Origin of the sequence: Stenotrophomonas sp. G106K1, from assembly GCF_037969685.1 — a bacterium.
GTDB lineage: Bacteria > Pseudomonadota > Gammaproteobacteria > Xanthomonadales > Xanthomonadaceae > Stenotrophomonas > Stenotrophomonas lactitubi.
This window is the reverse complement of record NZ_JBBPFR010000025.1, coordinates 1-57377: the sequence shown is the minus strand read 5'-3', so window position 1 is coordinate 57377 and position 57377 is coordinate 1. Positions and strand designations below refer to the sequence as shown.

The following is a 57377-nucleotide window of genomic DNA, read 5'->3' as shown; positions in this document are numbered from 1 at the left end:
CTGCGGGCAGGCCTGAAGGTGGCGGCCACCGACGCCGCGCTCGCCAGTGGCGCGAAGCCGGCCCCCGCCGAAGCACCTGCAGCTGCCGAGGGTCACGGCGGATGAAGCTGTCTGACATATCCATCCAGCGGCCGGTGTTTGCCGTGGTGATGAGCCTGCTGTTGCTGGTGCTGGGCGTGATGTCCTTCACCCGCTTGACCCTGCGCGAACTGCCGGCCATCGACCCGCCGATCGTTTCGGTGTCGGTGGACTACACCGGCGCCTCGGCAGCCGTCATCGAAAGCCGCATCACCCAAGTGCTGGAAGACGCGCTGGCCGGCATCGAAGGCATCGATACGATCAACGCACGCAGCACCAACGGCCGTTCGCAGGTCAGCATCGAATTCACCTCCAATCGTGACATCGAAGCGGCGGCCAACGACGTGCGCGATGCGGTCAGTCGCGTGGCCGACCGCATGCCCGAAGAGGCACGGCCACCGGAGATCGCCAAGGTCGAGAGCGATGCCGATCCGATCATCTGGTTCAACATGGTGTCTTCGACCATGGATACGCTGGAACTGAGCGACTACGCCGACCGCTACGTGGTCGATCGCTTTTCCAGCCTCGATGGCGTGGCCCAGGTCCGCATCGGTGGCCGCCAGCGCTATGCGATGCGCATCTGGCTGGACCGCGACCAGCTGGCCGCACGTGGCCTGACCACCGGCGACATCGAAACCGCGCTGCGCAACGAGAACGTGGAACTGCCGGCCGGTCGCATCGAATCCACCGACCGCGATTTCACCCTGCGCGTGGAGCGCAACTACATCAAGCCCGAAGACTTCGCGACCATCCCGCTGGGCAAGGGAAGTGACGGCTACGTGGTGCGCATGGGCGATGTGGCGAAGATCGAGCTGGCCTCGGCCGAGCGTCGCGCCTACTACCGCAGCAACGGCGAGCCCGGCATCGGCCTGGGCATCGTCAAGACCTCCACGGCCAATTCGCTGGACGTGGCGCGCACCGCGCGCGCCGAGGCCGAACGTGTCGCGCTGACCCTGCCCAAGGGCACGCAGATCTTCGTTGCCTTCGACAACACCACCTTCATCGAGGCCGCCGTCGACCGCGTGTACGCGACGTTGGTGGAGGCGATGATCCTGGTGCTGGCGGTGATCTGGCTGTTCCTCGGCAGTTTCCGCGCGGCGTTGATTCCCGCAGTGACGGTGCCGGTGTGCCTGGTGGCAGCGTTCATCGCGCTGTACGCGTTCGACTTCTCCATCAACCTGCTGACCCTGCTCGCGCTGGTGCTGTGCATCGGCCTGGTGGTGGATGACGCGATCGTGGTGGTGGAGAACGTGCAGCGCCGCATCGACCTGGGCGAGCCACCGCTGGTGGCGTCCAAGCGCGGCACGGCGCAGGTCGCCTTCGCGGTGATCGCCACCACCGCCGTGCTGGTGGCGGTATTCCTGCCGGTCGGTTTCCTGGAAGGCAACACCGGGCGCCTGTTCCGTGAACTGGCGGTGGCCCTGGCCGCAGCGGTCGCGCTGTCAGCGTTCGTCGCGCTGACGCTGACCCCGATGATGGCCTCCAAGCTGCTCAAGCCGCATACCGGGCAGGCACCGCGCGGGCTGCACGGTTTCATCAACCGCAATCTGGAACGCCTGGCCGGCGCATACGGTCGCGTGCTCGATCATCATGTGGATCGCACCTGGGTCTATCTGCTGGTGATGGTCGCTGCGCTGGCGGCCAGCTGGCTGCTGATCAAGCTGCTGCCATCGGAATTGGCCCCGGCCGAAGACCGCGGTTCGTTCCAGATCATGATCGATGGCCCGGAAGGCGCCGGTTACGACTACACCGTGCAGCAGGTGCAGCAGGTGGAAGCGCTGCTGGCACCGCATGTGGGCGCGGACAAGCCGATCGTGCGCGCCAACCCGCGCGTGCCCGGTGGCTGGGGCGCGAGCGAGGAGATGCACACCGGCCGTGTCAGTGTATTCCTGCAGCCGTGGCGCCAGCGCAGCGAAGGTACGCCGGAAGTGGCCAACGCACTGCAGAAGGAACTGGACACCATCCGTGGCGTGCGCGTGCGTACCCAGGTCGGTGGCGGCCTGGTGCGCAGTGGCGGGCAGCCGTTCCAGATCGTGCTGGGTGGCCCGGAATACGCCGAGATCGCGCAGTGGCGCGACCGCATCCTGCTGCGCATGGCCGACAACCCCGGCCTGGTCGGCCCGGACTCGGACTATAAGGAAACCCGTCCGCAGATGCGGGTGAACATCGACCGCCAGCGTGCGGCCGACCTCGGCGTGCCGGTCACCGCGATCGGTTCGGCGCTGGAAACGATGATGGGCTCGCGCCGCGTCACCACCTTCGTCGACAACGGCGAGGAGTACGACGTGCTGGTCCAGGCCGGTCGCGATGGGCGCGCCAGCCCCGCCGACCTCGCCGCGATCCGTGTGCGTGCCACCTCCGGCGAACTGGTGCCGTTGTCCAACCTGGTCACGCTGAGCGAAGTGGCCGAAGCGGGCACCTTGAACCGCTTCAACCGCCTGCGCTCGATCACCATCAGCGCCGGTCTGGCACCCGGCTACCCGCTGGGCGAGGCCATCGCCTGGGCGCAGCAGGTGACCCGCGAAGAGCTGCCGCAGTACGCGCAGGTGAACTGGAAGGGCGAATCGCGCGAGTACCAGAGCGCGGGTGGCGCGGTGCTGCTGACCTTCGCCATGGCCCTGCTGGTGGTGTATCTGGTGCTGGCCGCACAGTTCGAGAGCTTCATCCACCCGCTGACGATCATGCTGACCGTGCCGCTGGGCGTGCTCGGTGCGCTGGTTGGCCTGTGGCTGAGTGGGGGGACGGTGAACCTGTTCAGCCAGATCGGCATCGTCATGCTGGTGGGACTGGCGGCCAAGAACGGCATCCTGATCGTCGAATTCGCCAACCAGCTGCGCGATGACGGGCGAACCGTGCGCGAAGCGATCATCGAATCGGCGATGGTGCGCCTGCGTCCGATCCTGATGACCTCGATCGCCACCGTGGTCGGCGCCATCCCGCTGGTGGTGGCCGGTGGCCCGGGTTCGGCCAGCCGTGGCACCATCGGCATCGTGATCATCTTCGGCGTCACCCTGTCCACCTTCCTGTCGCTGTTCGTGGTGCCGGCGTTCTACGCGCGGCTGGCCCCGTATACCCGCTCGCCAGAGGCCGTGAAGCGCGAGCTGGAGAAGCAGGAGGCCGACTCGCCGTCGGTGGGTGGTCATGCCTGACCATCGCGCCGACGGGGTCGCCGAAGGGGGTGGATCCCTTTCCCAAAGGGAAAGGGCTCTGACCCCGCGCTTGCAAGGCAACGGATTCGTCCTGCGCCCCTGGCGTCCTGACGACCTCGAATCCCTGCTGCGCCACGCCAACGACGCGGACGTCTCGCGTGGACTGCGTGACCGCTTCCCCTATCCGTACACCCGCGAGGATGGCGAAGCGTTCCTGGGCGGGCGCGTGCTGGCCCCCGGCACCCTCAACTTGGCCATCGAGATCGACGGCCAGGCCTGCGGCAGCGTCGGCGCCCAGCAAGGCGTGGCCGAGCGCGGGCATACCGCTGAACTGGGCTACTGGCTCGGCCAGGCCCATTGGGGGCGGGGCCTGATGACCGCTGTGGTCGGTCTGTTCGCGCCCTGGGTGATGGACGAGCTTGGCCTGTTCAGGCTGCAGGCCACGGTGGTCGACTTCAACCTGGGCTCGGCCCGGGTGCTGGAAAAGAACGGTTTCCAGGAAGAGGGCGTGGAGCGCTGCGCCGTTTACAAGCGCGGCGTCCTGCATGACCTGCGCCGATTCGCCCGGGTGCGCACGCAGCTGCCCTGAACACGCGGGCTGGCCGCTGTAGAGCCGAGCCCATGCTCGGCTTGGGCCCCTGACGGCAGCCGAGCATGGGCTCGGCTCTACAAAACAGCGCTATCGCAGCGACCGTCGATCAGGGAGAATCGACCGGTCCCTTCCAGCCGACGGGACGTCCTCACAACCCGCCGACTGGAGAGAGCGCGCGTGGAAGCTACCGTACATTTCATCAACAGCATCATCTGGAGCAAGGCGCTGATCTTCATGTGCCTGGCCGCCGGCCTGTTCTTCAGCCTGCGCACCCGCTTCATGCAGATCCGTGGTTTCGTCGAGATGTGCCGCCTCACCGTGTCCGGTGAGAAATCCGACGCCGGCGTGTCCTCGTTCCAGGCCCTGGCCATGTCGATGGCCGGCCGCATGGGCATCGGCAACATCGCCGGCGTGGCCACCGCCATCGCCTTCGGCGGCCCCGGCGCGATCTTCTGGATGTGGGTGATGGGCTTCCTCGGCGCATCCACTTCGTACGTGGAATGCACCCTGGCGCAGATCTACAAGACCAAGGATGCCGAAGGCCGCTACCGCGGTGGCCCGGCCTACTACATCGAAAAGGCGATGGGCCTGAAGTGGTATGCCATGGCCTTCGCCATCGCCACGATCATCGCCGCCGGCTTCCTGATGCCAGGGGTGCAGGCCAACGCCATCGCCGACAGCATCATCAACGCCTGCCGCGGCACTGCGCTGTGCGGTCCGCTCGATGGCCAGTCCTTCGGCATGGAATCGGTGCAGGCGCTGAAGCTGGGCATCGGCATCGTTGTCGCGCTGCTGCTGGGCGTGGTGATCTTCGGCGGCGTCAAGCGCATCGCCAATTTCGCCGAAGTGGTGGTGCCGTTCATGGCGGCTGGCTTCATCCTGACCGCCATCGTCATCATGATCATCAACTACGACCGCGTGCCGGAAATGTTCGGCATCATCTTCAAGAGCGCCTTCGGTACCCACGCCGCGTTCGGCGCGATGATGGGCCTGGCGGTGGAATGGGGCATCAAGCGCGGCATCTACGCCAACGAGGCCGGGCAGGGCTCGGGTCCGCACGCTGCGGCGGCCTCCGAGGTCTCGCACCCGGCCAAACAGGGTTACGTGCAGGCCTTCGCCATCTACTTCGACACCATGATGGTGTGCACCGCCACCGCCTTCCTGATCCTGGCCAGCGGCACCTACAACGTGTACTCGCCGGTGGCCGGTGCCGAGCCGATCTTCCAGGGCCTGGCCGGCATTCCCGAAGGTGCGGGCTACGCGCAGGCAGGTGTGGAAGCGGTGCTGCCGGGCTGGGGCTCGGCGTTCGTGTCGGTGGCGATCTTCTTCTTCGCCTTCACCACGATCATGGCCTATTACTACATGGCCGAAACCAACCTGACCTACGTCAACCACAACAGGAAGCGGCCGCTCACCGTGCTGCTGCTGCGCCTGGGCATCATCGGCATGGTGGTGTTCGGTGCCTTCCACAACGCCACCCTGGCCTGGGCGCTGGGGGACATCGGTGTAGGCCTGATGGCCTGGCTGAACATCATCGCCATCCTCATCGTGCAGAAGCCGGCGATGCTGGCCCTGCGCGATTACGAACGACAGAAGAAGCTCGGCCTCGATCCGATCTTCGACCCCGATGCCCTGGGCATCAAGAACGCCGATTTCTGGCGTCAACGCAAGCTGGAGTTGTCCCGTAGTGAATGATCCTTGGAAGAATGCCCGCCGCCCGTCGTCGCGACCGCCGCGGGCCACCCCGCTGCCACCGCGTGAGGGCGGCACCCCGCCGCCACCGGGGCGTGGCAACGACGAACTGCGCCTGTATGGCTGGAACGCGGTGCAGGCCCTGTTCGCCAAGCGTCCGCAGGCGCTGCGCAAGTTGTACCTGGTGGAATCGCTGATTCCGCGCATGCAGCCGGTGCTGAAGTGGTGCGTGGCCAACCGCGTCGGCTATCGCGTGGTGGAAGAGGGCGACCTCAACAAGCTGGCCGCCACCACCCATCACGAAGGCCTGGTGGCCGACGTGCTGCGCGCGCCGGTGGTGCCGCTGGCGCAGTGGCTGGCCGAACTGGGCGAAGGCCCGGCGCTGGCACTGTGGCTGGATGGCGTCGGCAATCCGCACAACTTCGGTGCGATCCTGCGCTCTGCCGCGCACTTCGGCGCCAAGGCGCTGCTGCTGCCGGCCAGCAGTACGCTGGCGTTGTCCGGCGCGGCCGCACGCGTGGCCGAGGGCGGCGCAGAGTCGGTGCCGCTGGTGCAGTTGCCTGAGGATGCAGAAGCGATGGCGCAGCTGCGCGCGGCCGGTTTCGGCCTCGCCGCGACCCTGGTCGAGGGTGGCGATGACGTGTTCCGCGCGTCGTTGCCGGCCCGCCTGGTCTACGTGATGGGCGCGGAAAGCGAAGGCATGGATCGCGGCCTGGCCAGCCGGTGCGATCAGCAGCTGTCGATTCCCGGCAGTGGCGCGGTTGAAAGCCTGAATGTCGCTTCCGCCACGGCCGTGTTGCTGGCGCAGTGGGTCAGCCAGCGCGGCTGAGCCTCTGACCGGGGTCAGATCACTCGCCACGGTGAGGGCTCTGACCCCATAGGGTTGCCGATGCAGAATCTGCCGTGGTGGGTGCGAACCTTGGTTCGCACCGCTCCTGTCGCGGCGTTACCGCATCACTCGTTCGGCGGCGTGGTCGCCTTCGCTTCACTGCCGAAACTGCCATCGGCCTCGGCCGCCAGATAGGCAAACACGGTGTAGGCCGCCACGTTCTGCGCCAGCGCCTTCGGGTCGATCTTGTCGAGCGTGTCGTCGGCGGTGTGGTGCAGGTGGAAGTAGTCCGAGCCATCCTGCGCCAGCCACGCCCAAGCACCGCCCTTGGCCGCCAGCGGGCCGACGTCCGGGCCCGGGCCGCCCTTGTCGGCCTGGTACTCGATGCCCAGCGGCTTCATCACCTCGGCAATCTGCTTGGTCGCCTCACGCGAACCTTCCGGGTTCGGCGAACCGGTGTTGAAGGCGTAGATGCGGCCGGCGCCGAAGTCGCTCTCAGCGGCCAGCTGGTGCAGGGCCACGTCCTTGGCATGCGCCTCGGCGTAGGCCTTGCCGCCGTACAGACCCTGTTCTTCGTTGGCGAAGGCGATCACGCGGATGGTGCGTTTCGGGGCCTGCTTGAGCTGGCCGATCAGATGGCCGGCGGCCATGGTGATGCCCACGCCCGCGCCGTCATCGACCGCGCCGGTGCCCAGGTCCCACGAGTCCAAGTGTCCACCGATCACCACCACTTCCTTCGGCAGCGTGCGGCCGGTGATCTCACCGATCACGTTGTACGAGGTCGCCGTGCCATCCCAGCCGCAGTCCAGCGCCACCTTCACCGTGGTTGCGCCACGGGCAAGCAGGCGTGCCAGCTGGTCGGCGTCGGGCACCGACAGCGCCGCCGACGGTACCGGGGTCAGGCCATCATCGAAGCGGGTGATGCCGGTGTGCGGCACGCGGTGCGAATCGGTGCCGGCCGAGCGCATCAGGAAGCCGATCGCGCCCTTGCGGATCGCCTCGGACGGGCCCTTGCTGCGGATCGCGCCGCCACGGCCATAGTCGCGGCCATCGCGGAACGGCAGCATCTGGTAATCGACGAAGGCGATCTTGCCCTTCAGCGAACCGGCCGGTGCGGCCTGCAGTGCGGCCAGATCGGCGAAGCGCACCACCTCGGCTTCCACCGTGCCGCCCGGGCTGCCACCCAGCGCAGTGATCTGCAGCGGCTGAGGGTTCCTGCCGGTCACGGCAGCGTGTTCACTACGGCGCTCCCACTTCGGGAAGGTCACCGATTCCTTCCATACCTTGTCAAAGCCCAGAGCCTTGAACTTGGCTTCGGCCCAGGCCACGGCACGGGCGTCGGCTTCGCTGCCGGCGATGCGAGGGCCGATCTCGGTGGTCAACGATTCGACCACCTTCCAGCCGGTGTCATCGGCCAGCGCCTGGTCGCGCAGCTGTGCGGCGGTAGCCAGCGAGGTGGGCGGCAGTGTGGTGGCATGCGGCGCCGCGAAGGCTGGCGCGGCCAGCAGGGCGAGGGAGGATGCGATGGCAAGGACGCGGCGACGCATGGACAGCTCCGGGAAGGGTGTAAGCCTTGGAGCTTAACAGTCGTTCAGCGCCGCGCATGGGCGGGAGGTCATGGCCGCTGCGGATGCTGTTTTCCGCCAGATGCAGCAAAGCGAAAGCCCCGCCGGGGCGGGGCTTTCGTGTGCCATGTAGAGCCGAGCCCATGCTCGGCTGCCGTTTCCAGATCAGCCGAGCGTGGGCTCGGCTCTACAGGCGGCGGGTGCGCCAACGGCGCCCGACACCTTATTACTTCATTACTTCTTCAGGCTGTCGCGGATCTCGCGCAGCAGCACCACTTCCTCGGCCGGCGCTGCCGGTGCCGCTTCCTGCTTGCGCGACAGGCGGTTGATCACCTTGATCACCAGGAAGATGGCGAAGGCCACGATCACGAACTGGATCAGCGTGTTGATGAAATCACCGTAGCCGATCACCACCGCCGGGATCTCCTTGCCATCGGCACCGATGCTGGCCGGCGACAGCGTCCATGCAAGCTGCGAGAAATCCACCCGGCCGATCAGATAGCCCAGCGGTGGCATGATGATCTTCTCCACCAGCGCGGTGACGATCTTGCCGAAGGCCGCGCCGATCACCACGCCGACGGCGAGGTCGATGACGTTGCCGCGCATCGCGAATTCCTTGAACTCGGTGAGCATTCCCATTGTTGTTTTTCTCCTGAGGGCGAGGGGGGACAGCGCGCAGGGTAGCGCAGGTGATGTCAGCCGGCGATCACGCCGTGGCGCTCGGCCACGTTCTCAAGGCGTGCGCTGAAACGGTCGCCGGGCTTCAGCGCGGCCACGCCGGACGGCGTACCCATGAACACCAGGTCGCCGGCACGCAGCTGCCACAGCTTGGACAGCTCGTGCAGGATCTCCGGCACGTTCCAGATCATCTGGTCGAGCAGGGACTGCTGGCGCACTTCGCCATTGATCTCCAACGACAGATTGAGCGCGGCCAGATCGCCCACTTCACCGGCATGCACGATCTCACTGATCGGCGCGGAGGCATCGAAACCCTTGGCCGAATCCCACGGATGGCCCTTCTCCTTGGCGGCGGCCTGCAGGTCGCGGCGGGTCAGGTCCAGGCCCACGGCATAGCCGTAGACCAGGGCCTCGGCATCGGCCACGGCCAGCTCGCCGGCGGGCGCGTCACGGCCAATCGCCACCACCAGTTCTACCTCATGGTGCAGGTTGCTGGTGGCGGGCGGGTAGGGGATCACATCGTCGTGGCCGACCACGATGGCGTCGGCCGGCTTGGTGAAGAACATCGGGCGGCCGCGATCGTCTGCTGCAGGCACGGCAGCACCCATCTCACGCGCATGGTCGGCGAAGTTGCGGCCGACACAGTAAATGCGGTGCACGGGAAAACTGCCGCCACCCACGACCGGTACACGCGGCGTGGCTGCAGCAGGGATCACATCGGAGACATCGGACATGCGGGCATCCAGGAAGGGAGTGCCCGCAGTCTAGAACGCAGCAAGGCCCGCCGTCAGCGGGCAGGGTCGATCAGCGCGAGGCCGGCAGCGCCGACTTGCGCACCACGTGGTACTCACCCTCGACCACATTCGGGTCGACCGGGCGGTTCGGGCCGGGCTTGCGCGAAGCCAGCAGCTTCCACGCCAGGCCCACCAGGATCATGGCTGCACCGACGAATACGCCGATGAACACCATCGCGGCCAGGATCGCCAGGCCGAGCAGGCCAACGGCAATGCGCACCAGCGGATGGCGCGGCTTGCGCGGGGCAAACAGGGTGCGGAACTGGTTGAAGGCGAAATCGCGATTGAACATGGTGGCTCGATAGGCTGGAAATCAGCGAGCCATGAGTATCGGCAGCTGCCACTGTCATTGAGTGAAAAACTCGTTAAATATAGCCTTGGCTTATTACGGATCAATGACTTGTGTTCATGTCGCAGCTAGCCACATGATCAGGCATGCGACAATGCGCCACCCCGTCCGAGCCTTCGCCATGACTGCCGCTGTCGCCCTGATCACCCTTGATGCCATTGCCGATGGCGCGTTTGCCGAGGTTGAAGCGGTGGTCGATGGCGATGCCGAATCGCTGCTGCTGTACCGCGACGGTGGGCAGGTGCGCGCGTTCCTGAACATCTGCCCGCACGCGGGCCGCCGCCTGGACTGGGCACCCGGCCAGTTCCTGAAGAGCCGCGAAGGCCACCTGGTCTGCGCCGCCCACGGCGCCTCGTTCGCGCTGGACAGCGGCGACTGCATCGCCGGCCCCTGCAAGGGTGACCACCTGCGCGCCGTGCCGGTGGACGTGCGCGATGGGCAGGTCTACCTGGCCTGATGCATCGGTGTGCGGACCAACCGTCCGCACCCACCCAGTTCAGAACCCACCAGGTTCAGAACCCACCACATCAGCAAAACATCCAGGAATCCATCCACGCATGGCGTGGATCTACCGTGTCGACCAAGGTCGACACCTACCAACAGCAGCACAGAACGCCGTTCCGACAGCGCGCGGAAATCTGTCGAAGGCGGGGTGGGTCCGGTTGCGGGGGTGTCCGCGGCATGGATGCCGCGGCCAAGCCCCCACGGACGGGTTTACGGCGTCCCCCGCAACCGGACCCACCCCGCGATCCCACGGATAGCAGGCTGTTGCTGTTGCTCCGGCCGTTGCCGTTGCCGTTGCCTCTGCAGGTGCAGGGCGCGGCCCTGCCAACAAACCCCCACCCCTCAGAACATCAGGTTGATCATCACCACCACCACGCAGGTATAGATCAGCGACAGCGGTCCGCCGACCCGCCACATCTCGCGCGGGGTGTAGTTGGCCGGGCCGGTGATCATCGAAATCACCGGGTTCGACGCGGTCATCAGATTGTTGGACGCCGACAGCGCCACGATCAGCGCGAACGCGGTCGGGTTGCCTCCTGCTGCCAGCGCCAAGTTCACCGCGATCGGCACCATCACGATGGTCGCACCCACATGGCTGATCACCAGCGAGAACACCGTGGTCAGCAGCGCCAGCGCCAGCTCCAGCACCCAGATCGGAATGCCGGTGGGCAGCTTGTCGATGGTATGGCCGGCCACCCACGCCGCGGCGCCGCTGGAATCCATCGCCCAGCCGAGCGGAATCAGCCCGGCCATCATGAATACCGTCTTCCAGTTGATCGAGGCATAGGCCTCGTCCATGCGCAGCACGCCGGTCAGCAGCATGCCGGCCACGCCGGTCATCAAGGTCAGCGCCACCGGCAGCTTGCTGGTCAGCGCGATCAGGATGGTCAGGGCGAAGATCGCCATGGCGATCTTGAACTTGTGCGGGCGCTGTTCGCCAGTGGGGTAATCGGTCACCACCACGAAGTCGCGGCTCTTGGCGGCCTGCGCCAGGTCGGTCCAGATGCTGTGGAAGACCAGCATGTCGCCGGCGCGCAGCTGCACGTCGCGCACATCCTCGCGGATCACCTGCTTGTCGCGGTTGATCGCCAGCAGGCTGATGCCGCGTTCCTTGCGCAGGCGCAGCTCGCCTGCAGTCTTGCCGATGACGCCGGAGGTCGGCGGCACCACCGCCTCGGAAATGCCGGCGCGGCTGGGATTGAACAGGTCACCCAGGTGTTTCAGGCGCGAGGACATGCGCAGGAACTGGTTCTGCGCGAAGTCGTGGATCTGTTCGCGCGGGCCCATTGCCCCCAGCACGCTGCCCACCCAGATACGCATTTCCGCTGGCGGCGCCAGGCGGGTGTCGTTACCGGTCTTCAGCGCCAGCAGCAGCGGTGAATCGTGCAGATTCTCCGCTTCGCCCAGGGTCATGCCGACCAGCGGACTCTCGGCGGTGACCACCAGCTCGAACACATCCCCTTCGATGCCGTAGGTCTTGGCGAAGTAGCTCTCGGTGCGGGCCGGCGTGGTGCCGTCGTTGACCAGGCTTTCCTCTTCCACCAGCTTGCGGTCGCCGTAATAGCGGAAATACAGCAGCGAGGCGATCAGCAGGGCGATGCCGATCGGCAGTGGCGCGAACATGCGCAGCGGCTCGATGGTGGCCAGGCCGGAAGGCAGGTTGTTGTTGGCCGAGGCCAGCAGATCGTTCAGCAGGATCAGCGGCGAGTTGCCGACCATGGTCAGCGCGCCACCCATCACGATCGCCGCCGAAATCGGCAGCAGCAGGCGCTGCATGGTCAGCCCGGTGCGCGCAGCCAGGCGCGAGGCAACCGGCAGGTACAGCGCCATCACCGATGGGTTCTGCATGAAGGACGAGTTCAGGCCGGCGATGGCCGTGGTCATCATCAGCAGCCGCTGCTCCACACCATGGCCGCGCCGCAGCAGCCAGGCCGCAAGGCGGTTCAGCGCACCGGTGCGGTCCAGGCCGGCGCCGAGGATGGTGGTGGCGATGATGCTCATCACCGCGTTGCCGGAGAAACCGCCGAAGATCTCCTCCGGCGCGATCAGGCCGGTCACGCCCAGCACCACCAGCACCACCAGCGCGACCACGTCGGCGCGGATGCGCTCGAACAGGAACATCGCCATTGTGAAGCCGACCAGCCCGAGCACGAGCTTCATGTCAGTGGTCAGCGTCAGCGCGGTATCCATGTGGGGCGCGGCGTCCTCAGGCGTTCATCAGGTGCGGTCGTACAACAGGTCCCAGACACCATGGCCGAGCTTCTGGCCGCGGGTCTCGAAGTGGGTCTGCGGGCGCCAGTCCGGGCGCGGCACGCTGCCACGCGGGCCGGCGCGATTGACCAGGCCGGGGGTGGCATCCAGCACGTCCCACATCTGCTCGGCGTAATCCTCCCAGTCGGTGGCGCAGTGCAGACGGCCACCGGAGCGCAGCTTGCGCACCAGCAGCTCGGCAAAGCCCGGCTGGATCAGGCGACGCTTGTTGTGGCGCTTCTTGTGCCACGGGTCGGGGAAATAGATGCGCACTTCGTCCAGCGCGCCATCGGCGATTTCCTTCTCCAGTACTTCCACCGCGTCGTGGTGGTACAGGCGCACGTGGTCGGCGTTGTCCTCGGCCAGCGCGTTCAGCAGGCGGCCGACGCCCGGCGCGTGCACTTCCAGGCCGATGTAGTCGCGGCTCGGGTCGTGCTGCGCGGCAAAGCGCAGCGCGGCACCGTTGCCGAAGCCGATTTCCAGCACCTTGCGTGCATCGCGGCCGAAGGTGGCATCCAGATCACGCGGTTCACCGCTGAAATTCAGGCCGAAACGCGGCCAGCGCTCGTCGAACGCGCGCTGCTGGGCAGGGGTGAAACGGCCTTGCCGCAGCACGAAGCTGCGCACTTCACGGCGGCCTTCGTTGACCGTGAACGGCTTGGGCGGCGCCTTCGAACCGGCACTGTCGAATGGATTGGTCATCAGCCGATCAACCCATCGATCGGCGAGGACGCACTGGCGTAGCGCTTGCGCGGAATGCGGCCGGCCAGGAACGCCTCGCGGCCTGCTTCCACGGCCTTGCGCATCGCGCTGGCCATCAGCACCGGGTGGCGCGCACCGGCGATGGCGGTGTTCATCAGCACGCCGTCGCAGCCCAGCTCCATCGCGATCGCCGCATCAGAAGCGGTGCCCACGCCAGCGTCGACGATGATCGGCACCGTGGCGTCTTCGATGATCTGCAGCAGGTTGTACTTGTTCTGGATGCCCAGGCCCGAGCCGATCGGCGCGGCCAGCGGCATCACCGCAGCGCAGCCGATTTCCTCCAGGCGCTTGGCCAGGATCGGGTCGTCGGAGGTATAGACCATCACCTCGAAACCGTCCTTGACCAGCTGTTCGGCGGCCTTGAGGGTCTGCACCACGTCCGGGTACAGCGACTTCTGGTCGCCCAGTACTTCCAGCTTGGTCAGATTGTGGCCGTCCAGCAGTTCGCGGGCCAGGCGGCAGGTGCGCACGGCATCCTCGGCGGTGTAGCAGCCGGCGGTATTGGGCAGGATGGTGTAACGGTCCGGCGGCAGCACGTCGAGCAGGTTCGGTTCACCCGGGTTCTGCCCGATGTTGGTGCGGCGGATGGCCACGGTGACGATCCGGGCGCCTGCGGCCTCGGTGGCCAGGCGGGTTTCTTCCAGATCCTTGAACTTGCCGGTGCCGGTGAGCAGCCGCGAGCTGTAGGTCTTGCCGGCGATCACCAGCGAATCGGGGGAGACATGAGCGTTCATGACGCGATTATCGCTTATCCGCCTGAAGATGGGGTCGTCGCAGAAGCTGGGGGCGGATCCCTTTGCCACAGGCAAAGGGCCCTGACCCCGCTTTCTCAACCACCGCCCAGCGCATGCACGATCTCCACCACATCGCCCTCGGCCAGTACATGCTCGGCATGACGGCTGCGGCTGACGATCTCGCCGTTCACCTCCACCGCCACCCGACGTTGCAGCAACTGCTCGGCTGCAAGCAGGTCCAGGAGGGTCGCCGAAGCGGGCAGGGTGCGGGGTTCGCCATTGAGCTGGATGTTCATGCGGCCATTGTCGCTGATCGCCGGTTCGCATCGGAACCGTTGCAAGTTGTGCGCGACGCCCGCACCGGCAAAGCCCGCCAAGCCTGGCTCGGGCGACAATCCATGCGGCGGCGCAGCGTGAGCAATTGGCGGCGCAGTGGAACCATTCACCGTGCGCCGGCGTACGTGCGTCGGAACCTCAACGATATCCCCACAGGAGTTTTTACATGCTGCTCAGCAAACGCCCGATCCGCTCCCTCATGGCGGCCGCGATCGCGCTGGCCGCGCTGCCGGCCATGGCAGGCGAATCCCCTTACAGCCATGCGGTCTTCTTCGGTGACAGCCTGACCGACGCCGGCTACTTCCGGCCGCTGCTGCCGGCCGACGTGCGCCCGGTCACCGGGCAGTTCACCACCAACCCGGGCTGGGTGTGGTCGCAGCAGGTGGCCAATTACTACGGCCTCAATGGCGCTGCCAACGGCAACGGCCAGAACGGCGACAACTACGCTGTCGGCGGTGCCCGTGTCGGCGTCGACGTAGCCAGTGCCCTGGGCACCATCCCATCGTTGAAGAGCCAGACGGCCCGTTACCTGGCTGCCAACGGCGGCAAGGCTGACGCCAATGCCCTGTACACGGTCTGGGGCGGTGCCAACGACCTGTTCGCCGCAGCGCGTGCGCCGGCCCAGGCGCAGGCCATCATCGGCGCGGCCGTCACCGACCAGGTGGCCCTGGTGGGCGCCCTCAAGCAGGCCGGTGCCGAGTACGTGCTGGTGCCCAACCTGCCCGACGTCGGCATTGCTCCGCAGTTCCGCTCGCTGGGTCCGGCCGGTGCCGCGCAGGCCACCGCGCTGGCGGCTGGCTACAACAAGGCCCTGTATGGCGGCCTGAAGCAGGCCGGCATCGAGTTCATCCCGCTCGACACCTTCACCGTGTTGCGTGAAGTGGCGGCCAACCCGGCCATGTACGGTTTCCGCAACGTCACCGACACCGGTTGCAGGATCAACCCTGCTGACTCCACCACCAGCATCCTCACCTGCAACCCGACCAGCTACGTCAGCCCGGATGCGGCCACCGCCTATCTATTCGCCGACGGCGTGCACCCGACCACCGCCGGTCATGCGTTGCTGGGCCAGTACGCGGTGTCGGTCCTCGAAGGTCCGCGCCTGCAGCAGGTGCTGAGCCATTCGGCACAAACCATCGGCCGCTCGCGCGCCGACCAGGTCAGTCTGCACCAGGCGGGTCGCCCGGCTGACGGCCTGTCGTGGTGGGGCGGCGTGCGCGGCGACATGCAGCGCTACGACCACGCCGATCTGTACGACGGCCTGGCTCCGGCCGGCCTGTTCGGTATCGACTGGGCGCGTGACGGCATGGTCTTCGGCGGCTTCGCCGGCTTTGGCCGTCTGAATGCCGACTTCGGCAACAGCCGTGGCGACTTTACCCAGAAGGACACTACCGCCGGTCTGTTCGCTGGCTGGTACGGTGACCGCATCTGGGTCAACGGCCAGGTCAGCTACACTTGGCTGTCCTATGACGTGAACCGCAAGGTCCAGCTCGGCCCTGCAACCCGTGAGCACAGCGGCTCGCCGGACGGCAGCAACCTGACCGCCGCCCTGAACGCCGGTTACGAGTTCGGTACCGAAGGCGGCTTCCGCCACGGCCCGATCGCCTCGGTGATCTGGCAGCAGGTCAAGATCGACGGTTACACCGAAAGCGCCGATGCCGGCACCCTCGCTACTGCGCTGGGCTACGGCAAGCAGGATGTCGATTCCACCGTCGGCCGTATCGGTTGGCAGGCCCGCTTCGACGGCGGCACCGTCAAGCCGTATGTGCAGGTGACCTACGACCACGAGTTCGAAGACACCAAGCAGGCCAGCGCCTGGGTGCAGAGCCTGCCGGACGTGGGCATGTACCGCGTGCCGGGCATGGACTTCGACAAGAACTATGCGACCGCCATCCTGGGCGCGCGCATGGAACTGTTCGGCCTGCAGAGCAACATCGGTCTGAGCGCTACCACCCTGCAGAAGCGTGCGCAGGACGCGACGCTGTTTGCCAGCTTCAGCGGCAGCTTCTGATGCAGACGACGGCAGGCCTGCGGGCCTGCCGTCACCGTCACACGGTAGCGCCGGGCCTTGCCCGGCGAGCCGCTGGCAGCGGTTGCCATTGCGCAAACCCGGCAGGTCCGCATAGACTTCAGCCCTGCAACGCGGGCGTAGCTCAATGGTAGAGCTGTAGCTTCCCAAGCTACTGACGAGGGTTCGATTCCCTTCGCCCGCTCCATGCCTCCCAACGGTTTGCGGAGATCTGGGCGCTCCGCAATATGCGAGCCGTTCCGCAAACGGATCTTCTGCCTAGGACTTAGCATCCAGCAGGCACTATGCCTTCCGGGCGTTTTCGGCATCGGCAGCCTGGAACAAGATCAGCGTGTCGATGTAACTAGATTTGCTGACTGATAGCGTAGCGTCAGAGAAGCGATGTACGGCGCATTTCTCTTCTGACACGGTTCCCTGCACGTCGCCGCAGCGGAAAATCTCGGCAACTGCAGGCCACTGGTCTGCGTCGACGATAAACGTGTTGGACCGAGAAAACTCGAGTCCGATAGTTTGGAAACCCCTCCATCATCATCCTGCTGATCTCGCGATTGGTTGATGTGTGCAATTTCGCTTGATTTGCAGGCTAAGTCGCCATAGCGCTCCCGTGATGAATGCCCCGGCTGGATCTGCGCTTCGCGAATGTCCATTGTCGAATCAACATTGTCCGTCCCCGCCTTCGAGCGGAGATCGCGGAGCTGGAACTCTCCCTTTGCAACACCAGCTGCCTCCCGTGGCCGTACAGATGCGCGGGACCTGCACTGGGGCGATTCCGGCCCAGCTGACCGCCGGTTACCAGACGTTGTCCAGCAGACGATTGGCGCGCTGGCAACTGAAAGGGCGGCCTAAGAAGGCCGCCCATCTATGCAATCCAGATCCGCCGCTTCAATTCTCGTGGGTAGGAGGTCGAGTTGGCTTGGGCGGGCCAGCGGGCCCCGTAGTTACGGTGCCAGTCTGGCCGCAATTGCCATAGCACCCGCTTCCGGGGTTGGCTCCACCACCGTTTCCGACGCCTTGACCACCTCCATATCCAGAGCCCGATCCAGTGCCGCCGCCGCCACCGCCACCCACCGGGGTGGTGCTGGTCTGGGTCTCGTACTTGATTCCGATGTAACCGTCGCCACCCACGGTCACTTGGTAGTCAACGCAGGCTGCACCGTTGCACATTGTTATAACGTCGCCAGGGACGATCCACAGAGGCTGTATGGAAACAAGCCGGTTGAAGCTGTCTTGAGCGAGCAGTAGCTCATTGGCAGTAGCAGGATCAACTCTCGGGTAGCCGAGCATGCAGTTGGTACATGGATAAGTGCCGATTTTTCTCGAGCCAGGCACCTGCGCGTGCACATACGCAATCGCCGCCAATAGGGAAGTAAAAAAAATGGTTGCGGTCAACCAGGCCTTCATTTCCCACTCCTTTGTGCCAGCGAAATGGCTAGTTCATTGGCTTGCTCAAGCTCAGACGGAGTCATGGACCTGGCCATTAGATCCAGTGCCTGAGCGTTTCCACCAATGGGCGTCAGTTCTCCCGCAGCCTTTTTGTAGGCATAGGCGCGGACAGGATCCTCCGGCGTAATGATGCCGCGCTGATACGCCGTTCCGAGCGAGAAAAGTCCATCTGCACTGCCAGCATCCGCTACACTTTTTAAGTAGCGGAAGGAGTCGGTATTGAATTCTTCAACTTTTTCGGGTGAGGCTTCTTGCGTTCGTTGATCTCCAACAACAAGGTCCAGATAGTTGTAGTAGGCCAGTCGAGCGTAGGTATCACCCCCTTCGGCTGCTTCTTTCAGCCATCTGGCTGTTTCCTTGAGCGCATCTCTTGGAATGCCCTCGCAACGTTTTAGTTTTTCTTCCGTGGAAGTGAGGGATTTCAGTTGCTGATCGGCCAGGAATTGCTCTCGCGTTTTCCCGCTGGCCTTGAGTAAATCCGGGGAGACCTGGCTGCTGGAGTAATCGATTGGTCTGTCAGGCTGCATTGCAATGCGGCACTCGTTCAGTACCAGGAACAGTTGTCGCTTCGCTTCCAAGTCCCCTGCATCTGCTCTGTTGCTAAGCGACGCATACAGGTCTGCCACTGGAACATCTGGCAGTCGTTGGGCAGATTCGAGGTCGGCCTGAACTGCGATTGGTTTTGGCTTGACGCCTTGAGTCTCTGCGCTTGCGGCGGGTTCCTCAGTCGATGATCCACTATTGACCGGTTTAGCATCGTTGTTCTGCAGCGAGCAGGCCGTGGCCATGCCAGCGATGAGTGTGAACGTGGATAGACGCATGCACTTGTAGCGAATGCCGTACTTTGGGGTCGAGGGTGACATTGGAATCTCCATGGGCGATAGCGCTTCTTTGCTGACACTTGCCGCTCAATATTTGGATCGAATGCAATCCAACCGGTGGTGGTTGAAACTTGGTTCCTGGAGAGAATCAAGCCATTCATGCCCCTTCTTGTTTGCATGAATGGTGGCTGGCCACTTCTTCTGCAGACCGACAATCGCAATGTCGAGTCAGGTTCCGCAATAGGCGTTCGTTCAATGGGAGTGTAGGGAATTCCTTCATGGCGGGCGTTGAGCAGGAATGAGATAGAGAAGAAAGCTCTACACGCTTGAAGATCGATCATCGGCAGAAAAAGCGCCACGCCGAGCGGTGGTGCGCGGTCAGACTCTACCCCGAGCTGAGGCGAGCGAAAGCGGTAACCCGTCTGGTGGACAGTGCGCCCACCGAACTGCCGCCGCTGATGCCGGCATTGCCCCTAACTGTCGAGCAGTTGTAGCAGGCCCGTCGCTCGGCTGCGGCGGGGACGAAGGAGCTGGAGCGCGTCAAGGAAGCACTGGAGCCTCGGCGGCCGCCGGCGGTGACCAAGCCCCGGAAGCGGCATTGTCGTTTCCGGGGTTTTTCGTTTGCGCACAGCGTGCAGATTCAAACAATCCGCATGTCCGACCGCTGCGGTCTTCGCTAGCGTGTTGCTCTCATTTCAGGGAGTACGCAGGCATGGATCGCAGGGATGACGTCGTCACCGCGCTGCATCGGATCTTTCTTTCCGCCGGCATCGGCTCGGCCAAACAGGTTGAAGCGGTTCGAGCACTCGGGCGCGCCGGTGGCCCGGAGGCGGCGCAGTTGATCGGGCAGATCTATCAGGAGGCCTTCAGTGGATCGGCGATCCAGATGGCCTGCATCGCGGCGCTGGGCGAAGCGGCGCGCGCTTATCCGTCGGCGCTGCCAGGCCCCGATTGAGCTGGGCAGCTACTGCCGCGCGTGGACCGAACAGCATCATCCAGACGCAACGTCGCCACGCTATGCTGCGCGCCTGCCGACCGATCCCACTGCGATGAAGCTCGCCATCCTGTCCCGCAACACCCGGCTGTATTCCACCCGTCGGCTGGTCGAGGCCGCGCGCGCGCGCGGCCATACCGTACGCATCCTGGATCCGCTGCGCTGCTACATGCGCATCGCCACGGACGGCTTTTCCATGCACTACAAGGGCCGGCCGATGACTGGCGTGGACGCGGTCATCCCGCGCATCGGCGCTTCGGTCACCCGCTATGGCACCGCAGTATTGCGCCAGTTCGAACTGATGGGCGCGCGCACGCCCAATCCGTCCGACGCGATCCTGCGCTCGCGCGACAAGCTGCGGGCGCACCAACTGCTGGCAGCAAGGGGCATCGACATGCCGGTCACCGTCTTTGGCGACAACCCGGATGACACCGTCGACCTGTTGTCCATGCTCGGCCCGCCGCCGCACGTGGTGAAGCTCAATGAAGGCACCCAGGGCCGCGGTGTGATCCTCACCGAGAAGGCCAGCGCGTCGCGCGGCATCGTCGAAGCCCTGCGTGGGCTGTATGCCAACTTCCTGATGCAGGAGTTCATCGGCGAGGCCAAGGGCGCCGACCTGCGTTGCTTCGTGGTCGGCGACCAGGTGGTGGCGTCGATGCAGCGCCAGGCCCCGGAGGGGGATTTCCGCTCGAACCTGCACGCTGGCGGCACCGCCATGGCATCCAAGGCCAGCCGGGCCGAGCAGCAGATGGCGGTGCGTTCGGCCAAGGCACTGGGGCTGGGCGTCTGCGGGGTGGACCTGATCCGCTCCGAACGCGGCCCGCTGGTGCTGGAGGTGAACTCCACCCCCGGCCTGGAAGGGATCGAGGCCGCCTGCGGGGTGGATGTGGCTGCACGCATCATCGAGCATGTCGAGAAAATCAAAAAATCTTGATATTTCAGTGACTTGAAATTTAATTCAGGCAGGGTTGGCGGGTTTAACACCGCTTTAATCGCCCCGGGCGTAGCCTTCAACGAACCGCAGCTCTGCCTCTCAGCAGGATCGGTATCGGGATACAACTTCAGGCTCAGGCGGGTGCACCGCCTGGGTCTTTTTTATGCTCGATGTCCCCCTGCCAAGGGTCCCTTGTGGGGGCGCGGGGACACTCGTAGAGTTGGGCCTTCGTTCCGAAGGATCGGGAGGTTGGCGATGTACCGCACCACGATGATCGTGCTGTTGCTGTGCCTGCCTGGCGTTGCACTGGCCAAGCCGGAAAAGGCAGCTGTGCAGATGGACCGCCAGACCCCGGTGGCCGAGCAGGTCCGCCAGGTCGAAAAAGCCCTGCAGCAGGGCGATTACAGCGAAATCTCCGCCGAGGACCGCAGTCAGGTCAAGCAGGCACTGGCGCGGATCACCCAGCGGATGGGCGACCGGCAGACCGTCCAGGAGCTGCCGCCACAGGTGCAGAATGACGTTTTCAACGATCAGGAGCGGGTCAACAGCATCCTGACGCGCGCCCACGACGACAGCCGCCAGATCTGCTCGTACCAGCGCACCACGGGCAGCAACATGCCCAAGAGCCGCTGCCTGACCGTGGCCGAACGGCGTCGTATCGAAGAGAAGGGCAAGGCCCTGCTCAACGACCAGCGCACCTACAGCAACTTGAACCCGGACTCCAAGCTGTAAGGCTACCTGCACCCTGCCAGTCAGCACTTGCTGGCAGAGCGCGCATCCGCATACAGTCGGCGTTCACCTCAGACAGGGATTCGTTTGTCATGAAGCATCCAGTGATATCAGCGGTTCTGGTTTCGGCGTTGGCCCTTGCCGCTGCCTCGGCAGGAGCCAAGAGTGCCGAAGAGGTATTCCTGCCGGGCAAGCCGCTGCTGCAGCAGGTAGAGCGCATCGAGATCGAGCTCAACGACGGCGAAACCTATTCCGAACTGCGTCAGGAAGAGCGCGGCAAGGTTCGCGAGACCCTGGTTCGGATCCGCGCCGCCGCCGAGCAGTACCCGACCAAGGACGCGATGCCTGAATCGGTACGAACTGAGGTCTTCAACGATCAGCAGGTCGTGAACACCGTTTTGACACGGGCCCGTGAAGATAGTCGTCTAATATGCCGACGTGAGAAGGCCATTGGTTCCAACATGTCGTCCACGCAGTGCTTGACCGTCGCCGAGCGTGCTCGGCAGAAGGACAAGGCACAGCGCGACATGGGCCAGGCCCAGCGCGTCGGTAAATTCGTCAATTAGAGGTGACAGTGAGAATCCTGGTAATCGAAGACAACAGCGACATTGCGGCCAATCTGGGCGACTACCTCGAGGACCGGGGCCACACCGTGGACTTCGCTGCCGACGGAGTGACCGGGTTGCATCTGGCTGTCGTGCACGAGTTCGACGCGATTGTCCTGGATCTCAACCTGCCCGGCATGGACGGCATCGAAGTCTGCCGCAAGCTTCGCAATGAAGCGCGCAAGCAGACCCCGGTGCTGATGCTGACCGCGCGCGACTCGCTGGACAACAAGCTGGCCGGCTTCGATTCCGGTGCTGACGACTACCTGATCAAGCCGTTCGCGTTGCAGGAAGTGGAAGTGCGTCTGAACGCCCTGTCGCGTCGCGGCAAGGGCGTGCAGACCCGCGTGCTGGAAACCGGTGACCTGGAATACAACCTGGACACGCTGGAAGTGCGCCGCCAGGGCAAGCTGCTGCAGCTCAACCCGACCGCACTGAAGATCCTGCAGGCGCTGATGGAGGCGGCCCCGGCCGTGGTCACCCGGCAGGAACTGGAAACCCGTGTCTGGGGCGAAGAGCTGCCGGACTCCGATTCGCTGCGCGTGCACATCCACGGCCTACGCGCCGTGGTGGACAAGCCCTTTGAAGTGCCGATGATCCAGACCCGCCATGGCATCGGATACCGCATCGCCACGCCGGAAGCCTGATTCGGTGGCAAGCAAGGGGGAGCGCCGGCGCACGCCTTATCGGCGGCGCCTGCGCAGCCGCATCATCGTCTCGTTCGTGTTGTTGGGCTTCTGCCTGACGACACTGTTCGCGTTTGCCACCAACTGGGCCCGCATGCGGGTGGAAAACCAGTTGGTGGAAGACGTGATGAACCGCAACATCAGCGAGTACGTGCGGCGTTACTACGAAAGCCCGGACCGCAACCCCGATCTGCCGGTGCAGCAGATGCGCGCGCGCCTGATCAAGCCGGACAAGTTCGAGGCGCTGCGCGAGGAAGAGCCGGACTGGTACGAGTTCAAGGACGGCCTGTACAACATGGGCGGTGTGGACGAGCGCGGCGAGCGTTATTCCTACAAGCTGGCCGTGCGCAAGACCCCTGATGCCTGGGCGTTCCTGGCCTACGACATGACCGACAGCGTTCGCGGTGGGCAACAGCTCAACCGCGCGCTGTTCCTGTCGGTGCTGGTATTCAGCCTGCTGTCGCTGGTGCTGGGCTGGTGGTCGGCCTCCAAGGTGATGAAGCCGGTCTCGGATCTGGCCGCACGCCTGCGTGCGTATCGTGGCGGTACCAGTGAGCCCGAGCCGTTGGCGCCGCGCTTCCCGGATGACGAAGTGGGCCAGTTGGCACAGGCGTTGGATGACTATTCCTCGCGGCTGACCGAAGTGGTGCAGCGCGACCGTGAGTTCAATGCGGACGTCAGCCATGAGCTGCGTACGCCGCTGGCGGTGATCCGTGGCGCTACCGAGCTGCTGCTGACCCGCCCGGGCCTGGACGAGAAGGTGCTGCAGCGCCTGCAGCGCATCCAACGTGCCGAGCAACAGTGCAGCGATCTGATCGGCGCGCTGTTGCTGCTGTCGCGCAACGAACGCGGGCAGGGCAGCAGCAATGTGGCGCGTGTGGCCGAACAGCTGCTGGATGCGCATCGCGCGCAGTTGGGTGGCAAGCCGCTGGAACTGCATCTGGATGGCGAACGCGACCTGGTCATCGACGCCCCCGAAGCGGCGTTGTCAGTGGCGCTGGGCAACCTGATCGGCAACGCGGTGAAGTATTCGCAGGATGGCGAGGTGCGCGTGCATGTGGGTGCCAACGCCGTGTCGGTGACCGACAGCGGGCCGGGCCTGAGCGAGGAAGATGCCGCCAAGCTGTTCCAGCGCGGCTACCGCGGTACCCATGCCGGTCACTCGCAGGGCGGCGGCATCGGCCTGTCGATCGTCAGCCGCCTGTGCGATTTGTACGGCTGGCAGGTAAGCGTGCGCCCGGGCGGCGCCCGTGGCGTGATCGCCACGCTGACGTTCTCGCCGAAGCCGCTGTAACCCCTTCTGGCTGCCGCTTTGGTAGGTGCCGACCTTGGTCGGCACGAATCCATCCGTCGTCGATGCTGCTTTGGTGGGTGCCGACCTTGGTCGGCACGAATCCATCGGTCGTCGAAATCTCCCGCTCGGCGCGAAATGTCGCATGCAGCTCCAATGCAGCTTTCGCGAAGGTGCGGCGTTTCTGGTCCAGCACGACACCTGCGTGATGCACTCCGCGCCCTGTGCGTGTCCCACCGCACGGTTCCGCAGACGGTTGGCCCACATGGCGTTTTCGCCTCATGACCGCAATGCATGCAGCTGGCGAGATGGCACGGTCGGGGTCATCGCCCCGGCCGGGATTGGCGTCCTGAAATCGACCCAACAATCAACAAACCTCTGATGCGCCGAAGGCCGTCATGGAGAATGCATCGCGATGCCCTTGCTTCGGCGGGCGGTGCGTGGGGACTTTGAAGAGTCCGCCGGAGTGTTTTGTTGATTGTTGTGATCCGGTACGCCAACCCGCACCGTCCGCCACCTCGCATCTGCGGGTGGCCTTGCCGTCTGCGAGGAGCACTGCCATGTCTACACGCACCACCTATCCGAACCTGCGCCGCCTGGTCGGCGAATCCGCCGACCAGTTGCCGGCCGACATCGCCGAACGCATCGAAGACGTGCTGGCCGAACCCAGCGACCTGCTGCCGGCACTGATGGCACGCATGGATGGCCGCGACAACGCTGATGGCCAGACCCGGCAGGGCGCCGGTCTCACCCCGTCGCAGGCGGTAACCCTGGCCAGCCTCAGCCGCACCCTGGCTGGCCTCAATGCGTTGATCCAGATGCTGCACGCCGCCGAAGCGGCACGAGTGCAGGGCAGCGCAGGCCAGCAGCTGCCGCCGGACGTAGTGGAGGGCCTGTTGCTGGCTACCCGCGAACTGGCCCGCTACGCCCGCCAGCAACTGGAGTAGATCCACGCCATGCGTGGATGCCTGTCGCGCGGAGCCGGTAGACCTGCCGGCTTACCCGGCAGCCAACCCCAGATATCGAGCATGCAACCGCTCCACCTGCGCCTGCAGGTCATCCGGATGGCCATCATTGACCACCACGTCATCAGCCAGCGCCAAGCGCTGCGCGCGGCTGGCCTGGGCGGCGATCATCTGGTCGGCCAGCGCGGCGTCGATGCCGTCGCGCTGCATCAGCCGGGCGTGCTGCACGGCCTCCGGGGCATCCACCAGCAACACCCGGTCCAGCCACGGGTAGGCCTGGCGACCGCCCACTTCGGTCAACAGCGGGATCGCCGCCAGCGCATAGGGGCTGGCGGCCTGCTCGCACTGCTGCTGCATCAGCCGGCGGATGGCCGGGTGGGTGATCGCTTCCAGCGCCACCCGCTCGGCCGGGTCTGCAAAGATGTGGGCCCGCAGGCGGGCACGGTCCAAGCTGCCGTCGGCCAGCAGCATGTCAGCGCCGAAGCGCTCGGCAATCAAGGACAGGGCAGGGCTGCCCACCGCCACCACCGCGCGCGCGGCCAGGTCGGCATCGGCCACAACAATCCCCAGCGCCTCGAAGCGCCGGGTCACCTCACTCTTGCCCGAGGCGATGCCGCCGGTCAGGCCCACCACATACTGGCTCATGGGGGCTCCCCTCAGCGCAGTCCGCTCATCACCAGATACTGGTTCAGCAGGGGCTCGCCCCACATGAAGAACAGCCAGCCGGCCAGCGCCAGGTAGGGCCCGAACGGGATCGGCGTCGCCCGGTCACGGCCACGGCTGTACAGCCAGATCGAGCCGATGAGGGCGCCCAGCACCGACGACATCAGGATGATCGGCAGGATGCCCTTCATCCCGCACCACGCGCCCAGCGCGGCCAGCAGCTTGAAATCGCCGTGGCCCATACCTTCCTTGCCGGTCAGCTGCTTGAACAGCCACCACACCGACCACAGCGACAGGTAGCCCAGCAGGGCGCCGAGCAGGGCCGGTTTGGCAGGCATGTACAGGTTGTCGATGCTGCCTATCAACCCCAGCCACATCAGGGGCAGGGTCAACTGGTCCGGTAGCAGCTGGGTGCGCAGGTCAATGCCGGACAGGGCGATCAGGAAGCAGGTCAGCACGATCGCGCCGAAGCCCTGCCAGCCAAAGCCGAACTGCCACACGCAGGCCAGCACCATCACTGCGGTCAGCGCTTCCACCAGCGGGTACTGGATGGAGATCGGCGCCTTGCAGTGGCGGCACTTGCCGCCCTGGATGATCCAGCTGAACAGCGGGATGTTCTCGTACCAGGCCAGCTTGTGCTTGCAGTGCGGGCAGTGCGACGGCTCCACCACGATGCCCGGCGGGGGCGGCTCGTAGAAGTCCGGCTCTTCCAGCACCTCGCGCGCATCGCGCTTCCACTGCCATTCCAGCCGCTTGGGCAGGCGCAGGATGACAACGTTCAGGAAGCTGCCCAGAAGCAGTCCCAGGCCGGCCGCAGCGGGATAGCCGAGGCCGGGATGCTGGTCGAGAAATGCCATTGTTACCTTTAGCCGACGACGGCGCCGAGTTTGAAGATGGGCAGGTACATGCCGATGACCATACCGCCTACGACAACGCCGATGAAGACCATGATCATCGGTTCAAGCAGGCTGCTCAAGGCATCCACGGCGTTGTTGACCTCCTGCTCATAATACTCGGCAACCTTGAACAGCATGGCATCCAGCGCACCGGCCTCTTCGCCGATGCCGGTCATCTGGATGACCATGTGTGGGAACAGGGCGGTCTGTTTCATCGCCATGTTGACCGGATAGCCCACGGAGACATCGTCGCGCATGCGCAGCACGGCCTCTTCGTAGACCTTGTTGCCGGTGGCGCCCGCGACGATGCCCAGCGCTTCCACAAGTGGCACACCAGCCTTGAAAGTCACAGCGGTGGTGCGGGCGAAGCGGGCAATGGCGCTGTTGTGCATGATCTGGCCAATGACCGGGACCTTCAGGATCAAGCGGTCCATGGTGTGCTGCATGCTGGGTGAGCGCTTGTAGGCCATGGTGAAGCCAACGCCGGCACCTACAAGAACGATTGCGATCAACCACCACCACGAAACCATGAAGCGGGACAGCCCGACGATCATCTGGGTAAAGGCCGGCAGTTCGGCGCCGAAGCCACTGAAAACCTCCTCGAACTGCGGTACCACGAAGATCAGCATGATGGCGCTGACCAGCAGGGCCACCACCACCACCATCGCCGGGTAGAACAGGGCCTTCTTGATCTTGCCCTTCAGGCCTTCGATGTTCTCCTTGTAGGTGGCCACCGTGTCCAGCACCGTTTCCAGCACGCCGGCGCCTTCGCCGGCCCGCACCAGGTTGCGGTACAGCTCATCGAACTGCACCGGATGCTTGCTGACCGCCTCGTACAGCGAGGAACCGCCCTCGATATCGGTGCGGATGCCATCCACCATCTTCTTCATGCGCGGGTTCTTGTGCCCGCTGCCGATGATTTCCAGTGCCGAGACGATCGGCACGCCGGACTTCATCATGGTGGCCATCTGTCGGCTGAAGAAGGCAATGTCTTTCGCGCCGACGGCCTTGCCGGCCGCGCCGAACAGCGGCTTCGGCTTGACCTTGACCTGGCCGGGATTGATGCCCTGCCGGCGCAGTTCGGCGCGCAGCAGGTTGGCATTCTTCGCCAGCTGCTCGCCTTTCATTTTCACGCCCCGCTTGTCGGTCCCCTGCCAGACAAACGGCTGCAACTCCATGGTGGCGCGCGCCACCGGCTCTTTCTTGATCGCACTGCGACTGACAGACATGTTGGCTCCCCGGCCCGCCATCCCCAGACGGGCATCTGCCGATGGTAGCGGGTTCATCACCGACTTGGCAGATCTAGAGGGGGCCGGAACGCAATTTCGTGCCGGCTGCCGGCCAAAGGTGACGCACTGCGTCACATTGCTGGGTCCGTCGCAGAATGATGACTGGGGGGTTCACATCGTGGAAATTGCTGCCATCATGGGCCCGGGGAAATCCAGGGGGAGGCGTGCCGGGGTTGGCACGCAACCTGCGTTGATCCACCCGCAGGGTGCAGGACCCGCTCAGCCGGCCGATGGCCGGATCGATCCTGCGCACTGACTCAACCACCACTATCTTGGGGATGTATCACTATGAAGAACCAGAAGGGCTTCACCCTTATCGAACTGATGATCGTTGTCGCGATCATCGCCATCCTGGCAGCAATTGCTCTGCCGGCTTATCAGGACTACACCATCCGCGCTCGAGTTTCGGAAGCTGCGGTGATTGCTGGCGGTGCCAAAGTGACTGTCGCAGAGAATATCGCTAACAACGGCGGTACGCTGACCGCTATTCCGGACGCCTGCGCTGGCGTTGATGCCGCCAACACCACTGCGACCGCCAATCTGGCCAGCATGACCTGCGATTCGGCTAGTGGCGCAATTGGCGTAACCACCACCACCAAGGCTGGCGGTGTCACTCTGACCTTCGCCCCGACTCCGGCCGCTGCTGGTGGCGTGGGCACGACCTGGGCTTGTACTGGTACTGGCGGCAAGTCGGCTTACTACCCGGCTGAATGCCGCTAATAGCGGGCTAGCAGCTGATCTTGAAGAACCCCGCCAAGGCGGGGTTCTTCAATTCGTGATGCCCGTTTCTGCGGGCGGTGCCATGGGGAGGCACATATCGTGAAGCTTCAAGCTGGATTTTCTTTGATCGAGTTGATGGTTGTCGTCGCAGTCATCGCCATCCTCGGTGCGCTGGCTTTGCCTGCGTATCAGGACTACACCGTTCGTGCGCGCGTGTCCGAAGCGCTGGCGTTGGTGTCTTTTGCGAAGGTAACCGTGACCGAGAACATTAACAACATCAACGCGCTCGATGCTACGGCGTGCTCCGGCGTCAGTTCTGTCACAGCAGCGACAAGCAATGTTCGTTCGCTTACCTGTTCGGGCAACGGGATCTTGACGGTGGTCACTACATCTAAAGCCGGGAGTGTCACCCTTCAGTTGGCGCCATCGTTCAATCCCAGCGAATTGGTGCAGTGGAGCTGCAGTACGGTGTCCGGCGCTGCGCAGCACGTTCCGGCCGGATGCAGATAGCAGCCCCGACGGTCGAGTGGACTTCTGTTGGGCCGATTTTCGGGTTTCACGGAAGCTTCCGCCGGACGGGTACCTCCGGTAATCTGCGGGAGGGAGTAGGAGCGCAATGATGAACACCGTAACCACCGCCAACCTCGTCGGCATCACCGGCTTGGCCCGTCGCTTGGTGCAGGACGGCGCCCTGGATGAAGTGGCCGCTCGCGATGCCATGGCCAAGGCCACCGTCGCGCGTCAGCCGCTACCCACCTGGTTTGCGCAGAACAAGGTCGTCGGCGCGGCCCAATTGGCTGCCGCCAACTCACTCGAGTTCGGCATGCCGCTGTTCGATGTCTCCACCTTCGACAGCAGCCAGAACGCGATGAGCCTGGTCAGCGAGGAGCTACTGCGCAAGCACAATGTGCTGCCGCTGTTCAAACGCGGCGGCAAGCTGTTCGTCGGCACCAGCAATCCCACCCATTCGCTGGACGAAATCAAGTTCCATACCAATCTGGTGGTGGAACCGATCCTGGTGGACGAGGATCAGATCCGCCGCACGCTGGAGCAGTGGCAGTCCAGCCACGACACCATCGGCGATACGCTGGGTGGCGATGACGACGGCATGGCCAACCTCGATGTTGGCGGTGGCGACGACGACATGGCCAGCACCGACAGCGGCATCGACGCCAAGGGCGACGATACCCCGGTGGTGAAGTTCGTCAACAAGGTGTTGATTGATGCCATCCGCAAGGGTGCGTCGGACATCCACTTCGAGCCCTACGAAGACGATTACCGCGTGCGCCTGCGCATCGACGGCCTGCTGAAGATGGTCGCGCGCGCGCCGAACAAGCTCAACCAGCGCATTGCCGCGCGCCTGAAGGTGATGGCGCAGCTGGATATCGCTGAAAAGCGCGTGCCGCAGGACGGCCGCATCAAGCTCAATCTTTCCAAGACCAAGCAGATCGATTTCCGCGTCAGCACCCTGCCGACGCTGTTTGGCGAGAAGGTGGTGCTGCGTATCCTCGATGGCAGCGCGGCCAAGCTGGGTATCGACAAGCTGGGTTATGAGCCGGACCAGCAGAAGCTGTTCCTGGAAGCGATCCACAAACCGTATGGCATGGTACTGGTGACCGGCCCGACCGGCTCGGGAAAGACGGTGTCGCTGTATACCGCGCTGGGCATCCTCAACGACGAGACCCGCAACATTTCCACGGCCGAAGACCCGGTGGAAATCCGCCTGCCCGGCGTCAACCAGGTGCAGCAGAACAACAAGCGCGGCATGACCTTTGCCGCCGCCCTGCGCTCGTTCCTGCGACAGGATCCGGACATCATCATGGTCGGCGAAATCCGCGATCTGGAGACGGCGGAAATTGCGATCAAGGCCGCGCAGACCGGTCACATGGTGCTGTCCACGCTGCATACCAACGACGCGCCGCAGACCATCGCGCGCCTGATGAACATGGGCATTGCGCCTTACAACATCACCAGTTCGGTGACCCTGGTGATCGCCCAGCGCCTGGCGCGCCGGTTGTGCAACAACTGCAAGCGCCCGGCCAATCTGCCAGCGCACGCACTGCTGGCCGAGGGCTTCACCCAGGCGCAGCTGGATGCAGGCATCGAGCTGTATGAGGCGGTAGGCTGCGACGAATGCACCGAGGGCTACAAGGGCCGTACCGGTATCTACCAGGTGATGCCGATGACCGATGAGATCTCCACGATCGTATTGGCTGGCGGCAATGCGCTGCAGATCGCCGAGGCCGCACAGGCCATCGGCGTGAATGACCTGCGGCAGTCGGCATTGAAGAAGGCGGCTGCAGGTGTGACCAGCCTGGCCGAGATCAACCGCGTCACCAAGGATTGATGCAGTAGATCCACGCCATGCGTGGATGGCGGTCAGCGTCCAGTAGATCCACGCCATGCGTGGATGCGCGGTCAGCGCCCAGTAGATCCACGCCATGCGTGGATGCGTGATGCATGAGGTTGCCGGCCAGCGGCCGGCACTACCTATTCCATTCCCAGCTTCTTCAGCTTGTAACGCAGTGCGCGGAAGGTGATGCCCAGCTGCGCGGCGGTACGGGTCTTGTTCCAGCGGTTTTCTTCCAGCGCGCGCTGGATCGCACTGCGCTCAAGCTGCTCGATATACGAGGGCAGGGCGGCACTGCCGGGATGCAGATCAACCACGGCTTCGGCGTGCGCAGCACTGCCCGGCGAGCGCGGCGCGTGCTGCGGCAGGCGCAGGTCATCGGCACCGATGCAGTCTTCTTCCGCCAGCGCCAGCGCGCGTTCCAGGATGTTCTCCAGCTCGCGCACATTGCCGGGGAAACCGTACTGCGCCAGCGCGTCCAGCGCCGAAGGCGCCAGCAGCGGGGTGGCGCGGCCATGGCTGCGGGCCAGCCGTGCCAGGATCGATGCGGCCAGCGCCGGCAGGTCCTGGCGGCGCTCGCGCAGCGGCGGCACGCGCAGTTCGATCACGTTGATGCGGTAGTACAGGTCGTGGCGGAAACGCCCGTCCTCGACCAGCTCGGCCAGATCCTTGTGCGTGGCCGAAAGGATGCGCACGTCCACCGGTTCTTCGCTGGGCGCGCCAACCGCGCGCACCGACTTCTCCTGGATCGCACGCAGCAGTTTTACCTGCATCTGCAGCGGCAGTTCGGCCACTTCATCCAGGAACAGGGTGCCGCCGTGCGCGGCCTGGAACAGCCCCGGCTTGTCGGCATGGGCGCCGGTGAAGCTGCCCTTGCGGTGGCCGAAGAACTCGCTTTCCATCAACTCGGTGGGGATGGCGCCACAGTTGACCGGTACGAACGGCCCGGCCGCGCGTGCACCCTGTGCGTGGATGGTGCGTGCGACCAGTTCCTTGCCTACGCCGGATTCGCCGAGGATGTAGACCGGTGCCTGGCTGCGCGCGACCTTGCTGATGGTGGCGCGCAGCACGTCCATGGCCGGCGATTCGCCGAGCAGGCGCGCGGCTTGTTCTGCGGCGGGTCCGGCAACGGGGCGTTCGCTGTTGTTGAGTTCCAGCGCATGCTTGACCAGGCCGCGCAGCACGGTGATGTCCACCGGCTTGCTGACGAAATCGAAGGCGCCGGCTTTCAGTGCTTCCACTGCCAGATCCATGCTGCCGAAGGCGGTGATCATCGCCACCGGCGTGCGTGGGTAGTGCTGGGCGATCTCGCTGACCAGTTCGATGCCGTTGCCGTCTGGCAGGCGCATGTCGGTGATGCACAGGTCGTACGGATTGCTGGCCAGCAGTTCGCGGGCTTCGGCGAGGTTGGCGGCGGTGCTGATGCGCAGGCCCATGCGGCCGAGGGTCAACACCAGCAGTTCGCGGATATCGCGTTCATCGTCGACGACGAGGGCGCTGCGGGTTTCGTTCATGGGAGGGAAAGATAGCCGAGGGGGTGGAAGGCGACAAATGTTTGACGCGTAGGATCAGTGCGGAAGCAGGGTGTGCGGGCCGGGCAGAACCAATCGGAAGCAGGAGCCGCCGGCGGGGACGGGAATGTAATCCAGCCGCGCCTGGTTGGCCCGGCACAGCTCGCGGGCGATATACAGGCCCAGGCCGGTGCCGTGCTCGGAGGTGGTGAAGAAGGGGCGGAACAACTGTGCGGCGACGGTCTCGGGAATGCCGGGGCCACGGTCCATCACGTCGATCACCGCACTGCGTTCGTGCTGGGCCACGCGCAGCCGCACGCGCGCGGGCTGCTCGCCGATGCGGCCGTACTTCAGTGCGTTGTGCACCAGCACGGTCAGCACCTGGTACAGGTGGCGCGGGTCGACCTGGGCCGGCACCGAGGTGTCGTTGATGATCGGTTCGATGCTGTCGGTTTCCAGCGTCTGCCCCTGCTTGTACTCCAGCACGAAGCGGCGCACGAAGGCGGCCAGATCGACGTTTTCCGGGTTGGCGCGCTCGCGCCGGGCCAGGCCCAGCACGCTCTCAACGATGCCGTTGGTGCGTTGGCACTGCTGGTGGATGATCTGCAGCAGGCGGCGGTCGCTGTCGTTGAAGCCGGTGCCTTCCTCGAGCAGCTGTACGGCGTAGTTGATGGCCGCCAGCGGGTTGCGGATCTCGTGGGCAAGGCTGGCCGAGAAGCGCCCCATCGCCGACAGGGTGAGCGATTCGGCGCGGCGCGAGACCACGCTGGAGTCATCCAGGAACACCAGCACCAGGTCGCTGCCGGCCAGCAGGCGGGCGAAGCGCGGTTGCACTTCCGGCTGGTCGGGGTTGAGCTGCAGTGGCATTTCATCCTGCGCCCAGCCGTTGCGCCAGCGTTGCAGCCGCCGGGCAAGTTCGGGGGCGACGCTGGCCAGGTCGAGGCGGCCGGAATCACTATTGCCATCGTTGTCGCCGAGCAGGATCGAGGCGGCTTCGTTGGCCAGGGTGATGCGGTTGTCGGCGTCCACCACCACCACGCCGGTACGCATGCGGCGGATGATCAGTTCGTTGATCTGGAACAGGTTGGCCACTTCGTCGCCGCGCTGGTTGGCCAGCTGCTGGTTGCGGCGCGCACGGTTGCCGACCTGGTAGCTGATGAAGGCCAGCGCCAGGTAACTGGTGGCGAACATCGTCAGTTCGGCCAGGGTACGGGTGGGATCGCCGCCTTCCAGTACCTTCCACATGTACTCGGCGGCGGTGGCGACGCTGGCGGCCAGCGCCAGCAGCAGGCCCCAGCTCAGCGGCAGCAGGGTGGCAGCGGCGGCGATGTTGAACAGCAGCGACATCGAGATGCCGGCGCTGGCACCAGGCAGGGCGTGCGCCAGCAGGCTGGCGGCGACGATGTCCAGCAGCACGCCGCCGACCACGATCTGCCGCAGCCAGCGTTCGTTGCGGCCGATCACCAGCCACAACAGGGACAGCAGCAGGTAAGCCGCGCCTACGCTGTTGGCCAGGCGAGGGTGGTGGGCTTCGCCGACCATGGCCGACAGCGGGCTGTACAGCAGTGCGGCGATGACCGAGGCGATCAGCACCCGGTACAGGGCGAAGAAATACAGCTCTCGCCGCGGTATCGATTCGATGCGGTCGATCAATGAAGCACTGGGTGACACGCCGGAACTCCCCTTCTGGCTGCCTGGAACTGGATCATGCCGGCGGTGGGCCGAACCTTCCGACGTCCCCCGATCGTCGGATCTGCTCGCTGCCCGGTTGCCGGCACCGTGGGCTCGAATTTACGGGGTCAGTATAGGGCGCCTGTAGCGGGCTGGGCTGCGCAATCGGCCGGGGCCGACCCGGGGGACGTGGTCCAGGCCGTGCCGCAACTGCCTGAATGACCGTGGAAATCTGGCCGGTTCCGGCCTTTTGTCCATACTTCTTTGCGCCCCGGCGCTGGCTCGGCCACAATAGTGGGCCCGCCGCGGTCCATGCCGGCGCCCCGCCGGGGCCCTGAGGAATTGCGTGCGGTCGTTCCTATTCCCACGGTGACGCATGAATTTCCACGAATACCAGTCAAAACAACTGCTTGCCGAGTACGGCATCCCGGTCCCGGCCGGCAAGGTCGCTGCGACCCCGGACGAAGCTGTTGCCGCTGCCAACTCCCTGGGCCAGGGCCCCTGGATGGTCAAGGCGCAGATCCACGCTGGCGGCCGCGGCAAGGCTGGCGGCGTCAAGTTCTGCAAGACCACCGACGACGTGAAGGCCGCTGCGGCCAAGATGCTCGGCACCAAGATGGCCACCTACCAGACCGCTGGCGTTGAACTGCCGGTCAACCTGGTGCTGGTGACCACCGCTGGCGAGATCGTCAAGGAACTGTACCTGTCGGTGCTGGTTGACCGTGGCACCAAGACCATCACCTACATCGCTTCTTCGGAAGGCGGCGTGGAGATCGAGCAGGTCGCCGCTGAAACCCCGGAGCTGATCCACTCGCTGAACGTCGACTTCGTCGAAGGCGTGCAGGGTTACCACGGTCGTGATTTCGGCTTCAAGCTGGGCCTGACCGCCAAGCAGGCCGGCCAGTTCGCCAACATCATGGTGAACCTGTACCGCCTGTTCAACGAAAAGGACCTGGCGCTGGTTGAAATCAACCCGCTGGCCATCCTGGACGACGGCAACCTGTACGCGCTGGACGGCAAGTTCGACAGCGACGACAACGCTGCGTTCCGCCAGAAGGCCCTGGTCGCCATGCGCGACAAGACCCAGGAAGACCCGACCGAAGTGATCGCTTCGGAGCTGGACATCAACTACGTCACCATGGACGGCAACATCGGCTGCATGGTCAACGGCGCAGGCCTGGCCATGGCCACCATGGACGTCATCAAGCTCAACGGCGGCGAGCCGGCGAACTTCCTGGACGTGGGCGGCGGTGCCAACAAGCAGCGCGTCATCGAAGCGTTCAAGCTGATCCTGTCCTCGGACAAGGTCGAAGGCATCTTCGTCAACATCTTCGGCGGCATCGTCCGCTGCGACATGATTGCCGAAGGCATCATCGCCGCCGTGAAGGAAGTGGGCGTCAAGGTTCCGGTCGTGGTGCGTCTGGAAGGCACCAACGTGGAAGAAGGCAAGCAGCTGCTGCGTGACAGCGGCATGGCCATCATCCCGGCCGACAACATCAACGACGGTGCCAAGAAGGTCGTCGAAGCTGTCAAGAACGCTGCCTGATCCGACACCGAAGGAAATCCAATGTCAGTTTTGATCAATAAGAACACCAAGGTGATCGTGCAGGGCTTCACCGGCCAGCAGGGCACCTTCCACGCCACTCAGATGATCGAGTACGGCACCCAGGTTGTTGGCGGCGTGACCCCGGGCAAGGGCGGCACCACCCATATCGACCTGCCGGTCTTCAACACCGTTGCCGACGCCGTGCAGAGCACCGGCGCCAACGCTTCGGTCATCTACGTGCCGCCGCCGTACGCGGCTGACGCGATCCTGGAAGCCGCTGCTGCCGGCATCAAGGTCATCGTCTGCATCACCGAAGGCATCCCGGTGCTGGACATGCTGCGCGTCAAGAACGTGCTGACCCGTTCGCATCCGGACACCGTGCTGATCGGGCCGAACTGCCCGGGCGTCATCACCCCGGGTGAGTGCAAGATCGGCATCATGCCGGGCCACATCCACAAGCCGGGCAAGATCGGCATCGTCTCGCGTTCGGGCACCCTGACCTATGAAGCGGTCAAGCAGACCACCGAAGTCGGCCTGGGCCAGTCCACCTGCATCGGCATCGGTGGTGACCCGATCAACGGCCTGAACTTCGTCGACTGCCTGAAGCTGTTCAACGAAGACCCGCAGACCGAAGGCATCATCATGGTCGGCGAAATCGGCGGCGACGCTGAAGAAGCCGGTGCCGAGTACATCAAGAACCACGTGAAGAAGCCGGTCGTCGGTTTCATCGCGGGTGCTTCGGCTCCGGCCGGCAAGCGCATGGGCCACGCCGGTGCGATCGCATCGGGCGGCAAGGGCACTGCCGAAGGCAAGTTTGCTGCAATGGAAGCTGCTGGCGTCGTCACCGTGCGTTCGCCGGGCGACCTGGGCGCTGCCATCGCCAAGCTGGTGAAATAAGATCGACTGCCTCTGGCAGACGATTCTGTAGAGCCGAGCCAACGCTCGGCTGCCTGAAACAGAAAGGCCGCCTCCGGGCGGCCTTTCTGCGTCTGGTGTCCTGAGCATCGCAGCCAACCCCATCCACGCACGGCGTGGATCTACTGAGCAGGGCCTGTCCATGGAGTGGGAGCGCCCGGCGCGCAGATGGCGCGGCGTTACAATGGCGGCATTGCAACCACAGGCTGGACCCTCATGGCTTCGATCCGCATCGCGATGGCGCAGTTCGACTTTCCGGTTGGCGATGTCGCCGGCAACACCGAGCGCATCATCGAGATGATCGGCCAGGCGCGCGACGAGTACGGCGCCGGGCTGGTGATGTTCCCCGAGCTGGCAGTCAGTGGCTATCCGCCGGAGGACCTGCTGCTGCGCCCGGGCTTCCTGTACGAGTGCGAGCAGGCGATGACCCGCATTGCCGCGGCGTGCCGTGGCATCACTGCCGTGGTCGGTTGGCCGCAGGCGGCCGGTGCGGTGGTCTACAACGCTGCCAGCGTGCTGCGCGATGGCCTGGTGGAGCAGACCTACCGCAAGCGCGAGCTGCCCAATTACGCGGTGTTCGACGAGCGTCGCTACTTCGATGTCGACCCCGACGGTGGCAGCTGCGTGTTCGAGGTTGATGGCATTCCGGTTGGCCTGCTGATCTGCGAAGACCTGTGGTTCGCCGAGCCGCTGGCCGATACGGTGCGTTCCGGTGCGCAGCTGGTGGTGGTGCCCAACGCTTCGCCCTACGAACGCGGCAAGCATGCCCAGCGCGATGCGGTGCTTGCTGCACGTACCCGCGAAAGCGGCGCGGCCATCGCCTACCTCAACGTGGTGGGCGGCCAGGATGCGCTGGTGTTCGATGGTGCATCGGTGGTGGCCGATGGCGATGGCACGGTGCATCCGGCGGCGGCTGCCTTCGTCGACCAATGGTTGGTGGTGGAGTACGACGGCGCTACCCGCCGCTTCATGCCGCACGTGTGGATGGACGACGGCGACGAAAGCATGGATGCGCTGGCCTGGCGCGCGGTGACCCGCGGCATCCAGGACTACTGCCGCAAGAATGGTTTCAAGAAGGTGTGGCTGGGTCTGTCCGGCGGCATCGACTCGGCGATCGTGCTGGCGATGGCGGTCGATGCGCTGGGCGCGGAAAACGTCACCGCCGTGCGCCTGCCCTCGCGCTATACCGCTGGCATGTCCAACGACCTGGCCGCCGAGCAGTGCGAAGCGCTGGGCGTGAAGCTGGAAGCCGTTTCCATCGAGCCGGCATTCCAGGGCCTGATGCAGGCGCTGGCACCGATGTTCGAGGGCACCACGACGGATGTGACCGAAGAGAACCTGCAGTCGCGCAGCCGTGGCGTGATCCTGATGGCGCTGGCCAACAAGTTCGGTGGCCTGCTGTTGACCACCGGCAACAAGAGCGAATACGCAGTCGGCTACGCCACGATCTATGGCGACATGTGCGGTGGCTATGCGCCGCTGAAGGATCTGTACAAGACCGAGGTGTTCGGCCTGTCCAAGTGGCGCAACACGGTGGGTGGCGCACCGGTGATCCCGCCGGCGGTGATCAGCCGCCCACCATCGGCCGAACTGCGCGAGAACCAGACCGACCAGGACTCGCTGCCGGCCTACGATGTGCTGGACGGCATCCTGTACCGCTACATCGACCAGGAGCAGTCGCGCACGGAGATCGTCGCCGCCGGCTATGACGCGGCGGTGGTGGATCGTGTGTTGCGGCTGGTGCGCATCAGCGAGTGGAAGCGCCACCAGGCCGCGCCGGGCCCGAAGGTCTCGCGCCGCGCGTTCGGGCGTGAGCGCCGGTACCCGATCAGCAACGGCTACAAGAGCTGAGGGCTGGTCGCCGGACCCAGCGCTGGTGGGTGCGGACCTTGGTCCGCACCGTTGTTGATGCGGGGCATGCCCATCCACGCATGGCGTGGATCTACTGGGCTTCGTTGAGCAGCTGTTCCAGGCCTGCGGTTTCAGCGGCCTCGTTGAAGGAACCGTTGCCCAGCCGCGCACGAACGAATGCCAGGCCATCGGCCGCCGCGGCGTCGAGCGTGCCCCGATGGTCGACCGGGTATCGCCGGAACGCCACCGGTTCGGCGCGTAGCGCCAGGCCGACCGCATACAGCAGGGTGGTCAGATAGGGCACGTCGCGGTCCTGGCTGCCGTGGCCCAGCATCAGCGGCTGGCTGAAGCCCCGCCGTGGCACGCCCAGGTAGTCATGCAGCAGTGCCCAGATGCCCGGTACCGAGGTCAGCGGCGCGCTGAACATTTCTCCTGTGTTGGCGCCTTCCAGGGTGGCAGCCAACGGGCCGAGGCACTGCTGGCGCGCCAGCGCGACCCGCGCATGGCCCTCATCGCTGAGCACCTGTGCGATGCGCGGTTCCACCTGCAGCAGGCCATCGAGCAGGTAGGCGTGGTAGGCGTTGACTGCCCCGGGATTGGGGGCGCGGTTGTCGGGCTTCATGACCAGCGCGGTCAGTTCGACGGCTGTGGGCGTGCCGGTGGTGAAGCTGCCGCGGTACTGCAGCGAGGGCCCATAGGACGGTGCCAGATGGCCGGCAGTGAGTGCGGCGGCGCCGCCCTGCGAGTGGCCCACGGAGACCCAGCGCGGCGACAGCGTGGCAGTGCCGAGGAAATGGCGGCCGGCCTTGATGAGATCGATGGCGTTGCGCGCGGAGGTACGCACGTGCAGGTAGGCATGGTCACCCGGGCCGCCCAGGCCTTGGTAATGCAGGCCGGGATGGCCTTTGCGCCGCAGTCTGGAAGCTGTCCTTCGCGCTGACTGGGACGGACGTCGCAGCGATCGCGGATTCGGAGAATTCCTAGCGATGACGCCAGGCAAAAAAAAGGCCCCTTGCGGGGCCTCTTTTCTTACTTCTTTTCCAGTCGCGCGTTGCGCTGGCCGGTGGCGGCGGACTTCTCGCCGGCAAACGGGTTCAGCTTGCGGATCATCCACGGGTACTTCGGCCACTTGCCTTCCAGCCACGGGTGGTCCGGCTGGTTCAGCTGCAGGACGCGGCGGGCGTCGTCGGCCAGGGTCTTGTTGCCCAGGTGGGTGTAGGAATCGGCCAGTACCGCCACGGCATCGTTCTGGAACGCGCTCTGCGGGTAGGTTTCCAGCAGGTAGTTGGCGCGGCCGGCGGCCGAGACCCAGGCGCCACGGCGCATGTAGTAGAGCGCGTTGTCGAGCTCGTGCTGGGCGAATACGTCACGCAGTACCAGCATCCGCTGGCGCGCATCGGCGGCATAGCGGCTGTTGGGGTAGCGGTCGACCACGATGTTGAAGTCTGAATACGCCTGGTGCGGCGTGGACAGATCGCGGCGGCTTGCGTCCAGCGACCATACGCGACGCAGGAAAACCGTATTGCGGTTGGAGTTGGCCAGGCCGCGCAGGTAGTACAGGTACGCGATGTTGCGGTGGGTCGGGTAGGTACGGATGAAGCGGTCGATGCTGGACACCGCGTCATCGTGCTTGCCGGCCTTGTACTGGGCATAGGCCGATTCGATCATCGCCTGCTCGGTGTACGGGCCGTAGGGATACTGCGCCACCAGACGGCGGAAGCTGGCTTCAGCGCCGCTCCAGTTGCCGCCTTGCATCAGCTTGTGGCTCTTTTCGTAGAGCTGTTCGACTGGGGTGCCTTCATCAGGGCGATCGCCCTTGGTGCCGCGGTTGCAGCCGGTGGCGACGATGACCAGCACCAGCAGAAGGGCGGTGAGGCGGACGGGCGCGGAGAGCAGGACGGAGCGTCGGATCATGGGGTCAATGCGGGACGCGGCTGGAATACGAAGGGTCGATGATAGCCTAGTGTCCTGTCCAGCGACTGAAACCAGCTCGCCGGGACCCCAAAATTTCAAAGATACCCCCCTGCCATGTCTGAACAACCCTCCGAATCGGCCCGCCAGGCCATTGTCCCCGACACCTCCGCCGGCCGTCGTTTCGACGCCGTCGTGGCCGAGCTGTTCCCCGAATACTCCCGCTCCCGCCTGACCGAGTGGATCAAGGCTGGCGACGTCCTGCTGGATGGCGCGCAGGCGCGGCCGCGCGACGCCCTGCGCGGTGGCGAGGTGGTCACACTGCAGGTGGTGCTGGAAACCCAGACCACCGCCGAGCCGGAAGACATCCCGCTGGACGTGCTGTTCGAGGACGAGCACCTGCTGGTTATCAACAAGCCGGTCGGCCTGGTCGTGCACCCCGGTGCCGGCAACCACAGCGGTACGCTGGTCAACGCGCTGCTGTACCGCGATCCGTCGGTGGCGGTGCTGCCGCGCGCAGGCATCGTGCATCGCCTGGACAAGGACACCAGCGGCGTGATGGTCGTGGCCCGCACGCTGGAAGCGCAGACCGCGCTGGTCGAGCAGTTGGCCGCCCGTGACGTGCACCGCCAGTACCTGGCCGTGGTGATGGGGGCGCTGGTGGCCGGTGGTACGGCCGATGCGCCGATTGACCGTCACCCGCGCGACCGCCTGAAGATGGGTGTGCGCGAGGATGGCAAGGAAGCGGTGACCCATTACCGCCTGCGCGAGCGCTTCCGTGCGCATACGGCGCTGGAATGCCGTCTGGAAACCGGGCGCACCCACCAGATCCGCGTGCACATGGCGCACCTGCGTCATCCCATCGTGGGCGATCAGCTGTACGGCGGCGCGCTGAAGCTGCCCAAGGGGGCCAGCGACGAGCTGGTAGCCGCGCTGCGCGGTTTCAAGCGCCAGGCCCTGCATGCAGAGACCCTGGAGTTCGTGCACCCGATCAGCGGTGAGCCGGTGCGCAACACCGCGCCAGCGCCGGCTGACATGCTGCACCTGATGAAAGTGCTGCGCGAAGACAGCGCAGCCTTCGCCGAACGCGAGCGGAACCGCTGGTAATGACGACCGCGCTGCCACTGCTGCAGGCCGATTGGCCGACGCCCCCGGGCGTGCATGCACTGACTACGCGCCGGCGTGGCGCGGGGGTCTCGCCGGAGCCGTTCGCGCAGTTCAACCTGGGCAACCGGCATACGGCCGACGGTGACAGCCCGGCCAATGTCGAGCACAACCGGCAGTTGCTGCAGCAGGGGCTGGCGCTGCCGTCGGCGCCGCATTGGCTGCGCCAGGTGCACAGCAGCACCGTGCTGCGTTTTGCTGCGCCGCCGGTGGAAGGGGCCAGCGAACCGGTGGCCGATGCCGCGGTGACGTCGGTGCCTGGCGTGGTGCTGGCGATCCTCACCGCGGACTGCCTGCCGGTGGTGTTCGCCGCTGTCGATGGCAGCGAGGTGGGCGCCGCCCATGCCGGTTGGCGTGGCCTGGCCGACGGCATGCTGGAGACCACCGTGGCCGCCATGCAGACACCGCCGGCACAGCTGCGCGCGTGGCTGGGCCCGGCAGCGGGACCGGCCGATTACGAGATCGGCGAAGAGGTGTACCACGCCTTCGTCGGCCACGACGCGGCCGCTGCGGCGGCCTTTGTTGCAACCCGCCCCGGCCACTGGAAGGTGAACCTGTTCGCGCTGGCACGACAGCGCCTGCAGGCGGCCGGCATGGACCTGGGCAACATCCATGGCGGCACGGTCTCGACCATGGCCGATGCGGATCTGTACTCGCATCGCCGCGACCGCCGTACCGGGCGGATGGCGACGCTGGTGTGGATGGAATGAGTCCGGTTGGCGGCTCTGACCCCAGCCAGACCGCTGTGATCGTTTTTGACGGCGTCTGCGCGTTGTGCAGCCGCTGGGTGCGTTTCCTGCTGCGGTTCGACCGGCAGGAGCGCTTTCGCTTCGCGGCAATGCAGGGCGCGCAGGGCAGCGCGTTGTTGCGGGCGCACGGCCTGGACGCGCACGATCCGACCTCGTTCCTGCTGCTGGACGGGCAGGGCGCGTGGACCGATACCGATGCGATCCTGCGTGTGCTGGCGGCACTGGGTGGTGGGTGGCGCCTGGCGGCCGTGCTGCGCGTGCTGCCACGACGCTGGCGCGATGGTGCGTACCGTGTGCTGGCACGCAACCGCTATCGCTGGTTCGGGCGGCATGACGCCTGCTTCCTGCCGACGCCGGCACAGGCCGCGCGCTTCCTCGATTGATCGCCTGTTGTTGTAGAGCCGAGCCATGCTCGGCTGGCTTTTGTAGAGTCAAGCCATGCTCGATTGCTCCGCTCGACTCTACGGAAGAGCCAGCCGAGCATGGCTCGGCTCTACAGGAGCTCTTGCCTCAGCCTTCCAGCGCCTCGAGGTAGCTGCGGCGCCAGTGGTTGATGTCGTACGTGCGCAGGTGTTCCATCATCGCGTGCCAGCGCTCCTGGCGCCTGCCCAGTGACATCGTGGCGGCGGTGGCGATGGCATCGGCCACACCATCCAGATCGTGCGGATTGACCAGCAGTGCCTGCTTCAGTTCATCGGCGGCGCCGGCCAGCAGGGACAGCACCAGCACACCGGGATCTTCCGGGTCCTGCGAGGCCACGTATTCCTTGGCGACCAGATTCATGCCATCGCGCAACGGGGTGACCAGACCGACAGCGGCGGCACGGTAGAAGCCGGTCAGGGTGGCGTGGGTGAAGTTCTGGTTGACGTAGCGCAGCGGGGTCCAGTCGGGCTCGGCGTGGCCCCCATTGATGTGGCCGGCAATCTGCTCCAGCTGGCTGCGCAGTTGCCGGTACTCGGTGACATCGCCGCGCGAGACCGGGGCGATCTGCAGGTAGGTGAGCGAGCCGCGCTGGTCGGGATGGCGCTGCAGGTAGCGTTCGAAGCCGAGGAAACGCTCGGGCAGGCCCTTGGAGTAGTCCAGGCGGTCCACGCCGATGGCGAGCTGGCGGTCGCGCAGGCTGCTGCGCAGGTTCTTCACTGCCGCCTTGCTGGCGGCGGTGCCGGCCTGGCGGGCGATCAGCTCGGTGTCGATGCCGATCGGGAACGCCGCAGCGCGGAAGTGGCGTCCGCCGGGCGCTTCGAGGTTGCCGTTGTCGAGCACCCGACCGCCGCCGAACAGGCGCAGGTAGGTCTGGAAGCGATCGGCATCGCGCTGGGTCTGGAAACCGACCAGGTCGTAGGCATACAGCGCCGAGAACAGCCGCAGATGGTCGGGCATGGCCTGCAGCAGATCGGCCGAGGGCATCGGGATGTGCAGGAAGAAACCGATGCGGCAGCCGATGCCGCGCTCACGCAGCATCGCGCCGAGCGGAATCAGGTGGTAATCGTGGATCCAGACGATGTCGTCTTCGCGCAGCAACGGCGCCAGCTTGTCGGCGAACAGCGCGTTGACCCGGTGATAGGTCTCGCGGGTGCCGCGGTCGTAGTCGACCAGGTCCAGGCGGAAGTGCAGCAGGGGCCACAGTGTGCGATTGGCGAAGCCGTTGTAGTAGCCATCCACATCACGCTTGGCCAGGTCCATGGTGACGTACTGGATATCGCCGTCGCGCTGTTCGTGCAGCGCGCCACTGGCTTCGCGCACGCTCTTGCCACTCCAGCCGAACCACAGCCCGCCGCGCTCTTTCAATGCCGCCAGCAGGCCCACGGCGAGGCCGCCGGCGCGGTTTTCGCCGGGGACGGCGACGCGGTTGGAAACGATGACAAGACGGCTCACGAGGCCTCCTGCCAGGACCGCGACAAGCGCATGGCCGCGGTGATCAGGCCAACATGCGAGTAGGTCTGCGGGAAGTTGCCCCAGGCTTCACCACCGTCGAAGGCCAGGTCCTCCGACAGCAGGCCCAGATGGTTGCGTTGCTGCAGCAGGGCTTCGAACATTTCGCGCGCTTCGTCCATGCGGCCGATCGCAGCGAGCGCATCGATGTACCAGAACGTGCAGATGGTGAAGCTGGTTTCCGGCTCGCCGAAATCATCCGGTGCGATGTAGCGGTACAGCGCGTTGCCGTGCTTGAGGTCGCGGCCGATGGCCTCGACGGTGGCGACGAAGCGTGCGTCGTTGGCGTCGATGAAGCCGATGTCGGCCAGCAGCAGCAACGAGGCATCCAGGCGATGGCCATCGAAGGTATCGGTGAAGTGGCCGAGCTCCTCGCTCCAGGCTTTTTCCATGATGCGTGCGTGGATGGTGTCGGCGCGCTCGCGCCAGTACTGCGCACGGTCATCACGCTTCAGGCGCACGGCGATCTTGCACAGGCGATCGCACGCTGCCCAGCACATCGCGCTGGTGTAGGTGTGCACTTCGGTGCGGCCGCGGAACTCCCACAGGCCGGCGTCCGGCACGTCGTGCAGTGCGAAGGCTTGTTCGCCCAGCGGTTCCAGCCGAGCGAAGGTGTGGCTGTCACCCGGATCCTGCAGGCGGCGGTCGAAGAACAGCTGGGTCGATGCCAGCACCACGCTGCCGTATACATCGTGTTGGCGCTGCACCCAGGCCAGGTTGCCGCGCCGCACCGGGCCCATGCCGCGGTAGCCGGACAGGCTGGGTACTTCGTCCTCGTCCAGCTTGGCTTCGAAGCCGATGCCGTACAGCGGCTGCAGGGTGCCGTCGGTGGTGGCCAGGTTGAAGATGTAGCCGAGGAACTGCTCCATCGTGCGGGTGGCGCCCAGGCGGTTCAACGCGCGCACCACGAAGGCGGCGTCGCGCAGCCAGCAGTAGCGGTAGTCCCAGTTGCGCACGCTGCCGGGCGCCTCCGGAATCGAGGTGGTCATCGCCGCGATGATCGCGCCGCTGTCCTCGTACTGGCAAAGTTTGAGGGTGATCGCACTGCGGATCACCGCGTCCTGCCATTCCAGCGGAATGGACAGGTAACGCACCCATTCGCGCCAGTAGTCGCGGGTGCGCTGGAAGGCTTCCTGCACGTAGCCGCTGATGGAGCGGTTGAGCGATTCATCCACGCCCAGGATCAGGTGGATGGGGTGGTTGAGCACGAACGGCAGGCCATCACGCACGAAGCGCACCGGGACGTCGGTGGTCAGGCGCAGCACGTGCTCGGGCAGGATCCAGCGCACGTGGTTGCTGCCCCAGCTGGACTCGGGCACGCGCGCGCCCCAGTCGGCCAGCGGCCGTGCGCGGATCACGATGCGTGGGCTGCCGGACAGCGGACGCACCTGACGGATCAGGCTGACCGGCCGGTAGAAACGATCGTTCTGGCGCCAGCGCGGGGCGAAATCGAGGATTTCCAGCGCGCCGCCATGCGCATCGCGCAGCACGGTGCGCAGGATCGCGGTGTTGGTGAGATATTCCTGTTCGCTGTCGGCGAAGTCCTCCAGCTCGATGGCGAAGTCGCCGCCGGTCTGCTGGTTGGGGCTGAGCAGGGCACAGAAGGTCGGGTCGCCGTCGAAGGTCGGCAGGCAACTCCAGACAACGCGGGCGTGTTTGTCGACCAGGGCGCCGAAGCTGCCGTTGCCGACCACGCCCAGATCAAGATCGGGTTGGGTCATCACGCGGTACATCTCGGTTGCGGCCGTGGGGGCCGGGGTCAATACGCATTCTCACGCAGCCAGGCGTGCACGCTGCGTATGTCGGGCAGCGCGAACACCGCCGCGCTGGGTTCACGTTCGCCTATCAGCACGCTCCAGCCGTGCAGGCCGTTGGCCGCATCGAAGCCGAATTCATCGGTCAGGTCATCGCCGAGGAACACCGGCAGACGCCCACGGAACGGCAGGTACTGCATCAGCCGACGTACGGCCCGGCCCTTGTTGGTCGCCACCGGAACGAATTCAACGACATGGTCGCCTGGCTGCAGGCGGTAGCTGGCACGGCCGCGGATGTGGCGGTCGGCGAAGGCACGCACGTCGTTGACTGCATGCGGCGCACCACGCCAGTGCAGGGCCAGGCCTACGCCCTTGTTCTCGACCAGTACGCCGGGGTGGCCATGGGCGAATCGCATGGCTTGTTGATGAAGGGCGTGCAGCCAGTCGGCGGTGTCTTCGACATGCTCATCGCGTACCACATGCCCATCCTGCGCACGCAGTTCGTGGCCATGCAGGCCCGCGGCGGGAAGCTTGAGCGGCGCGAACAACTGGTCCAGCTGTTCAAGCGGGCGACCACTGACCAGTGCCACAGCACCTTCCAGTCGATCACTGATGCGGCCGATGGCTTCACGCACATCGGGGAGAAGCTGCACGGCGTCGGGGCGTGCAGCGAATTCGATCAGGGTGCCATCCACATCGAGGAACAACGCGCAGGCGTCGTCCAGCAATGGAGGTGGCGGACGCAGGGGGAGCGGTTCAGCCATGGCGACCATCATGCCAGCGCCAGCGTGTACGTGGGGTCGAGGTCAGGCTACGGCGGTGGGTCGTGCTGGCAGTGCGGACCAACGGTCCGCACCCACCCGCAGCGATCAATGGCGTCTCGGTGGGTGCCGACCGTTGGTCGGCACGCCCTTCGCAGCAATCAGAACGTGTAACGCACGCGCCCGTAGTAGTAAGCACCGTTGCTGCCGATCGGCGACAGCACGTCGTAGGGCAGGTTGCCGAAGTAGTGGATGTCTTCGTTGGAGCGATCCGGGTAGTTGTCGGTCAGGTTCTGCCCACCGATGGCCACGCTCCACTGCGGCGTGATGCGGTATTCAACTTCCGCATCCAGCTGCCACTCGGCCTGGTAGGTCTGGCGCGGAATGTAGCCATCACCAAAGTTGAATACGCGGGTGGCGCTGCCGTAGCGGTTCACCCGGCTGCTCAGCGACCAGCGGTCGTTGCTCCAGCTGGCCGCGAAACTGCCACGGGTGCGCGGCGTGGCATCAGTCAGCGTATTGGTCTCTTCGATGCCGAACAGTACGTAGTCCGGGTCGAGTGCCTGCAACTGCGCGGGCGTGGCCAATACGTTCTTCAATGTGGTCTTGGTGTAGGCGTAGGTGCCGGTCAGCAGCAGCTGGCCATCGCCCAGCGACTGCCGCCAGTTGCTCACCAGTTCGGCGCCGCGGGTGCGCGTGTCGGCGGCGTTGACGAAGAAGCTGGCGCTCTGCAGGCCGCTGACGCCGTAGTTGGCGGCCACGTAGTCGGTCAGCGCATCGCCGGTGATGCTTTCGGACAGTGCGATGCGGTCGTCGATGTCGATCTGGAAGAAGTCCAGCGACAGGTCGAAGTGCTCGCCGATGCGGCTGGTGAAGCCGAGCGAGGTGTTCAGCGACTTCTCCGGCTTCAGGTCCTGCGCACCCAGGCCACGGGCGATGGGATTGTTGACCGAGAGCAGGCGGCCCTGCACCAGCTGGCCACCGGCGTTGTAACCGGTGGAGGTGGATTCGTAGCCGATCTGCGCCAACGACGGCGCGCGGAAATTGTTGGAGATCGCGCCGCGCAGGGCGAATGCGGGGGTGAATTCGTAGCGCAGGCCAAGCTTGCCGGTCAGCTCGCCGCCGAAATCATCGCTGTGCTCATAGCGCGCCGCCAGATCAGTGGAGAATTTGTCGCCGAACTGGCTGGAAAGGCTGGCGTAGGCGCTGGCCACATCACGCGACAGGGTGGCCGCGTCCTGCGGGGTCAGGCCACCGCCGGCCTGCGAGCCGGTTGGACGATCGGTGTACGGGCCGGCAGCGTAGCTGGCCGGGTCGCCTGGACGGGTCTGGTAGCGCTCATGGCGGGCTTCGGCGCCCAGGCCCAGGGTGTGGCTGATGCTGTCGGACTGGGAGAACACGCGGCTCAGATCGAAGTTGCCTACGGTCTGTGCGTATTCGTAGTCGGCGGTCTTGAAGCGGGTCGGGCTGGTCGGGCCCAGCGAGGCGTTCAGCGAATCACGCAGGCGGTAGGTGAAGTCGTTCTGGCCGTAATCCAGGCTGCCGTCGTAAGCCCACTGGCCCCACTGCCCGCGCACGCCGGCCACCGCCTGCACGTCGCGGTTCTCGCCTTCGGAGATCGGGCGGTAGCCATTGGGGTAGACCTGCTTCCAGTTGGCATCGCCGTCGGGGTAGCGGAAGTAGTTGGCGCCTTCGGTGTCACGCTGGTTGAAGGTGCCGAATGCATAGAACGTCGCGGTCTTGCCCACCGGAATCTCGGTGTTCAGCCACAGGTTGATGTCCTTGCTGGCGCCATCACCGAGCACGTAGTTGCGCTTGCCCTGCAGGGCGAGATTGGCCTCGGTCTGGTCCCACGGCGGAATCTGGTCGAAGCCGGCGCGGTTGGTGCCGTTGCGCTTCTTGTATTCCAGGCCCACGCGCAGGAAGCCGCCGTCCTCGCCGAGCGAGGTGCCGACTTTGGCGCTGATGTTGCCGGTCTGGCCATCGGTGAGGGTGCGGCCGATCGGCTTGAGATCGGTGTGGTTGGCGCCGTAGCTGGCTTCGATCTCGCCACCGTCGCCGCCGTTGTCGAGGATCACGTTGATCACACCGGCCACCGCATCCGAGCCGTACAGCGCACCGGCGCCATCGCGCAGCACTTCGATGCGCTTGATGGCGCTGACCGGAATCGCGTTGAAGTCGACCGGGGTGGTGCCCTTGCCGATCTTGCTGTCGGTGTTGACCAGCGCGGTGTGGTGGCGGCGCTTGCCGTTGATCAGCACCAGCACCTGGTCCGGCGACAGCCCGCGCAGCTGCGCGGCGCGCACGTGGTCGGCACCGCCGGAGTTGGACTGGCGCGGGAAGTTGAACGAGGGCAGCAGGGCCTGCAGGGCGCTGCCGAGCTCGCCATTGACCACGCCGGCCTTGCGGATGTCCTCGGCGGTCAGCACGTCCACCGGCGAAGTGGACTCAAGCACGGTGCGGTCGGCGGCGCGGGTACCGGTGACGATCACCGTGTCCAGGTTGGTGGCGGCGTCCTGGGCCGAAGCCAGGGCGGGGGACAGGGCGAGCGCGATGGCGAGGCCGAGCGGCGACGCGGACAGGCGGGGGGACATGCGGACTCCAGCAGCAACGACGTGGGGAAGGGGCGGGGGAGATAGTTTCACTTACATCCATCCGGATGAAGCGATATATTATCTTGGCGTGAGGAGGTGGTGCGATGCAAGCCCCTTCTCCCATCGCATCACTTCATGCCCTGCCGGCATGAGGGCATTGGTTGCAGCCGCAACCGAGGCGCAGGTGTACCCTCCGTGCCCCTTCGTCGTGCTTTTTCCCCTTCCCGGAGTGCTGTTCCCGATGAAACACCTTGGCCTTGTCTTCGCCGTGCTGCTGGCCACCAGTGGCTGCGCCAGCCTGTCTTCCAAGGCGCCCAGCGCCTATGCCACCACCGCCGACCTGCAGGGCGACGCCGCGCGGCCGTCCAGCGGTCACGGTTGGGTGCGCAGCGAGCTGTACTTCGGCGTGGGCGAAGAGCAGGGCGCCGGTGACCGCCCGCAGGCCGACACCATCAGCGACGCGCAGTGGCGCGCGTTCCTGGACAAGGAAGTGACGCCGCGCTTCCCGGATGGCCTGACCGTGTTCGATGCCTACGGCCAGTGGCTGTTCCGTGGCGATGCCTCCCCGAACCGCCTGCGCACCAATGTGCTGGTGGTGCTGCACGAGGACAGCCCGCAGCGTCGTGCCGACATCGAAGCGATCCGGCTGGCGTGGAAGCAGCAGACCAAGCACCAGTCGGTGCTGTGGTCGCGGCAGCCGGTTGACGTATCGTTCTGACCCAGAGGCTCCACGGTGGCGCTGCAGGGAATGACGATGAAACCCAGGGATGTGCTGTTGGGCGTGATGCTGGCCGGCGTGTTGGTGCCCGTGGCGCAGGCGCAGGATGAGGGCCAGGGCCCGCTGCGGTTTTCGCCGGCAGCGGGTGTGCAGGTGACGGCCGAGGTGCAGGAGGACGGCATGCTTGCCGTGCTGCTGCAGCCTGCCGGGAAGCACCAGCACCTGCCTGGCGCGCCGGACGCCGATGGCAATTCGCGCCTGAGCGCGGAGGACCTCGATTTCGATGGACACCCTGAACTGGTTGCGCGTGCCGCGGTGGGCATGGTCAATGAGGCTGTTGCGGTCTATCGCTTCGACGTGGGTAGTGGTGAATTCCGCGCACTGAAGGCGGTGACCCATGGACACGACCAGTGCGGCGAACTGATGGGCCTCACCGCCGACGCAGCTGCGCGCACATTGACCGCCAGCTGCCGCAGCGGGCCGATGTGGTACACCGACGTGTATCGCTTCAACGGCCCGCAGCTTTATCTGTATCGCGGTGAGAATGTGCTGATGCTGGGCGATACGCTCAACCAGGCGCTGCGCTGGGAAGAGACCGGAAACCAAGGCCCGCTGGCGGTGTGGCGCACCTATGATCCTGCCGGCAAGGTGCTGGAAAGCGCCATTGGTGACGGATTGGGCGCACCCGCCAGCGGCACACCGCTGCGGGGCCAGGACGCCACCGTGGTGCCAGCGCGCCTGTTCCTGTTCGACCGGCCCGGCGCATCAAGCACCAAGCGCTATCTGGTACAGGGCGATCAGGTGGAGATGCTGGATGAGCAGGACGGCTGGGTGAAGCTGCGTTACCGCACTCCGAAACAGGGCGCGATCGAGGGCTGGATCAACGTCAACGATTGACGGCAGCGTTGCCCGGAGTTTGCACAACAAGGCGATCGGCCTCTTGCCCACGGCAGCATCACTTCACCGGGTCTAGCCTCGGGTTTCCCCCGAACCAGGCTGCAGCACCATGAGCAAGCGCGTTGCCGAGATCGTCGTCGATACATTGCAGCAGGCGGGCGTTCGCCGTTGTTATGGCATCGTCGGCGACACCCTGAACCATGTCACCGACGCACTGCACCGCAGTGAGATCGCGTGGGTACATGTGCGCCACGAAGAGGTCGCAGCCTTCGCGGCCGGTGCCGATTCATTGATCAGCGGCCAGCTGACCGCCTGCGCGGGCTCGTGCGGGCCTGGTGGCCTGCACTTCATCAACGGCATCTTCGAGAGCAACCGCAACCGTGCACCGATGGTGCTGATCGCCAGCCAGGTGGTCACCAGCGAACTCGGCATGGAATTCCCACAGGAAGTGGATTTCAAGGCGGTGTATGGCAGCTGCACGGTGTTCTGCGAGCAGGTGCACAGCCCGGCGCAGGCACGCCGCGTGGTGGCGCTGGCCTGCCAGGCGGCGATCAGCCGGCGCGGCGTGGCGGTGGTGATCCTGCCGGCCGACATCAGCGAAGCGGAAGTGAGGCACGATGTACCGTTCTCGGTGCATTACACCCAGCCGGTGCTGCGCCCGTCCGATAGCGAACTGAAGCAGATTGCCGAACTGCTGGGGCAGGGCAAGCGTATCGGCATCTATGCCGGCGCTGGTTGCCAGGGGGCGCATGCGCAGTTGCTGGAACTGGCGCGGCGCCTGCAGGCACCGGTGGCGCACACCTCGCGTGCGAAGGACTTCGTCGAACCGGACAACCCGTACAACATGGGCATGACCGGTGTTTTCGGCATCGAATCCGGATTCCATACGTTGATGGAGTGCGACACGCTGCTGCTGCTCGGCGCGGATTTCGCCTGGGGCCAGTTCTATCCGGACAAGGCCACGATCATCCAGGTCGACCGCGACGGCAGCCACCTCGGCCGCCGCCATCCGGTGAACTTGGGCGTGGTCGGTGATATCGCACCGACGCTGGATGCGCTGCTGCCGATGCTGCCCCCGCGCGAAGACAGCAGCTTCCTGGATGAATGCGTCGGGCACCGCGACAAGGCGCTGAAGAAGCGCGAGCAGGAGGAGCAGCCGGGTGAAGGCGAGCTGATCCATCCGCAGTACCTGACTGCGCTGTTGTCGAAGTACGCCACCGACGATGCGCTGTTCACCGCGGACGGTGGCTCGCCGATGGTGTGGGTGCTGCGGCACATCCGGGTGAACGGCAGGCGCCGCACGTTGACCAGCCTGCTGCACGGCACGATGGCGAACGCGATGCCGCAGGCGCTGGGTCTGCAGAAGGCATTTCCGGGGCGGCAGGTGATTTCGTTGTCCGGCGACGGTGGGCTGGCGATGCTGCTGGGTGATCTGCTGACCGCGGTACAGGAGAATCTTCCGATCAAGGTGGTGGTGTTCAACAACGGCTCGCTGAATTTCGTCGAGCTGGAGCAGAAGGTGGAGGGCCTGCTGGACAACTACACCGACCTGGAGAATCCGGACTTCGGGCGATTGGCCGAGGTGATCGGCTTCCATGGCCGCACGGTGACCCGCAGCGAGGATCTGGAAGAAGCGGTGCAGGATTTCCTGGCCCAGCGTGGGCCGGCGCTGCTGGACGTGCACACTAGTCGCGCGGAGCTGGTGATGCCGCCGCAGATCGAGGCCAAGCAGGTGGCGGGTACGGCGCTGTACGCGGCCAAGGCGGTGCTGAGCGGTCGCATTGACGACGTCAAGCATCTGCTGGTGGACAACTTCCTGAAGAAGTAAGAGGTTGGGTTTGATGCAGGGCTGCGCCCTGCACCTGCAGAGGCCAAGGCAACAGCCGAAGCAACAGCAACAGCGGGCATTCCGTGGGATGGCGGGGTGGGTCCGGCTGCGGGGGACGCCGTAAACCCGTCCTTGAAGTGACCCCCGCAAACGGACCCACCTCGCCTTCGACAGATTTCCGCGATCTGTCGGAATGGCATGGCCTGCGCTTGGTGGGTGTCGACTGCGCTTGGTGGGTGTCGACCTTGGTCGACACGGTAGATCCACGCCATGCGTGGATGGATTTCTGGGCATATCGACGGATGTGATCTCTGTAGAGCCGGGCCATGCCCGGCTCGCGAGCGCAGCGACCGGCTTCTGCTTTTGATCTTTGATTCTCTTCCGTGGCTGGCGCCCGCAGGAAACTGTCAGGGGCCGGGCGGCCAGGTTGCGCAGGGGCGTGAGCCGCATGGATGCGGCGACCGAGCTTACAGGGACGTACTTGCAGCGTCCCCTGCGCAGCCTGCCCGCCCGGCCCAGCCCCAGAGCCCGCTTTCGGCGACCAACCACGAGGGGCTCCGCCGTTGGCTGGAACCCATCATTCCACGCGGGAATTGGCGCGCCGGCCCCGCTGGGCCTACCATCGGCGGTCCCCACCCCCACCGCCCCTTCCATGTCCGCTCCCGCTTCCACCGCGCCGCGCCGCTGGTTCGTCGCTGGCGACTTCAATGGCTTCTTCGGCCTGGTCGTCGACAATCTCTCCATCCTCGGCTTCATCGCCATGGCCCTGGTCGGGATGTTCCAGTTCCCCGCCGACGTGGTCTTCGGCCGCATGTTCCCCGGCACCGCCCTGGGCGTGCTGGTCGGCAACCTGCTGTACACCCTGATGGCACGGCGCCTGGCCGCACGTACCGGGCGCGACGATGTCACCGCCATGCCGCTGGGCCTGGATGCGCCGACCAGCATCGGCATGGCACTGCTGGTACTGGGCCCGGCCTTCCTGGCCTTCAAGCAGCAGGGCCTGGACCCGCATGCCGCCGCCATCGCCACTTGGCAGTTGGGCATGGCCTCGCTGGTCATCATGGGCGTGCTCAAGCTGATCCTGTCCTTCTTCGGCGAAGCAGTGACCCGCGCGCTGCCGCGTGCCGCGCTGCTGGGCTCGATCGCGGGCATCGCACTGGTGCTGATGGGCCTGTTGCCGTTGCTGGAAACCCTGCGCTCGCCGCTGGTGGGCTTCACCACGCTGGGCCTGCTGCTGTACGTGCTGATCGCCAAGGGCAAGCTGCCGCTGCGCGGCCCCGGTGTGCTGCTGGCGTTCGTGTTCGGCACCGTCCTGTATTACGGGCTTGGCCTGGCCGGACTGGGTGTACCCGGCTTCCAGATTCCGGCCTGGGTGCCGCCGCAGGTGGTGCTGCCGCTGCCGACGCTGGGCTTCATCGAGGGCCTGCCGACCGCGATGACCTACCTGCCGCTGCTGCTGCCGTTCGGCCTGCTGATGGTGGTGGGTGGCATCAACGTATCCGAGAGCGCGCGCGCGGCCGGCGACGACTACCGCACCCGCGACATCCTGCTGGTGGAAGCGGTGGCCACGCTGGTCGCTGGCGTCTGCGGCGGCGTTGCACAGACCACGCCGTACATCGGTCAGCCGGCCTACAAGCACATGGGCGCGCGCAGCGGCTACACGCTGCTGACCGGCCTGTTCGTCGGCATCGGCGGCATGCTCGGCATCATCTCCGGGCTGGTGCAGTGGCTGCCGCTGGCGGTGCTGGCGCCGATCATTGTGTACGTGTCGATCGACATCACCACCCAGGCGTTCCAGGCGACGCCGCGCCAGCATGCCGGCGCGATGGTGCTGGGTTTCCTGCCGTCGGCAGCCTACCTGCTGGCGATCAAGGCGCCGGGCTGGATTCCAGCCGAGCAGATGGGCGCACTGCTGACCCATGTCGATGGCCATGGACTGCCGGAGCTGGCGGTGATCTTCGCGCTGGGCAACGGCTTCATCATCACCTCGATGCTGTGGATTGCCACCGTCGCGGCGATGGTCGATGGGCGCCTGCGCCGCGCCTGCGGCTTCCTGCTGGTAGCGGCGGTGCTCACCCTGTTCGGCCTGATCCATTCGGTGGATCCACGCGGCGGCATCTACCTGCCGTGGGATCTGCAGGGTCTGGCCCGTGTCATCAGCTGGCAGTTCGCCGGCGCGTATGTGGCGTTGGCCATCCTGCTGGGACTGCTGTCGCTGCAGAAGCAGGCGGTGAAGCCGCTGGGTGGGAACGCCCATTGACCGGTAGCGCCGGGCCATGCCCGGCGTTGGGTTGCGTTGCCGCCGGGCATGGCCCGGCGCTACTTCTCGTCATCCAGTTCCGGGTAATGCCGGAAGATGCCGTTGGTGTTGAAGGCAAGCCGCCGCTCCGAAGCGAGATAGGCGGCGATGCCGGGCCGTTGTTCCACTCGATCCTTCAACGCGCGCAGCAGCGGCAGCGCGGGCCACAACGCCTGCATGCGACGCGGAAACATGTAGTCCAGCCCGCTCAGCAGCTGGAACAGTGACAGATCCACGTAAGAGTGTTCGCGCAGCGGGTGGCGACCGCCGTTGGCCTTCAGCACCTGCTCGAAGTAGCCGAGGAACTTCGGCAGGCGCTCACCGCGCATGGCTGCCGCGCGCGCCCGTGCCTCGGTCTTCTGGTCTTCGTAGTACTTCGACGCAGCGATAGGATGATGGGTGTCGTGCACCTCGGCCACCAGATCGGCGATGGTCAGCTGCCACTGCAGCGCCTGCATGCGCCGTGAGGCGGCCTGTGGAACCAGATCGAGTGTCGGGCCGAGGAAATCGAGAATGGCAGCGACCTGTGCGATGACCTGTCGCCCGGCCTTCAGGAACGGTGGCGCGAAAGGTTGCGCACCTTCGCTGTGGCCGTCCAGGAACGGCTGCATCACCGCGTCGCCGTGCACCCGCGCCATGTCCACATAGTCGGCGCCGGCATCTTCCAGCGCCAGCCGCACGAATTCGCCACGGCCCTGGATGCCGGTCCAGTAGTACAGCGCGTACTGCATGAAGGCTTCTCCGCAAGACAAGAGCAGCAGGGTCGCGCGAATCGCGCAAAGCAGGCGTGAACCACAACGCCAGCGGAATGGATGGGGAACCCTGCCGAATGAGGGGAGTCACACCTTGTCCATGCAGGTGAAAAGCGAGGTGCTGCATCATGCAGAGTGGAAAAGCGGTCTGGCCCTGGGTTCTGGGCGTGGTGGTGGTGGGCGGCGCGGGCACGTGGTTGTTCCGCGACCAGTTGCAGGGCCTGGCAGATGGCGTATCGGTGCCGGTGCAATCCACTCCGACCCCGGCAGGCGCTGCACCGAAGCCTGTCGCCGTCGAAGAACCCACACCATCGCCGGTCAGGCATCCGCTGGATTCCGAGGCCGCCGCTGACCCGGCGCTGCCGAAGCTTGCTGACAGCGATGCCGCTGCCTGGAGCGCATTGAGCCAGCTGTTCAAGGGCGAGGGCGCGTTGACCGTGCTGCTGCGTGATCACCTGATCCAGCGGCTGGTTACCCAGGTCGACAACCTGGACAAGGCCAGTGTGCCGCCCACCGCGCTGGCCGCTCGGCCGCTGCCGGGCAGCCTGCAGGTGGAGCCAGGCGAGGGCGGCGAACGCATCGCTGCGGCCAATGCAGCGCGCTATGCGCCCTATGTGCAGGCCTTCACTGCGCTCGACCCGGCGTCGGCGGCCTTGGCGTACAAGCGCTTCTATCCGTTGATCCAGCAGGCCTACGTCGATCTGGGGAAGCCCGATGGCTACTTCAATGATCGCCTGGTGTCAGTCATCGATCATCTGCTGGACACCCCTGAGCTGGCTCAAACGCCGCTGGTGGAGCGCGATGAGCGCGGACGCTACCGCTTCGTCGATTCCAGCCTCCAGTCGCGTTCGATCGGCCAGAAGGCCTTGCTGCGCATGGACGCGGCGCAGGCGCGGGCGGTCAAGCAGCAGCTGCGGGCGATCCGGGGCGCGATCACCCGTTGAGAGCCCCCATCGTGTGGATGTGATCCGGATCAACGCGCCGACAACACCCTGTCCGGCATGCTGGCCGCAGGCTGACTGGCCTGCGAATGCAGTCGCAGCCACCCTTGAAACGGGGTGGGGCAACCGCATCTTTCCAGCATCGCCGGCGCGGCCGGCCAAGATGACCGATGAGGTTTCACAATGCGCATGGACAAGCTCACCTCGCGTTTCCAGCAGGCGCTGGCAGACGCGCAGTCGCTGGCGGTAGGCCGCGACAACAGCATCATCGAACCGGTGCATGTCTTCAGTGCCCTGCTGGACCAGCAGGGCGGCAGCACTCGGCCGTTGCTGGCCCAGGCCGGCGTCAACGTGCCGGTGCTTCGCGAGCGCCTGGACGAGGCGCTTGAAGCGCTGCCGAAGGTGTCCGGCCAGGCCGGCAACCTGTCGATCGGCAACGACCTCAACCGCCTGCTCAACCACACCGACAAGCTGGCCCAGCAGAACGGTGATGCCTTCATCGCCAGCGAGTGGTTCGTGCTGGCCGCGCTGGAAGACGGCGGCACGCTGGGCATGGCGATGCGCGCTGCCGGTGCCGACAAGGCGCGCCTGCAGGCCGCCATCGACAAGCTGCGTGGCGGCGAGAACGTGCAGTCGGAGAACGCCGAAGAGCAGCGGCAGGCGCTGGAGAAGTACACCATCGACCTGACCGCGCGTGCCGAGAGTGGCAAGCTCGACCCGGTGATCGGCCGTGACGAGGAGATCCGCCGCACCATCCAGGTGCTGCAGCGTCGTACCAAGAACAACCCGGTGCTGATCGGCGAACCCGGCGTGGGCAAGACCGCGATCGTCGAAGGCCTGGCCCAGCGCATCATCA

The 57377-nt window shown here is 65.5% G+C and carries 49 protein-coding genes, 1 tRNA gene and 1 pseudogene (1 of these 51 running past the window's edge); 30 read left to right on the top strand and 21 right to left on the bottom strand.

The window, feature by feature from the left end; translation table 11 throughout:
• The 5 genes from WKB25_RS17935 to WKB25_RS17915 form a co-directional block, all read left to right on the top strand.
• Nucleotides 1-105, top strand: partial view of an efflux RND transporter periplasmic adaptor subunit gene (locus tag WKB25_RS17935; protein WP_340572085.1) — the 3' portion only. 1002 nt of this gene lie to the left of the window's left edge; the window shows 105 of its 1107 coding nt (coding positions 1003-1107); the start codon falls outside the window, past its left edge; the stop codon is at nt 103-105.
• Nucleotides 102-3227, top strand: coding sequence for an efflux RND transporter permease subunit (locus WKB25_RS17930; RefSeq protein WP_340572084.1), 3126 nt, complete (start codon nt 102-104; stop codon nt 3225-3227). The genes WKB25_RS17935 and WKB25_RS17930 overlap by 4 nt, the downstream gene beginning before the upstream one ends.
• Nucleotides 3220-3816 carry a GNAT family protein gene (locus WKB25_RS17925; RefSeq protein ID WP_340572083.1) on the top strand — a complete coding sequence of 199 codons (597 nt, stop codon included), beginning with the start codon at nt 3220-3222 and terminating at the stop codon, nt 3814-3816. The genes WKB25_RS17930 and WKB25_RS17925 overlap by 8 nt, the downstream gene beginning before the upstream one ends.
• Nucleotides 3817-3996: 180 nt before the next feature.
• Nucleotides 3997-5514, top strand: a complete 1518-nt coding sequence (locus WKB25_RS17920) for an alanine/glycine:cation symporter family protein (protein WP_340572081.1) — start codon at nt 3997-3999, stop codon at nt 5512-5514.
• Nucleotides 5507-6340 (top strand): TrmH family RNA methyltransferase, encoded by an 834-nt coding sequence (locus tag WKB25_RS17915; RefSeq protein WP_340572079.1) that lies wholly within the window; start codon nt 5507-5509, stop codon nt 6338-6340. Before WKB25_RS17920 ends, WKB25_RS17915 begins: the two co-directional genes overlap by 8 nt.
• Nucleotides 6341-6465: 125 nt before the next feature.
• On the opposite strand, the gene WKB25_RS17910 is transcribed toward WKB25_RS17915, so the two are convergent.
• From WKB25_RS17910 to WKB25_RS17895, 4 genes are all read right to left on the bottom strand, one after another.
• Nucleotides 6466-7887 (bottom strand): M28 family peptidase, encoded by a 1422-nt coding sequence (locus WKB25_RS17910; protein ID WP_340572077.1) that lies wholly within the window; start codon nt 7885-7887, stop codon nt 6466-6468.
• A gap of 252 nt (nt 7888-8139) precedes the next feature.
• Nucleotides 8140-8544 carry a large-conductance mechanosensitive channel protein MscL gene (gene mscL, locus WKB25_RS17905; RefSeq protein WP_340572076.1) on the bottom strand — a complete coding sequence of 135 codons (405 nt, stop codon included), beginning with the start codon at nt 8542-8544 and terminating at the stop codon, nt 8140-8142.
• Between the two features lie 56 nt (nt 8545-8600).
• Nucleotides 8601-9317 carry a fumarylacetoacetate hydrolase family protein gene (locus WKB25_RS17900; protein ID WP_100553410.1) on the bottom strand — a complete coding sequence of 239 codons (717 nt, stop codon included), beginning with the start codon at nt 9315-9317 and terminating at the stop codon, nt 8601-8603.
• A gap of 70 nt (nt 9318-9387) precedes the next feature.
• A complete protein-coding gene (locus WKB25_RS17895) occupies nt 9388-9669 on the bottom strand; it encodes a hypothetical protein (protein ID WP_340572073.1) in 282 nt (93 codons plus the stop codon).
• A gap of 178 nt (nt 9670-9847) precedes the next feature.
• On the opposite strand from WKB25_RS17895, the gene WKB25_RS17890 reads away from it, so the two are divergent.
• A complete protein-coding gene (locus WKB25_RS17890; protein WP_340572071.1) occupies nt 9848-10183 on the top strand; it encodes a Rieske (2Fe-2S) protein in 336 nt (111 codons plus the stop codon).
• Between the two features lie 389 nt (nt 10184-10572).
• Here the strand turns inward: WKB25_RS17890 and WKB25_RS17885 are convergent, their stop codons facing one another.
• The 4 genes from WKB25_RS17885 to thiS form a co-directional block, all read right to left on the bottom strand.
• Complete coding sequence (locus tag WKB25_RS17885; protein WP_340572070.1) at nt 10573-12420, bottom strand: SLC13 family permease; 1848 nt, start codon at nt 12418-12420, stop codon at nt 10573-10575.
• Nucleotides 12421-12447: 27 nt separating this feature from the next.
• Nucleotides 12448-13182: a tRNA (guanosine(46)-N7)-methyltransferase TrmB gene (trmB, locus tag WKB25_RS17880; RefSeq protein ID WP_340572068.1), complete on the bottom strand. Its 735-nt coding sequence runs from the start codon at nt 13180-13182 to the stop codon at nt 12448-12450.
• Nucleotides 13182-13976 carry a thiazole synthase gene (locus WKB25_RS17875; RefSeq protein WP_340572067.1) on the bottom strand — a complete coding sequence of 265 codons (795 nt, stop codon included), beginning with the start codon at nt 13974-13976 and terminating at the stop codon, nt 13182-13184. The genes trmB and WKB25_RS17875 overlap by 1 nt, the downstream gene beginning before the upstream one ends.
• A gap of 95 nt (nt 13977-14071) precedes the next feature.
• On the bottom strand, nt 14072-14272 hold the full coding sequence (gene thiS, locus WKB25_RS17870; protein WP_025874279.1) for a sulfur carrier protein ThiS: 201 nt from the start codon (nt 14270-14272) through the stop codon (nt 14072-14074).
• A gap of 206 nt (nt 14273-14478) precedes the next feature.
• Here thiS and WKB25_RS17865 point away from each other — a divergent pair, with 206 nt between their 5' ends.
• Together WKB25_RS17865 and WKB25_RS17860 are read left to right on the top strand one after the other, a co-directional pair.
• Complete coding sequence (locus tag WKB25_RS17865) at nt 14479-16323, top strand: autotransporter domain-containing protein (protein ID WP_340572064.1); 1845 nt, start codon at nt 14479-14481, stop codon at nt 16321-16323.
• 131 nt (nt 16324-16454) lie between these two features.
• Nucleotides 16455-16528 (top strand) — tRNA-Gly (locus WKB25_RS17860).
• 1210 nt (nt 16529-17738) lie between these two features.
• Here WKB25_RS17860 and WKB25_RS17855 read toward each other — a convergent pair.
• Complete coding sequence (locus WKB25_RS17855; protein WP_340572063.1) at nt 17739-18647, bottom strand: hypothetical protein; 909 nt, start codon at nt 18645-18647, stop codon at nt 17739-17741.
• A gap of 670 nt (nt 18648-19317) precedes the next feature.
• Here WKB25_RS17855 and WKB25_RS17850 point away from each other — a divergent pair.
• The 7 genes from WKB25_RS17850 to WKB25_RS17820 all read left to right on the top strand — a co-directional run bounded on the left by WKB25_RS17850 (nt 19318) and on the right by WKB25_RS17820 (nt 24791).
• Nucleotides 19318-19560, top strand: a complete 243-nt coding sequence (locus WKB25_RS17850) for a hypothetical protein (protein ID WP_340572061.1) — start codon at nt 19318-19320, stop codon at nt 19558-19560.
• A gap of 94 nt (nt 19561-19654) precedes the next feature.
• Nucleotides 19655-20533 carry a 30S ribosomal protein S6--L-glutamate ligase gene (gene rimK, locus WKB25_RS17845; protein WP_340572059.1) on the top strand — a complete coding sequence of 293 codons (879 nt, stop codon included), beginning with the start codon at nt 19655-19657 and terminating at the stop codon, nt 20531-20533.
• A 255-nt stretch (nt 20534-20788) separates the two neighbouring features.
• Entirely contained in the window at nt 20789-21265 is a 477-nt protein-coding gene (locus tag WKB25_RS17840) for a hypothetical protein (RefSeq protein ID WP_340572058.1), read from the top strand.
• An 89-nt stretch (nt 21266-21354) separates the two neighbouring features.
• Entirely contained in the window at nt 21355-21828 is a 474-nt protein-coding gene (locus tag WKB25_RS17835; RefSeq protein ID WP_340572056.1) for a hypothetical protein, read from the top strand.
• An 8-nt stretch (nt 21829-21836) separates the two neighbouring features.
• A complete protein-coding gene (locus tag WKB25_RS17830; protein WP_025874286.1) occupies nt 21837-22514 on the top strand; it encodes a response regulator transcription factor in 678 nt (225 codons plus the stop codon).
• Entirely contained in the window at nt 22477-23847 is a 1371-nt protein-coding gene (locus tag WKB25_RS17825; protein ID WP_088101008.1) for a HAMP domain-containing sensor histidine kinase, read from the top strand. Before WKB25_RS17830 ends, WKB25_RS17825 begins: the two co-directional genes overlap by 38 nt.
• A gap of 557 nt (nt 23848-24404) precedes the next feature.
• On the top strand, nt 24405-24791 hold the full coding sequence (locus WKB25_RS17820; RefSeq protein ID WP_265951423.1) for a hypothetical protein: 387 nt from the start codon (nt 24405-24407) through the stop codon (nt 24789-24791).
• A 51-nt stretch (nt 24792-24842) separates the two neighbouring features.
• On the opposite strand, the gene coaE is transcribed toward WKB25_RS17820, so the two are convergent.
• From coaE to WKB25_RS17805, 3 genes are read right to left on the bottom strand one after another with little or no spacing between them, the layout of a single operon-like run.
• On the bottom strand, nt 24843-25454 hold the full coding sequence (gene coaE / locus WKB25_RS17815; RefSeq protein WP_340572052.1) for a dephospho-CoA kinase: 612 nt from the start codon (nt 25452-25454) through the stop codon (nt 24843-24845).
• An 11-nt stretch (nt 25455-25465) separates the two neighbouring features.
• Nucleotides 25466-26329 (bottom strand): A24 family peptidase, encoded by an 864-nt coding sequence (locus tag WKB25_RS17810; protein ID WP_049463888.1) that lies wholly within the window; start codon nt 26327-26329, stop codon nt 25466-25468.
• 8 nt (nt 26330-26337) lie between these two features.
• Nucleotides 26338-27597, bottom strand: a complete 1260-nt coding sequence (locus WKB25_RS17805; protein WP_340572049.1) for a type II secretion system F family protein — start codon at nt 27595-27597, stop codon at nt 26338-26340.
• Nucleotides 27598-27945: 348 nt separating this feature from the next.
• Here WKB25_RS17805 and WKB25_RS17800 point away from each other — a divergent pair, with 348 nt between their 5' ends.
• The 3 genes from WKB25_RS17800 to pilB all read left to right on the top strand — a co-directional run bounded on the left by WKB25_RS17800 (nt 27946) and on the right by pilB (nt 30724).
• Nucleotides 27946-28377 (top strand): pilin, encoded by a 432-nt coding sequence (locus tag WKB25_RS17800; RefSeq protein WP_340572048.1) that lies wholly within the window; start codon nt 27946-27948, stop codon nt 28375-28377.
• 99 nt (nt 28378-28476) lie between these two features.
• Nucleotides 28477-28887: a pilin gene (locus WKB25_RS17795; protein ID WP_340572047.1), complete on the top strand. Its 411-nt coding sequence runs from the start codon at nt 28477-28479 to the stop codon at nt 28885-28887.
• A 109-nt stretch (nt 28888-28996) separates the two neighbouring features.
• On the top strand, nt 28997-30724 hold the full coding sequence (gene pilB / locus WKB25_RS17790) for a type IV-A pilus assembly ATPase PilB (protein ID WP_340572046.1): 1728 nt from the start codon (nt 28997-28999) through the stop codon (nt 30722-30724).
• A 143-nt stretch (nt 30725-30867) separates the two neighbouring features.
• On the opposite strand, the gene WKB25_RS17785 is transcribed toward pilB, so the two are convergent.
• Together WKB25_RS17785 and WKB25_RS17780 are read right to left on the bottom strand one after the other, a co-directional pair.
• Nucleotides 30868-32241 (bottom strand): sigma-54 dependent transcriptional regulator, encoded by a 1374-nt coding sequence (locus WKB25_RS17785; RefSeq protein WP_340572045.1) that lies wholly within the window; start codon nt 32239-32241, stop codon nt 30868-30870.
• A 54-nt stretch (nt 32242-32295) separates the two neighbouring features.
• On the bottom strand, nt 32296-33909 hold the full coding sequence (locus WKB25_RS17780) for an ATP-binding protein (RefSeq protein WP_340572044.1): 1614 nt from the start codon (nt 33907-33909) through the stop codon (nt 32296-32298).
• Between the two features lie 376 nt (nt 33910-34285).
• Here WKB25_RS17780 and sucC point away from each other — a divergent pair, with 376 nt between their 5' ends.
• The 3 genes from sucC to WKB25_RS17765 all read left to right on the top strand — a co-directional run bounded on the left by sucC (nt 34286) and on the right by WKB25_RS17765 (nt 38221).
• Nucleotides 34286-35455: an ADP-forming succinate--CoA ligase subunit beta gene (gene sucC / locus WKB25_RS17775; protein ID WP_025874298.1), complete on the top strand. Its 1170-nt coding sequence runs from the start codon at nt 34286-34288 to the stop codon at nt 35453-35455.
• A gap of 21 nt (nt 35456-35476) precedes the next feature.
• Nucleotides 35477-36352 (top strand): succinate--CoA ligase subunit alpha, encoded by an 876-nt coding sequence (gene sucD, locus WKB25_RS17770; protein WP_017356169.1) that lies wholly within the window; start codon nt 35477-35479, stop codon nt 36350-36352.
• A 234-nt stretch (nt 36353-36586) separates the two neighbouring features.
• Nucleotides 36587-38221 carry an NAD+ synthase gene (locus WKB25_RS17765; RefSeq protein WP_340572042.1) on the top strand — a complete coding sequence of 545 codons (1635 nt, stop codon included), beginning with the start codon at nt 36587-36589 and terminating at the stop codon, nt 38219-38221.
• A gap of 91 nt (nt 38222-38312) precedes the next feature.
• On the opposite strand, the pseudogene WKB25_RS17760 reads toward WKB25_RS17765, so the two are convergent.
• Nucleotides 38313-39107: pseudogene (locus WKB25_RS17760) on the bottom strand (lipase family protein); the annotation flags it as partial.
• A gap of 143 nt (nt 39108-39250) precedes the next feature.
• A complete protein-coding gene (locus tag WKB25_RS17755; protein WP_089236594.1) occupies nt 39251-40135 on the bottom strand; it encodes an outer membrane protein assembly factor BamD in 885 nt (294 codons plus the stop codon).
• Between the two features lie 114 nt (nt 40136-40249).
• Between WKB25_RS17755 and rluD the strand changes: the two genes are divergently transcribed.
• The 3 genes from rluD to WKB25_RS17740 are packed head-to-tail and all read left to right on the top strand — an operon-like array spanning nt 40250 to nt 42428.
• Nucleotides 40250-41239 (top strand): 23S rRNA pseudouridine(1911/1915/1917) synthase RluD, encoded by a 990-nt coding sequence (gene rluD, locus WKB25_RS17750; RefSeq protein WP_099820878.1) that lies wholly within the window; start codon nt 40250-40252, stop codon nt 41237-41239.
• Nucleotides 41239-42006 carry a peptidoglycan editing factor PgeF gene (gene pgeF / locus WKB25_RS17745; RefSeq protein WP_340572039.1) on the top strand — a complete coding sequence of 256 codons (768 nt, stop codon included), beginning with the start codon at nt 41239-41241 and terminating at the stop codon, nt 42004-42006. Before rluD ends, pgeF begins: the two co-directional genes overlap by 1 nt.
• Nucleotides 42003-42428 carry a thiol-disulfide oxidoreductase DCC family protein gene (locus WKB25_RS17740; RefSeq protein WP_340572038.1) on the top strand — a complete coding sequence of 142 codons (426 nt, stop codon included), beginning with the start codon at nt 42003-42005 and terminating at the stop codon, nt 42426-42428. The genes pgeF and WKB25_RS17740 overlap by 4 nt, the downstream gene beginning before the upstream one ends.
• A gap of 127 nt (nt 42429-42555) precedes the next feature.
• On the opposite strand, the gene otsA is transcribed toward WKB25_RS17740, so the two are convergent.
• From otsA to WKB25_RS17720, 4 genes are all read right to left on the bottom strand, one after another.
• Entirely contained in the window at nt 42556-43920 is a 1365-nt protein-coding gene (gene otsA / locus WKB25_RS17735; RefSeq protein WP_340572037.1) for an alpha,alpha-trehalose-phosphate synthase (UDP-forming), read from the bottom strand.
• A complete protein-coding gene (locus WKB25_RS17730; protein ID WP_340572035.1) occupies nt 43917-45698 on the bottom strand; it encodes a glycoside hydrolase family 15 protein in 1782 nt (593 codons plus the stop codon). The genes otsA and WKB25_RS17730 overlap by 4 nt, the downstream gene beginning before the upstream one ends.
• Before the next feature lie 38 nt (nt 45699-45736).
• Nucleotides 45737-46495, bottom strand: coding sequence for a trehalose-phosphatase (gene otsB, locus WKB25_RS17725; protein ID WP_340572033.1), 759 nt, complete (start codon nt 46493-46495; stop codon nt 45737-45739).
• 158 nt (nt 46496-46653) lie between these two features.
• Nucleotides 46654-49086, bottom strand: a complete 2433-nt coding sequence (locus WKB25_RS17720) for a TonB-dependent receptor (RefSeq protein ID WP_340572031.1) — start codon at nt 49084-49086, stop codon at nt 46654-46656.
• Nucleotides 49087-49327: 241 nt separating this feature from the next.
• On the opposite strand from WKB25_RS17720, the gene WKB25_RS17715 reads away from it, so the two are divergent.
• The 4 genes from WKB25_RS17715 (at nt 49328) to WKB25_RS17700 (ending at nt 54789) form a co-directional block, all read left to right on the top strand.
• A complete protein-coding gene (locus WKB25_RS17715; RefSeq protein ID WP_340572029.1) occupies nt 49328-49804 on the top strand; it encodes a DUF3574 domain-containing protein in 477 nt (158 codons plus the stop codon).
• Nucleotides 49805-49840: 36 nt separating this feature from the next.
• A complete protein-coding gene (locus WKB25_RS17710) occupies nt 49841-50701 on the top strand; it encodes an SH3 domain-containing protein (protein ID WP_340572028.1) in 861 nt (286 codons plus the stop codon).
• Between the two features lie 109 nt (nt 50702-50810).
• Complete coding sequence (locus WKB25_RS17705; RefSeq protein ID WP_340572026.1) at nt 50811-52529, top strand: thiamine pyrophosphate-dependent enzyme; 1719 nt, start codon at nt 50811-50813, stop codon at nt 52527-52529.
• 652 nt (nt 52530-53181) lie between these two features.
• A complete protein-coding gene (locus WKB25_RS17700) occupies nt 53182-54789 on the top strand; it encodes a hypothetical protein (RefSeq protein WP_340572025.1) in 1608 nt (535 codons plus the stop codon).
• A 59-nt stretch (nt 54790-54848) separates the two neighbouring features.
• Here WKB25_RS17700 and WKB25_RS17695 read toward each other — a convergent pair whose 3' ends face one another.
• A complete protein-coding gene (locus tag WKB25_RS17695) occupies nt 54849-55559 on the bottom strand; it encodes a glutathione S-transferase (protein WP_340572023.1) in 711 nt (236 codons plus the stop codon).
• 149 nt (nt 55560-55708) lie between these two features.
• Between WKB25_RS17695 and WKB25_RS17690 the strand changes: the two genes are divergently transcribed.
• Nucleotides 55709-56524: a DUF3014 domain-containing protein gene (locus tag WKB25_RS17690; protein ID WP_340572021.1), complete on the top strand. Its 816-nt coding sequence runs from the start codon at nt 55709-55711 to the stop codon at nt 56522-56524.
• A 180-nt stretch (nt 56525-56704) separates the two neighbouring features.
• The coding region (locus WKB25_RS17685; protein WP_340572020.1) for a Clp protease N-terminal domain-containing protein at nt 56705-57377 on the top strand (673 nt) is incomplete at its 3' end.

Excerpts from the sequence above, each read along its gene's own strand:
- WKB25_RS17930 (WP_340572084.1), top strand. The coding sequence starts at position 102 with ATGAAGCTGTCTGACATATCCATCCAGCGGCCGGTGTTTGCCGTGGTG.
- WKB25_RS17925 (WP_340572083.1), top strand. The coding sequence starts at position 3,220 with ATGCCTGACCATCGCGCCGACGGGGTCGCCGAAGGGGGTGGATCCCTT.
- WKB25_RS17910 (WP_340572077.1), bottom strand. The coding sequence starts at position 7,887 with ATGCGTCGCCGCGTCCTTGCCATCGCATCCTCCCTCGCCCTGCTGGCC.
- mscL (WP_340572076.1), bottom strand. The coding sequence starts at position 8,544 with ATGGGAATGCTCACCGAGTTCAAGGAATTCGCGATGCGCGGCAACGTC.
- WKB25_RS17900 (WP_100553410.1), bottom strand. The coding sequence starts at position 9,317 with ATGTCCGATGTCTCCGATGTGATCCCTGCTGCAGCCACGCCGCGTGTA.
- WKB25_RS17895 (WP_340572073.1), bottom strand. The coding sequence starts at position 9,669 with ATGTTCAATCGCGATTTCGCCTTCAACCAGTTCCGCACCCTGTTTGCC.
- WKB25_RS17890 (WP_340572071.1), top strand. The coding sequence starts at position 9,848 with ATGACTGCCGCTGTCGCCCTGATCACCCTTGATGCCATTGCCGATGGC.
- WKB25_RS17885 (WP_340572070.1), bottom strand. The coding sequence starts at position 12,420 with ATGGATACCGCGCTGACGCTGACCACTGACATGAAGCTCGTGCTCGGG.
- trmB (WP_340572068.1), bottom strand. The coding sequence starts at position 13,182 with ATGACCAATCCATTCGACAGTGCCGGTTCGAAGGCGCCGCCCAAGCCG.
- WKB25_RS17875 (WP_340572067.1), bottom strand. The coding sequence starts at position 13,976 with ATGAACGCTCATGTCTCCCCCGATTCGCTGGTGATCGCCGGCAAGACC.
- thiS (WP_025874279.1), bottom strand. The coding sequence starts at position 14,272 with ATGAACATCCAGCTCAATGGCGAACCCCGCACCCTGCCCGCTTCGGCG.
- WKB25_RS17865 (WP_340572064.1), top strand. The coding sequence starts at position 14,479 with ATGCTGCTCAGCAAACGCCCGATCCGCTCCCTCATGGCGGCCGCGATC.
- WKB25_RS17855 (WP_340572063.1), bottom strand. The coding sequence starts at position 18,647 with ATGTCACCCTCGACCCCAAAGTACGGCATTCGCTACAAGTGCATGCGT.
- WKB25_RS17850 (WP_340572061.1), top strand. The coding sequence starts at position 19,318 with ATGGATCGCAGGGATGACGTCGTCACCGCGCTGCATCGGATCTTTCTT.
- rimK (WP_340572059.1), top strand. The coding sequence starts at position 19,655 with ATGAAGCTCGCCATCCTGTCCCGCAACACCCGGCTGTATTCCACCCGT.
- WKB25_RS17840 (WP_340572058.1), top strand. The coding sequence starts at position 20,789 with ATGTACCGCACCACGATGATCGTGCTGTTGCTGTGCCTGCCTGGCGTT.
- WKB25_RS17835 (WP_340572056.1), top strand. The coding sequence starts at position 21,355 with ATGAAGCATCCAGTGATATCAGCGGTTCTGGTTTCGGCGTTGGCCCTT.
- WKB25_RS17825 (WP_088101008.1), top strand. The coding sequence starts at position 22,477 with ATGGCATCGGATACCGCATCGCCACGCCGGAAGCCTGATTCGGTGGCA.
- WKB25_RS17820 (WP_265951423.1), top strand. The coding sequence starts at position 24,405 with ATGTCTACACGCACCACCTATCCGAACCTGCGCCGCCTGGTCGGCGAA.
- coaE (WP_340572052.1), bottom strand. The coding sequence starts at position 25,454 with ATGAGCCAGTATGTGGTGGGCCTGACCGGCGGCATCGCCTCGGGCAAG.
- WKB25_RS17810 (WP_049463888.1), bottom strand. The coding sequence starts at position 26,329 with ATGGCATTTCTCGACCAGCATCCCGGCCTCGGCTATCCCGCTGCGGCC.
- WKB25_RS17805 (WP_340572049.1), bottom strand. The coding sequence starts at position 27,597 with ATGTCTGTCAGTCGCAGTGCGATCAAGAAAGAGCCGGTGGCGCGCGCC.
- WKB25_RS17800 (WP_340572048.1), top strand. The coding sequence starts at position 27,946 with ATGAAGAACCAGAAGGGCTTCACCCTTATCGAACTGATGATCGTTGTC.
- pilB (WP_340572046.1), top strand. The coding sequence starts at position 28,997 with ATGAACACCGTAACCACCGCCAACCTCGTCGGCATCACCGGCTTGGCC.
- WKB25_RS17785 (WP_340572045.1), bottom strand. The coding sequence starts at position 32,241 with ATGAACGAAACCCGCAGCGCCCTCGTCGTCGACGATGAACGCGATATC.
- sucC (WP_025874298.1), top strand. The coding sequence starts at position 34,286 with ATGAATTTCCACGAATACCAGTCAAAACAACTGCTTGCCGAGTACGGC.
- sucD (WP_017356169.1), top strand. The coding sequence starts at position 35,477 with ATGTCAGTTTTGATCAATAAGAACACCAAGGTGATCGTGCAGGGCTTC.
- WKB25_RS17765 (WP_340572042.1), top strand. The coding sequence starts at position 36,587 with ATGGCTTCGATCCGCATCGCGATGGCGCAGTTCGACTTTCCGGTTGGC.
- WKB25_RS17755 (WP_089236594.1), bottom strand. The coding sequence starts at position 40,135 with ATGATCCGACGCTCCGTCCTGCTCTCCGCGCCCGTCCGCCTCACCGCC.
- rluD (WP_099820878.1), top strand. The coding sequence starts at position 40,250 with ATGTCTGAACAACCCTCCGAATCGGCCCGCCAGGCCATTGTCCCCGAC.
- pgeF (WP_340572039.1), top strand. The coding sequence starts at position 41,239 with ATGACGACCGCGCTGCCACTGCTGCAGGCCGATTGGCCGACGCCCCCG.
- WKB25_RS17740 (WP_340572038.1), top strand. The coding sequence starts at position 42,003 with ATGAGTCCGGTTGGCGGCTCTGACCCCAGCCAGACCGCTGTGATCGTT.
- WKB25_RS17730 (WP_340572035.1), bottom strand. The coding sequence starts at position 45,698 with ATGACCCAACCCGATCTTGATCTGGGCGTGGTCGGCAACGGCAGCTTC.
- otsB (WP_340572033.1), bottom strand. The coding sequence starts at position 46,495 with ATGGCTGAACCGCTCCCCCTGCGTCCGCCACCTCCATTGCTGGACGAC.
- WKB25_RS17720 (WP_340572031.1), bottom strand. The coding sequence starts at position 49,086 with ATGTCCCCCCGCCTGTCCGCGTCGCCGCTCGGCCTCGCCATCGCGCTC.
- WKB25_RS17715 (WP_340572029.1), top strand. The coding sequence starts at position 49,328 with ATGAAACACCTTGGCCTTGTCTTCGCCGTGCTGCTGGCCACCAGTGGC.
- WKB25_RS17710 (WP_340572028.1), top strand. The coding sequence starts at position 49,841 with ATGAAACCCAGGGATGTGCTGTTGGGCGTGATGCTGGCCGGCGTGTTG.
- WKB25_RS17705 (WP_340572026.1), top strand. The coding sequence starts at position 50,811 with ATGAGCAAGCGCGTTGCCGAGATCGTCGTCGATACATTGCAGCAGGCG.
- WKB25_RS17700 (WP_340572025.1), top strand. The coding sequence starts at position 53,182 with ATGTCCGCTCCCGCTTCCACCGCGCCGCGCCGCTGGTTCGTCGCTGGC.
- WKB25_RS17695 (WP_340572023.1), bottom strand. The coding sequence starts at position 55,559 with ATGCAGTACGCGCTGTACTACTGGACCGGCATCCAGGGCCGTGGCGAA.
- WKB25_RS17690 (WP_340572021.1), top strand. The coding sequence starts at position 55,709 with ATGCAGAGTGGAAAAGCGGTCTGGCCCTGGGTTCTGGGCGTGGTGGTG.